The 55,235-nt window shown below is 58.5% G+C and carries 60 protein-coding genes and 2 pseudogenes (1 of these 62 running past the window's edge); 23 read left to right on the forward strand and 39 right to left on the reverse strand.

The features are described 5' to 3' along the window. From EV130_RS15750 to EV130_RS15765, 5 genes are all read right to left on the reverse strand, one after another. Positions 1-464, reverse strand: a 464-nt coding sequence (locus tag EV130_RS15750) for an aminotransferase class I/II-fold pyridoxal phosphate-dependent enzyme (RefSeq protein WP_132660792.1), incomplete at its 3' end; no start/stop codon positions are given. 63 nt (positions 465-527) lie between these two features. Beyond that, positions 528-686 carry a hypothetical protein gene (locus tag EV130_RS32575; protein ID WP_165918532.1) on the reverse strand — a complete coding sequence of 53 codons (159 nt, stop codon included), beginning with the start codon at positions 684-686 and terminating at the stop codon, positions 528-530. After that, positions 683-1,135, reverse strand: a complete 453-nt coding sequence (gene ccmE / locus EV130_RS15755) for a cytochrome c maturation protein CcmE (RefSeq protein ID WP_132660794.1) — start codon at positions 1,133-1,135, stop codon at positions 683-685. Before ccmE ends, EV130_RS32575 begins: the two co-directional genes overlap by 4 nt. Then, a complete protein-coding gene (locus EV130_RS15760; protein WP_132660796.1) occupies positions 1,132-1,311 on the reverse strand; it encodes a hypothetical protein in 180 nt (59 codons plus the stop codon). Before EV130_RS15760 ends, ccmE begins: the two co-directional genes overlap by 4 nt. Positions 1,312-1,383: 72 nt before the next feature. After that, positions 1,384-2,112 (reverse strand): response regulator, encoded by a 729-nt coding sequence (locus EV130_RS15765; RefSeq protein ID WP_074065671.1) that lies wholly within the window; start codon positions 2,110-2,112, stop codon positions 1,384-1,386. Between the two features lie 241 nt (positions 2,113-2,353). On the opposite strand from EV130_RS15765, the gene EV130_RS15770 reads away from it, so the two are divergent. Continuing rightward, entirely contained in the window at positions 2,354-3,016 is a 663-nt protein-coding gene (locus EV130_RS15770; protein ID WP_132660951.1) for a Crp/Fnr family transcriptional regulator, read from the forward strand. Positions 3,017-3,062: 46 nt separating this feature from the next. Here the strand turns inward: EV130_RS15770 and ccoS are convergent, their stop codons facing one another. From ccoS to ccoN, 9 genes are all read right to left on the reverse strand, one after another. Continuing rightward, on the reverse strand, positions 3,063-3,218 hold the full coding sequence (ccoS, locus tag EV130_RS15775; RefSeq protein ID WP_074064643.1) for a cbb3-type cytochrome oxidase assembly protein CcoS: 156 nt from the start codon (positions 3,216-3,218) through the stop codon (positions 3,063-3,065). Beyond that, positions 3,215-5,506, reverse strand: coding sequence for a cation-translocating P-type ATPase (locus EV130_RS15780; protein ID WP_132660798.1), 2,292 nt, complete (start codon positions 5,504-5,506; stop codon positions 3,215-3,217). Before EV130_RS15780 ends, ccoS begins: the two co-directional genes overlap by 4 nt. Beyond that, entirely contained in the window at positions 5,503-6,000 is a 498-nt protein-coding gene (locus tag EV130_RS15785) for a FixH family protein (protein ID WP_132660800.1), read from the reverse strand. The genes EV130_RS15780 and EV130_RS15785 overlap by 4 nt, the downstream gene beginning before the upstream one ends. Then, positions 5,997-7,574 (reverse strand): cytochrome c oxidase accessory protein CcoG, encoded by a 1,578-nt coding sequence (gene ccoG, locus EV130_RS15790; RefSeq protein ID WP_132660802.1) that lies wholly within the window; start codon positions 7,572-7,574, stop codon positions 5,997-5,999. The genes EV130_RS15785 and ccoG overlap by 4 nt, the downstream gene beginning before the upstream one ends. Positions 7,575-7,737: 163 nt before the next feature. Beyond that, a complete protein-coding gene (locus EV130_RS15795) occupies positions 7,738-7,926 on the reverse strand; it encodes a hypothetical protein (RefSeq protein WP_132550611.1) in 189 nt (62 codons plus the stop codon). A 9-nt stretch (positions 7,927-7,935) separates the two neighbouring features. Continuing rightward, the gene (gene ccoP, locus EV130_RS15800) at positions 7,936-8,799 is read right to left on the reverse strand and encodes a cytochrome-c oxidase, cbb3-type subunit III (protein ID WP_074064639.1); all 864 of its coding nucleotides are present in this window, start codon (positions 8,797-8,799) and stop codon (positions 7,936-7,938) included. 1 nt (position 8,800) lies between these two features. Beyond that, positions 8,801-8,953, reverse strand: coding sequence for a cbb3-type cytochrome c oxidase subunit 3 (locus tag EV130_RS15805; RefSeq protein ID WP_132660804.1), 153 nt, complete (start codon positions 8,951-8,953; stop codon positions 8,801-8,803). Between the two features lie 10 nt (positions 8,954-8,963). After that, positions 8,964-9,695, reverse strand: a complete 732-nt coding sequence (gene ccoO / locus EV130_RS15810) for a cytochrome-c oxidase, cbb3-type subunit II (protein ID WP_132550613.1) — start codon at positions 9,693-9,695, stop codon at positions 8,964-8,966. 9 nt (positions 9,696-9,704) lie between these two features. Further along, positions 9,705-11,321 (reverse strand): cytochrome-c oxidase, cbb3-type subunit I, encoded by a 1,617-nt coding sequence (gene ccoN, locus EV130_RS15815; RefSeq protein ID WP_132550615.1) that lies wholly within the window; start codon positions 11,319-11,321, stop codon positions 9,705-9,707. Positions 11,322-11,598: 277 nt separating this feature from the next. On the opposite strand from ccoN, the gene EV130_RS15820 reads away from it, so the two are divergent. The 4 genes and pseudogenes from EV130_RS15820 to EV130_RS15835 all read left to right on the forward strand — a co-directional run bounded on the left by EV130_RS15820 (position 11,599) and on the right by EV130_RS15835 (position 15,312). Continuing rightward, positions 11,599-12,330, forward strand: coding sequence for a Crp/Fnr family transcriptional regulator (locus EV130_RS15820; protein WP_132550617.1), 732 nt, complete (start codon positions 11,599-11,601; stop codon positions 12,328-12,330). A gap of 28 nt (positions 12,331-12,358) precedes the next feature. Then, positions 12,359-14,284: a hybrid sensor histidine kinase/response regulator gene (locus tag EV130_RS15825; protein ID WP_132550989.1), complete on the forward strand. Its 1,926-nt coding sequence runs from the start codon at positions 12,359-12,361 to the stop codon at positions 14,282-14,284. 280 nt (positions 14,285-14,564) lie between these two features. Next, positions 14,565-15,010 (forward strand): annotated as a pseudogene (locus tag EV130_RS15830) (pseudoazurin). Between the two features lie 89 nt (positions 15,011-15,099). Continuing rightward, positions 15,100-15,312: a DUF1775 domain-containing protein gene (locus tag EV130_RS15835; RefSeq protein ID WP_165918534.1), complete on the forward strand. Its 213-nt coding sequence runs from the start codon at positions 15,100-15,102 to the stop codon at positions 15,310-15,312. A gap of 55 nt (positions 15,313-15,367) precedes the next feature. Here the strand turns inward: EV130_RS15835 and EV130_RS15840 are convergent, their stop codons facing one another. Continuing rightward, positions 15,368-15,565, reverse strand: a complete 198-nt coding sequence (locus EV130_RS15840; protein WP_132550621.1) for a hypothetical protein — start codon at positions 15,563-15,565, stop codon at positions 15,368-15,370. A gap of 258 nt (positions 15,566-15,823) precedes the next feature. Beyond that, positions 15,824-17,176 carry an oxygen-independent coproporphyrinogen III oxidase gene (gene hemN / locus EV130_RS15845; RefSeq protein ID WP_132550623.1) on the reverse strand — a complete coding sequence of 451 codons (1,353 nt, stop codon included), beginning with the start codon at positions 17,174-17,176 and terminating at the stop codon, positions 15,824-15,826. Here hemN and EV130_RS15850 point away from each other — a divergent pair. The 3 genes from EV130_RS15850 (at position 17,175) to EV130_RS32905 (ending at position 18,339) form a co-directional block, all read left to right on the forward strand. Then, positions 17,175-17,447, forward strand: a complete 273-nt coding sequence (locus EV130_RS15850) for a hypothetical protein (protein WP_132550625.1) — start codon at positions 17,175-17,177, stop codon at positions 17,445-17,447. The two genes, hemN and EV130_RS15850, sit on opposite strands and share 2 nt — an antisense overlap. A 118-nt stretch (positions 17,448-17,565) precedes the next feature. Further along, on the forward strand, positions 17,566-17,883 hold the full coding sequence (locus EV130_RS15855) for a TraR/DksA family transcriptional regulator (RefSeq protein ID WP_132550627.1): 318 nt from the start codon (positions 17,566-17,568) through the stop codon (positions 17,881-17,883). A gap of 144 nt (positions 17,884-18,027) precedes the next feature. Further along, the gene (locus tag EV130_RS32905; RefSeq protein WP_207900886.1) at positions 18,028-18,339 is read left to right on the forward strand and encodes a hypothetical protein; all 312 of its coding nucleotides are present in this window, start codon (positions 18,028-18,030) and stop codon (positions 18,337-18,339) included. 31 nt (positions 18,340-18,370) lie between these two features. Here EV130_RS32905 and EV130_RS15865 read toward each other — a convergent pair whose 3' ends face one another. Next, on the reverse strand, positions 18,371-18,658 hold the full coding sequence (locus EV130_RS15865; RefSeq protein WP_132550629.1) for a hypothetical protein: 288 nt from the start codon (positions 18,656-18,658) through the stop codon (positions 18,371-18,373). A gap of 150 nt (positions 18,659-18,808) precedes the next feature. Beyond that, positions 18,809-18,994, reverse strand: a complete 186-nt coding sequence (locus EV130_RS15870) for a hypothetical protein (RefSeq protein WP_245520062.1) — start codon at positions 18,992-18,994, stop codon at positions 18,809-18,811. 174 nt (positions 18,995-19,168) lie between these two features. Between EV130_RS15870 and EV130_RS15875 the strand changes: the two genes are divergently transcribed. From EV130_RS15875 to EV130_RS15890, 4 genes are all read left to right on the forward strand, one after another. Beyond that, the gene (locus tag EV130_RS15875) at positions 19,169-19,732 is read left to right on the forward strand and encodes a threonine transporter RhtB (protein ID WP_132550633.1); all 564 of its coding nucleotides are present in this window, start codon (positions 19,169-19,171) and stop codon (positions 19,730-19,732) included. Positions 19,733-19,906: 174 nt separating this feature from the next. Continuing rightward, positions 19,907-20,197 carry a hypothetical protein gene (locus EV130_RS15880; RefSeq protein WP_132550635.1) on the forward strand — a complete coding sequence of 97 codons (291 nt, stop codon included), beginning with the start codon at positions 19,907-19,909 and terminating at the stop codon, positions 20,195-20,197. 103 nt (positions 20,198-20,300) lie between these two features. Next, positions 20,301-21,005, forward strand: coding sequence for a CBS domain-containing protein (locus tag EV130_RS15885; protein WP_132550637.1), 705 nt, complete (start codon positions 20,301-20,303; stop codon positions 21,003-21,005). A 142-nt stretch (positions 21,006-21,147) separates the two neighbouring features. Then, positions 21,148-21,525, forward strand: a complete 378-nt coding sequence (locus EV130_RS15890) for a YbaN family protein (RefSeq protein ID WP_132660808.1) — start codon at positions 21,148-21,150, stop codon at positions 21,523-21,525. Between the two features lie 573 nt (positions 21,526-22,098). Here the strand turns inward: EV130_RS15890 and EV130_RS15900 are convergent. The 5 genes from EV130_RS15900 to EV130_RS15920 form a co-directional block, all read right to left on the reverse strand. Then, positions 22,099-22,344, reverse strand: coding sequence for a DUF982 domain-containing protein (locus EV130_RS15900; RefSeq protein WP_132550643.1), 246 nt, complete (start codon positions 22,342-22,344; stop codon positions 22,099-22,101). A gap of 158 nt (positions 22,345-22,502) precedes the next feature. After that, the gene (locus EV130_RS15905) at positions 22,503-23,453 is read right to left on the reverse strand and encodes a glycoside hydrolase family 25 protein (RefSeq protein ID WP_132550645.1); all 951 of its coding nucleotides are present in this window, start codon (positions 23,451-23,453) and stop codon (positions 22,503-22,505) included. A gap of 161 nt (positions 23,454-23,614) precedes the next feature. Continuing rightward, on the reverse strand, positions 23,615-25,048 hold the full coding sequence (gene eglC, locus EV130_RS15910; RefSeq protein ID WP_132550647.1) for an endo-1,3-1,4-beta-glycanase EglC: 1,434 nt from the start codon (positions 25,046-25,048) through the stop codon (positions 23,615-23,617). Positions 25,049-25,286: 238 nt separating this feature from the next. Next, positions 25,287-26,597, reverse strand: coding sequence for an HlyD family type I secretion periplasmic adaptor subunit (locus EV130_RS15915; protein ID WP_132550649.1), 1,311 nt, complete (start codon positions 26,595-26,597; stop codon positions 25,287-25,289). Beyond that, complete coding sequence (locus tag EV130_RS15920; protein ID WP_074064589.1) at positions 26,594-28,336, reverse strand: type I secretion system permease/ATPase; 1,743 nt, start codon at positions 28,334-28,336, stop codon at positions 26,594-26,596. Before EV130_RS15920 ends, EV130_RS15915 begins: the two co-directional genes overlap by 4 nt. A gap of 484 nt (positions 28,337-28,820) precedes the next feature. On the opposite strand from EV130_RS15920, the gene EV130_RS15925 reads away from it, so the two are divergent. The 3 genes and pseudogenes from EV130_RS15925 to EV130_RS15935 all read left to right on the forward strand — a co-directional run bounded on the left by EV130_RS15925 (position 28,821) and on the right by EV130_RS15935 (position 30,654). Continuing rightward, positions 28,821-29,096 (forward strand): hypothetical protein, encoded by a 276-nt coding sequence (locus tag EV130_RS15925; protein ID WP_074064588.1) that lies wholly within the window; start codon positions 28,821-28,823, stop codon positions 29,094-29,096. 99 nt (positions 29,097-29,195) lie between these two features. Next, positions 29,196-29,670: pseudogene (locus EV130_RS15930) on the forward strand (alkaline phosphatase PhoX); the annotation flags it as partial. A gap of 159 nt (positions 29,671-29,829) precedes the next feature. After that, a complete protein-coding gene (locus tag EV130_RS15935) occupies positions 29,830-30,654 on the forward strand; it encodes an inositol monophosphatase family protein (RefSeq protein WP_074064587.1) in 825 nt (274 codons plus the stop codon). Positions 30,655-30,661: 7 nt separating this feature from the next. Here EV130_RS15935 and EV130_RS15940 read toward each other — a convergent pair whose 3' ends face one another. From EV130_RS15940 to EV130_RS15960, 5 genes are read right to left on the reverse strand one after another with little or no spacing between them, the layout of a single operon-like run. Next, positions 30,662-31,510 carry a glycerophosphodiester phosphodiesterase gene (locus EV130_RS15940; RefSeq protein ID WP_132660812.1) on the reverse strand — a complete coding sequence of 283 codons (849 nt, stop codon included), beginning with the start codon at positions 31,508-31,510 and terminating at the stop codon, positions 30,662-30,664. After that, entirely contained in the window at positions 31,503-32,582 is a 1,080-nt protein-coding gene (locus EV130_RS15945; RefSeq protein ID WP_132550653.1) for an ABC transporter ATP-binding protein, read from the reverse strand. The genes EV130_RS15940 and EV130_RS15945 overlap by 8 nt, the downstream gene beginning before the upstream one ends. Positions 32,583-32,618: 36 nt before the next feature. Further along, the gene (locus EV130_RS15950; protein ID WP_132660814.1) at positions 32,619-33,446 is read right to left on the reverse strand and encodes an ABC transporter permease; all 828 of its coding nucleotides are present in this window, start codon (positions 33,444-33,446) and stop codon (positions 32,619-32,621) included. Further along, positions 33,443-34,333 carry an ABC transporter permease gene (locus tag EV130_RS15955; RefSeq protein WP_074064583.1) on the reverse strand — a complete coding sequence of 297 codons (891 nt, stop codon included), beginning with the start codon at positions 34,331-34,333 and terminating at the stop codon, positions 33,443-33,445. Before EV130_RS15955 ends, EV130_RS15950 begins: the two co-directional genes overlap by 4 nt. Continuing rightward, complete coding sequence (locus tag EV130_RS15960) at positions 34,333-35,478, reverse strand: extracellular solute-binding protein (protein WP_074064582.1); 1,146 nt, start codon at positions 35,476-35,478, stop codon at positions 34,333-34,335. Before EV130_RS15960 ends, EV130_RS15955 begins: the two co-directional genes overlap by 1 nt. A 279-nt stretch (positions 35,479-35,757) precedes the next feature. Between EV130_RS15960 and EV130_RS15965 the strand changes: the two genes are divergently transcribed. Then, entirely contained in the window at positions 35,758-35,979 is a 222-nt protein-coding gene (locus EV130_RS15965) for a hypothetical protein (RefSeq protein ID WP_074064581.1), read from the forward strand. Between the two features lie 158 nt (positions 35,980-36,137). Here the strand turns inward: EV130_RS15965 and EV130_RS15970 are convergent, their stop codons facing one another. Then, the gene (locus EV130_RS15970) at positions 36,138-36,617 is read right to left on the reverse strand and encodes a hypothetical protein (protein ID WP_074065659.1); all 480 of its coding nucleotides are present in this window, start codon (positions 36,615-36,617) and stop codon (positions 36,138-36,140) included. Between the two features lie 348 nt (positions 36,618-36,965). On the opposite strand from EV130_RS15970, the gene EV130_RS15975 reads away from it, so the two are divergent. Next, complete coding sequence (locus EV130_RS15975; protein WP_074064580.1) at positions 36,966-37,283, forward strand: hypothetical protein; 318 nt, start codon at positions 36,966-36,968, stop codon at positions 37,281-37,283. 319 nt (positions 37,284-37,602) lie between these two features. On the opposite strand, the gene EV130_RS15980 is transcribed toward EV130_RS15975, so the two are convergent. Next, positions 37,603-37,803, reverse strand: coding sequence for a hypothetical protein (locus EV130_RS15980; RefSeq protein WP_074065658.1), 201 nt, complete (start codon positions 37,801-37,803; stop codon positions 37,603-37,605). Positions 37,804-37,902: 99 nt separating this feature from the next. Further along, positions 37,903-38,790 carry a LysR family transcriptional regulator gene (locus EV130_RS15985; protein WP_132660816.1) on the reverse strand — a complete coding sequence of 296 codons (888 nt, stop codon included), beginning with the start codon at positions 38,788-38,790 and terminating at the stop codon, positions 37,903-37,905. A 273-nt stretch (positions 38,791-39,063) separates the two neighbouring features. Between EV130_RS15985 and EV130_RS15990 the strand changes: the two genes are divergently transcribed. Then, positions 39,064-40,095, forward strand: coding sequence for an aldo/keto reductase (locus tag EV130_RS15990; RefSeq protein WP_074064578.1), 1,032 nt, complete (start codon positions 39,064-39,066; stop codon positions 40,093-40,095). 15 nt (positions 40,096-40,110) lie between these two features. Here EV130_RS15990 and EV130_RS15995 read toward each other — a convergent pair whose 3' ends face one another. From EV130_RS15995 to EV130_RS16020, 6 genes are all read right to left on the reverse strand, one after another. Beyond that, on the reverse strand, positions 40,111-41,181 hold the full coding sequence (locus tag EV130_RS15995; RefSeq protein ID WP_132660818.1) for an ABC transporter ATP-binding protein: 1,071 nt from the start codon (positions 41,179-41,181) through the stop codon (positions 40,111-40,113). Then, positions 41,178-42,005, reverse strand: a complete 828-nt coding sequence (locus EV130_RS16000) for a carbohydrate ABC transporter permease (RefSeq protein ID WP_132660820.1) — start codon at positions 42,003-42,005, stop codon at positions 41,178-41,180. Before EV130_RS16000 ends, EV130_RS15995 begins: the two co-directional genes overlap by 4 nt. Next, the gene (locus tag EV130_RS16005) at positions 42,002-42,904 is read right to left on the reverse strand and encodes a carbohydrate ABC transporter permease (protein ID WP_074064575.1); all 903 of its coding nucleotides are present in this window, start codon (positions 42,902-42,904) and stop codon (positions 42,002-42,004) included. Before EV130_RS16005 ends, EV130_RS16000 begins: the two co-directional genes overlap by 4 nt. 129 nt (positions 42,905-43,033) lie before the next feature. Continuing rightward, positions 43,034-44,266, reverse strand: a complete 1,233-nt coding sequence (locus EV130_RS16010; RefSeq protein ID WP_074064574.1) for an ABC transporter substrate-binding protein — start codon at positions 44,264-44,266, stop codon at positions 43,034-43,036. Between the two features lie 69 nt (positions 44,267-44,335). Then, positions 44,336-45,238, reverse strand: coding sequence for a sugar phosphate isomerase/epimerase family protein (locus EV130_RS16015; RefSeq protein WP_074064573.1), 903 nt, complete (start codon positions 45,236-45,238; stop codon positions 44,336-44,338). Between the two features lie 12 nt (positions 45,239-45,250). Then, positions 45,251-46,285, reverse strand: a complete 1,035-nt coding sequence (locus tag EV130_RS16020; protein ID WP_074064572.1) for a Gfo/Idh/MocA family protein — start codon at positions 46,283-46,285, stop codon at positions 45,251-45,253. Between the two features lie 379 nt (positions 46,286-46,664). On the opposite strand from EV130_RS16020, the gene EV130_RS16025 reads away from it, so the two are divergent. The 3 genes from EV130_RS16025 to EV130_RS16035 all read left to right on the forward strand — a co-directional run bounded on the left by EV130_RS16025 (position 46,665) and on the right by EV130_RS16035 (position 49,688). Beyond that, positions 46,665-47,708, forward strand: a complete 1,044-nt coding sequence (locus EV130_RS16025) for a LacI family DNA-binding transcriptional regulator (RefSeq protein WP_245520063.1) — start codon at positions 46,665-46,667, stop codon at positions 47,706-47,708. A gap of 445 nt (positions 47,709-48,153) precedes the next feature. Further along, positions 48,154-48,393, forward strand: coding sequence for a YjiS-like domain-containing protein (locus EV130_RS16030; protein WP_132660822.1), 240 nt, complete (start codon positions 48,154-48,156; stop codon positions 48,391-48,393). Positions 48,394-48,650: 257 nt separating this feature from the next. Further along, entirely contained in the window at positions 48,651-49,688 is a 1,038-nt protein-coding gene (locus tag EV130_RS16035; protein WP_074064569.1) for a substrate-binding domain-containing protein, read from the forward strand. 37 nt (positions 49,689-49,725) lie between these two features. Here the strand turns inward: EV130_RS16035 and EV130_RS16040 are convergent, their stop codons facing one another. Further along, positions 49,726-50,925 (reverse strand): multidrug effflux MFS transporter, encoded by a 1,200-nt coding sequence (locus EV130_RS16040; protein WP_132660824.1) that lies wholly within the window; start codon positions 50,923-50,925, stop codon positions 49,726-49,728. 173 nt (positions 50,926-51,098) lie between these two features. Here EV130_RS16040 and EV130_RS16045 point away from each other — a divergent pair, with 173 nt between their 5' ends. After that, positions 51,099-51,824 carry a TetR/AcrR family transcriptional regulator gene (locus tag EV130_RS16045; RefSeq protein ID WP_132660826.1) on the forward strand — a complete coding sequence of 242 codons (726 nt, stop codon included), beginning with the start codon at positions 51,099-51,101 and terminating at the stop codon, positions 51,822-51,824. Positions 51,825-51,827: 3 nt separating this feature from the next. Here EV130_RS16045 and EV130_RS16050 read toward each other — a convergent pair whose 3' ends face one another. After that, entirely contained in the window at positions 51,828-52,226 is a 399-nt protein-coding gene (locus EV130_RS16050) for a response regulator (RefSeq protein WP_132660828.1), read from the reverse strand. A gap of 292 nt (positions 52,227-52,518) precedes the next feature. Here EV130_RS16050 and EV130_RS16055 point away from each other — a divergent pair, with 292 nt between their 5' ends. Then, on the forward strand, positions 52,519-55,235 hold the beginning of the coding sequence (locus EV130_RS16055; RefSeq protein WP_132660830.1) for an alpha-2-macroglobulin family protein. Its footprint extends 2,752 nt past the window's final position; the window shows 2,717 of its 5,469 coding nt (coding positions 1-2,717); its start codon is at positions 52,519-52,521; the stop codon falls past the right edge of the window.

The following is a 55,235-nucleotide window of genomic DNA, read 5'->3' on the forward strand; positions in this document are numbered from 1 at the left end:
TTGCTGCATTTTGCGTGGCGAATGCCTTCGATCATCGAGGCATGGTTCAGCGCGTCGGAAAAGATGATCAGCCCGGGGATCCTGGCGCCGAGCGTACCGAGCGATGCCCAGTTGGAGACATAGCCGGAGGTGAAGATCAGCGCGGCTTCCTTGCCGTGCAGATCGGCAAGCTCGCGCTCGAGCAGCACGTGGTGGTGATTGGTGCCAGAGATATTCCGGGTGCCTCCCGCACCCGCGCCACAGTGGTCGATGGCCTTCTTCATCGCCTCGACCACCTTCGGGTTCTGGCCCATGCCGAGATAGTCGTTGGAACACCAGGCGGTGACGTCCTTCTGACCGTCTGCCGTATGGCGCGTGGCGCGCGGAAAGCTGCCGCGATGACGCTCGAGATCGGCGAAAACCCGATAGCGGCCTTCCTTGTGAAGCCCGTCCAGCTCGCTCCTAAAAAATCCTTCGAAATCCATCCATGTGCTCCATGATCACCACCAGGACCTAGCGCTTGCCGAACCGGATGGTCTTGACATAAATCAAGAACGGATCGCCAAGTGTGCACGATTTTCCGCTGAAGGCGCAGCAGCGGCACCAGCGAATGCGAGTTCTCCCAGACGTTCCTGACGGTAAAGTCGGTGACCGATCGCTGCCGCCAGCGCCAGGACCAGTGCGTAGTGGCCGATCTCGATGATCATTGCGTATCCTCGCCTTCCTGCCACAGACCCTGCGCCTTCAGCCGGTCGGCAACGTCCTTCGGCATGTATTTCTCGTCGTGCTTGGCAAGCACCGTGTCGGCGATGAACTCCCGGCTGCCGGCTGCAAACGTGCCTTCCGTCACAACACCCTGCCCCTCGCGGAACAGGTCGGGAAGGATGCCGGTATATTTGACCTTCACCGCGTCGCCGCTGCCGTCGGTGACGGCAAATTCCACCGTCGAGCCTGCGCCGCGCACGACGCTGCCCTCGCCGACCAGCCCGCCGAGGCGGATGCGCGTCTGCGGCTTCACCGGTGTTTTGGCAAGGTCGGCCGGCATGTAGAAATAAGCGACCGACTGGCTGAAGGCGAACATGACGAGCAGCACCGCGGCGAGGATGAAGCCCATGCCGCCGCCAATCACCGCCAGGCGCTTCTGCTTGCGCGTCATTGCGTTCCTCCTTCCGCCGCATGGTCGCGGTAGACCATCTGCTCGCAGGCAACGTGCCGGTCGATCGAGGCGCGCCGTCTATCGAGCGGCGCAAGCAGCACAGCTGCAACGGCAGCTGTCAGTCCTGCAAAAGCAATCAAAGGAACATCTGCATCGGGTTCTTCGAAATATTTCATTTTCAAAGGACATACGTGCTTCAGCTCCCGCCAACATTGACGGGAATCAATTAACCGGCGTTGTTTTGACGATTATCGGCTGCCACCCGTAAAGACATAGCCGACGCCGCGAACGGATTGGATGATTGTCGGGTTCTTGGGATCCTGTTCGATTTTTCTGCGCAGTCTGGCAATCTGCGCGTCGATCGTTCGATCAAACGCTTCGAGATTGCGGCTGCGTGTCAGGTCCATGAGCGTTTCGCGCGTCAGCACGCGCCCGGGGTTGCGCGCAAAGACGAGCAGCATATCGAATTCGCCCGTTGTCAATGGGGTGTCTTGTCCGCAAGGATCGGTCAGCTTGCGCCGGTGGATATGAAGTTGCCACCCATCGAATTCCAGGACACCTTCGTCCGCAGCCTGCTGCCCGGCGTGTCGATCGGGAGGCTGGCGGCGACGCAAGACGGTTCTCAGCCGCGCAAGAACCTCGCGAAGGTGGAATGGCTTTGCGATGTAGTCATCGGCTCCGACTTCGAGACCCACGACTTTGTCAGTCACATCATCGCGGCCGGTCAGCATCAAAATCGGCACGTCCGAATTCGCGCGGACTTCCCGCACCAATTGAAGCCCGTTTTGCCCGCCAGGTAAAATCAGATCGAGGAAAATCGCGGTAAAGTCCGTCTTTGCGAGCTCAGCGTGCATGGCAGTCCCGTCGGCGACGGCAGTCACGCGGTACCCTTCGTCTTCGAAATAACGGATCAGCATTTGCCGGATCCGTGCGTCATCATCGACGACCAATATATGCTCGGACTGCTTGCCCGTCATTTCCATCATTCCCCGGGCTTCTTTGAGAAACGTGCCCGCGCACCGCATGTTGCTTTCTCAATTATCGAATTTTTCGGGAAATGGGAACGTCGCCGGTGATGCTTCCCCAAAAGAATGGCGAAGCGGTTCGCCCGGGCCGCGAGCTTTGGCGCTCTTTTCTCGCCTGGGTCCTTGATCGAAATCAAACAGGAATTCGCTTGCGGAGGCTAAATGGGGTTTGGGATTCAACGAGGGTAGGAAAATGTCCGTTGAGACATCCGTATTAGCGCGTTCAAAGCTTTTTGCCGGGCTAGGCAGCGACACTGCCAACAGGCTGCTCAAGCTGGCTGACATCATCAGGTTCGAGCCTCGCGATTTCATCATCCGGGAAGGTCAAAGAGCCGATGCGTTCTTTTGCGTTGTGCGTGGCTATGTTCGTTTGTTCAAGACGAACGAGATCGGCCGCGCTGCAGATATCAGGATCTGTGAACCGCGCGATACCTTTGCCGAGTGTCTGATCGGCGGCGGTGGCATCTATGCCTACAATGTTCAGGCGGTAGATAACGTTGTGCTAGCACGCTTTGCTATTGACGGCGTAAGACGACTGGCGGAAGAGGACCGAGCTCTTGACAGGAATATCATGCGACTGATGGCCGACCATCTGCTTGCGACGATGGAATGCGTCGCCAGCGACCGTCTGCGAACTTCCTCGCAGCGGGTTGCCAACTATCTTTTAAGCCAATGTTCGGCAGGCAACCCAAGCCAAACCGTTCGCCTCCCCTACCAAAAAAGTCTGCTCGCCGGTAAGCTCGGCCTTGCACCTGAAGCGCTTTCGCGTGCATTCGGTGCGCTCAAGGAAGCGGGCGTCACTGTCAGAGGCAGAACGGTGCGGATTGATGATATTGCGGCTTTGCGGCAAATGTAGCAGGACAGCGGCAATGATCCGCCGCTCCTGGCGACCGTCAAGCCCTTTAAGGCCGGGGCCTTTCATCCTCGTCATCGAGAATGCGCCACGACGCGCCCTCGAGATCGTCATACTGGCCGTTCTTCAGAGACCACAAAAAGCCAAAAAGGCCCAATCCCCCCATGAAAAGCGCGATCGGAATGAGGTAAATCAGCATGTTCATGGTGAAACGACCTCCACCGTCGAAAGCTTCGACTTGCGGATCACATGGCGCCTGCCGGGGACTTTCGCCTTGTCGTTCAAACGCAGGGCATTTGCAACTACGATGAGCGACGATGTCGACATCGCCACGGCCGCGACCAGCGGCGTCGCATAGCCCGCGATCGCGATCGGTACGGCGATGATGTTGTAGCCGATCGCCAGCGCGAAGTTCTGCCGGATGAATCGGGCCGCCTGGCGCGACACGGAAATCGCCTCAGGCACGGCCCCAAGACTATCATGCATGAAGACCAGGTCTGCAGCCTGCCTGCCGACATCTGCCGCTGTCGCCGGTGCCATCGACACATGAGCGACCGAGAGCGCCGGTGCGTCATTGATGCCGTCACCCACCATCAGGACGCGATGGCCGAGCTTGCCCAGACGTAGGCATTCCTCCATCTTTCCCCGGGGTGTCAATCCGGCAAGCCAGTGATCGACCTCGAGCGTTTTGGCTGTCGCCTCGACGACGCACTCCCGGTCGCCTGACATGACAATGGTGGCAAAACCTTGGCCCGCAAGGCTTTTGATGGCGAGATCGGCGTCTGGCCGCAGCGTATCCTCGAAGTAAAAGCGTGCAAGCTCGATCCCGCCCTTCGATAGGACGACCTCGGAGAAGGCGTCGCTTAGGTGTTGGCCAAGCGGATTTCCGGGGCAAGCGAAGGTCACATTGCCCAGACGGTAGATTTCCTTTCCGCTTTTGGCTTGCAGTCCAGCGCCCGGGATCTCCTCGACCCCGTCAAATGCCAGGGCCTTTGATGGCGCGTCGCGCAAAAGCGCCTGTGACAACGGATGCCGGGAATGAGCTGCCAGGCCGGCGGCAATAGCCAGTTCGCGAGGCCCGGCTTGCGTGAGGGAAGCGAGACGCGGCCGACCCATCGTCAAGGTTCCGGTCTTGTCGAATGCAACCATATCGATCTCGGCCAGTCGTTCCATGGCCGAGCCGTCCTTGACCATGATGCCTCGCCGGAACAGGGTTCCGGCAGCCACGACCTGAACAACGGGAACCGCCAGGCCCAGGGCGCAAGGGCAGGTGATGATCAAGACGGCCACGGCCACCAGCATCGCTTGCTTCCAGTCGCCGCCGATCAGGCCCCAGCCGAGAAACGACATCAGTGCCAGGAGATGAACGGCCGGCGAGTAGTAGCTTGCGGCGCGATCGGCAATGCGCCGGTAGCGGGCGCGCCCGCCTTCTGCGGCTTCCATCAACCCGATAATCTCGGCCAGCAGTGAGTTTCTTGCAGCCGCCGCTGCCTTGATCGTCAGTGATCCCGTCAGGTTCATCGCACCGGACTTCAGTTCGCTTCCCGTTGACACCGCCATCGGAATGCTCTCCCCCGTGACGATAGACAGGTCGACTTCACTCTGGCCAACAACGACGGTGGCATCCACCGGAATACGTTCGCCGGCCGGCACGGCAATCAGGTCTCCGACATTGATTTCGTCCAACGGAACATAACGCCTGGAACCATCCGGGTTGATCAGCAGCGCGCCTCGCGGGGCAAGTCGCGCCAGGCCGGTGATCGCCGCGCGTGCCTTGTCACGCATGACGTGATCGAGTGTGCGGCCAATCAACAGAAAGAACAGCAGGGATACAGATGCATCGAACCAGGCGTGTTGTCCATGATGGATCGTTTCCCAAAGCGACATTGAATAAGAAAGCGTCACGGCAAGCGATATCGGCACATCCATGTTGGTGCGGCCGTGCTTCAAGGCGTTCCATGCGGATTGGTAGAAGAAACGTCCGGCATAGATCAGCGTGGGCGCCGCAATCATTGCCGATATCCAATGGAACATGTCGCGCGTTGCAGCCTCCGCCCCAGACCAGATCGATACGGAAAGCAGCATGATGTTTGCTGCTGCAAAGCCCGAGACGCCGACTGCCAGCAGCAGTTGACTGCGAATCCGATCATCGTCGCTCAAGTCGGCCGTGAACAAATGCGCTTGATATCCGCAGGCCGCAATTTCAGACAGAATGCCGGCTGGACTGACCGGGCTGCCGTTCATCTCCTCGTACCATACGCAGCTCACGCGCTTTGCCGTCAGGTTCACCCGCGCGCTCTTGACATATGGCAACTTTATCAGCGCTTTTTCGACGGTCGAGATGCAGGCACCGCAGTGGACGCCTGGAACGCTGAAATCCGATTGCCTGAGACCTGAGCCCAGAGGCTGGCTGGCAAGCAGGGCTTCCTCGGAGCTGATCACGTTGCTGCTGAGCGACAGCACGCCTTCCACATCCATGGTGCAGCATGTCATTGGACGAACCCCGCCCTATTGATCCTGATGGCCTCGTGCATCACGATCGTGCCCTCGTTCTTCGAAACGATCTCAACGATCCAATCGCCCGACAGGACGCGGTGGCGGGTTTCGAAATGCCCGTCACGGTTCTTCGACAATCGAATGACGAAATCCTCATGATCGCCCACCGGCCGCTTGAAATGCGCCGTGACCGCGTCAGCGGTGGCTGGCGAACCGTCGCGATTGCGCAACCTGTAGACAATCAGCCCGTCTTGAAGCGCGAATTCGCCGGAAACGCCGCTCTTGGCCATTGCTTGCATTGCCTGCGCCTTCTTGTTGAATTCCTGGCTCGCGACATAGGTATTTTCCACCACAAGGCCGCTCCAGCTCGACGAGGCGTACCAAGCCATCGTCATGTTGACGGAAATGATGATGCCGAAGAAGACAAGCATGATGAAAAGCATGTGGCGGCCGGTAAAGCCTTTGCCGTTGGTGATCGGGTAGTCGCTCATTTTCTGGCTCCTGGCGCATTGAAGGCGGCTTTGTAGACCGAGCGATCCGTGCCGGCCGGGTCGTCGGCCACGAAGAGAAACTCGTTGACGGCACTGGAGGAATTCCTGCTTGTGACGAAGACCTTGAGCGCCATTGCCGCGTCAGGCTTAGTCTCAATCATGAACTGCCGGCTTTCCTCTTCCGACAGTTCCGGGATCCTCATCGTCGCGCCGTCCATTCCTTCGAGGTGCAACGCAATTGTACGGGGCTGCGGCAGCATATTGAGAATGCGCAGGGTATAGCCGTTGCGGATCGAGCCGTCAGATTCGAGAACGAACTGAGGGTTGCGGTCGTGCACGACGTTGAGGTCAAGCCGCTCTCGCAGTGCGAGATGAACGAGCATACCGATGCCAACTGCTGCCCAGACGGCTGCATAAAAGACCACGCGCGGCCTGAAGATCACCCGCCAATTGAAATGGCGGATTGCGGCGACGAAGTTTCCGTCGCCATCGCGAACCCGCTGAGGCTGCACGCCGGTCTTTCCGTTGTCTGTGGCAAGGGCCATATTGGCGGCGTATTCGCTCAGCGTTGCATAAGCGATGAGGCCGCGCGGCTTGTTCAGCTTGTCCATGATGCCATCGCAGGCATCGATGCAAAGCGCGCAGGTGATGCACTCCATTTGCTGTCCGTCGCGAATATCGATCCCCATCGGACAGACGGCCACGCAGGCATTGCAATCGACGCAGTCGCCAACGGCCTGGCCCGAGAGGGCTGCCTTCTTGGCATGGCGGGAGCGCGGTTCGCCGCGCCAGTCGTTGTAGGTGACGACGAGGGAATTTTCGTCGATCATGGCGCCCTGTATTCGCGGCCACGGACACATGTAGGTGCAGACTTGCTCACGCATCAGGCCGCCGAGCACATAGGTGGTCGCGGTAAGCGTTGCGACGGTCGCATAGGCAACAGCCGGCGCCTGGCCCGCCAGGAAATTCAGCGCCAGTGTTGGTGCGTCAGCAAAATAGAATATCCACGCGCCACCGGTTCCTGCACCGATGACAAGCCAGATCGCGTGCTTGGTGACGCGCTTCAGCAGCTTGGTCACGCTCCACGGCGCGTTGTCCAGTTTGATCCTGGCGTTGCGGTCGCCCTCGATGGCGCGCTCAATAACGAGAAACAGATCGACCCAAACCGTCTGGGGACAAGCATAGCCGCACCATGCTCGCCCGACGGCGGAGGTCACCAGAAACAAGCCAAACCCCGCCATGACAAGCAAGCCGGCCACATAGAAGAACTCCTGCGGCCATATCTCGATGAAGAAAAAGAAGAAGCGGCGCGAAGACAGGTCGACCAGAATAGCCTGGTCGGGCGCGTAAGGACCCCGGTCCCACCGCAGCCATGGTGAGAGATAATAAATCCCCAGCGTAATCAGCATCACGATCCATTTGAAGCGACGGAAACGCCCTTGCGCCCTTTTCGGGAAGACTTTCTCGCGCGCGGCATAAAGGGCCTGACGATTCCGTGCTGCGTTGACCGGCTCCACCTGGAGATGTTCCACCGTCTTGGTGTCGCTCGGATTGGGGGCGGTGTAGAGGTTCATGATCACTAACCATCCAAATTGATGCGCCGTTGTCGCATTCCGCAACGCTGCCTTCCTTGACGTAGGTCAAGAAGCGGGATGTATGCCAAATGCAAAAACGCCACGCCGAGGGCGTGGCCAGGAGGAATTGCAGAGATAGAGCCCCGCGTGGGACGCCACTTACTCAGCGGCTTGTGGTCGAATGATCCTTGAGGCAAGTCAAACTGATCATCGCCTGGCCAAGTTTTTCGGTCTCTTGCTCTTCTTCTTCTGCGGTAACGGGTATCTTGGCCCGCACGGAAACTCGCGTGTGGACGACTGAACGCGGTGTTCCATACAGCGAGATCAGCGGATTGGTATCGCGCGTTGACATGTCGGCCTCCTATTTTCCGCCGCCGAGCGAATGCACGAAGACGGTGAGTTCCTTCACGGTCGTCTCGCCAAGGCGGGCGGACCAGGCCGGCATCATGCCATGTTTTGGCGCGTTGATCTGCCGAACGATCGCCTCTTCGCCCTCCCCCTTCAGCCAGATGGCATCAGCCAGATTGGGCGCACCCATGTCGACGTTGCCCTTGCCGTCTTGCCCGTGACAGGCCGCGCAGTTGTCGAGGAAAGCCTGTTTGCCGGCGCTTGCCATCTTTGTATCGGAGGGCGTTTTCGTCAGGCTCCAGACATAGGCCGCGACATTGCGGGTTTGCGTTGCATCGAGGGCGTCAGCAAACGCCGGCATCTCAGAGGCGTGAGTGTCGCCGTCACCGTCGAAACGGACGCCATGCGCAATGGTCTTTTGGATTGATTGAAGATCGCCACCCCACAGCCAGTCGTCGTCGTTCAGGTTCGGGAACCCCGGACCACCGGCTGCGCCACTGCCGTGGCACGGTGCGCAATTGACTTTGAACGCGGAGGCGCCGCCAGAGATAGCAAATTGCCGCAGATTGGCATCCGCGTCGATTTCGTCGACCGTCTTTGCGGCGATCTGTTCGAGATACACGGTCTGGGTCGACCTTGCTGTCTCCACCTCCTGTGTGAGCTCGGCGCGGCTCGAAAAGCCGAGCAGTCCGTCCGTTGCCTTGGTCAGCAGCGGAATGGAAGGATAAGCGATGGCATATCCCACCGCCCACAGGATCGTTGCATAAAACGTCCAGACCCACCAACGCGGCATGGGATTGTTCAGCTCGCGGATACCGTCCCATTCATGGCCGGTGGTTTCGACGCCGCTGAGCTCGTCAACATGTTTGTCCGACATATCAGTCATCCTTCAAAGGTATGCTTGCGGCTTCATTGGCGCATTCCCGGCTGCCCGGCCGGAGCGTAAAAATGACAACGCCGATGAAGAACAGCGTCATGGCAAGGAGGCCCCAACTGTCCGCGAAGTGGCGCATTGCTGTGTAGGTTTCCATGGCGTATTCCTCAGCGATATCCGGTTGCGTCGTCATAGGTCGAATAATCGACCAAAGTGCCGAGCATCTGCAGGTAGGCCACCAGAGCGTCCATCTCCGACAGCTTCGAAGGATCCCCGTCGAAGTCGCCCGTCCTGGCCTTCGGATAGCGTTCGAGCAGTGCCGTGGTGTCGGAGTTCGGATCCGCCTGCATTTTCATATCCGCCTCAGCATTGGCGATCATGTCTTGCGTGTAAGGCACACCGACAAGCCCATTTGCCTTAAGGTCCATGCCGACATCCTTGACGGTGACCTCGTTTGTTTTGAGGAAGGCGTAGCTCGGCATGATCGATTCTGGCACGACAGCGCGGGGATCGGCGAGGTGCTGGACCTGCCATTCGTCCGAGTAGCGCCCACCGACACGCGCAAGATCCGGTCCCGTGCGCTTTGAGCCCCACTGGAACGGATGGTCGTACATCGATTCGGCTGCGAGCGAATAATGTCCATAGCGTTCCACTTCGTCGCGGAATGGCCGGATCATCTGGCTGTGGCAGACGTAGCAGCCCTCACGCACGTAGATATTGCGGCCGGCCAGTTCCAGTGGCGTATAGGGGCGCATCCCTTCCACCTTTTCAATCGTGTTCTGCAGGTAGAACAGCGGTGCGATTTCGACGATACCGCCAATGCTGACGACCAGGAGCGATCCCACAAGCAGGAGCGTCGCGTTCTTTTCTATGATTTTGTGTTTCTCAAGTATCGACATGGTCGTTCCTCACTCGGCAGGCTGGGCGACGAGGGTACCTGGCATCGGCGCCTCATTGCGTTGGTAACCACGAATGGTCATGTAGACATTGATGGCCATGATCAGACCGCCGGCGAGATAGAGAATTCCGCCCAAGGCTCTAAGCAGGTAGTATGGGAACATCGCAGCGACGGTCTCGGCGAAGGAATAGACGAGGAAGCCCTGGCTATTATATTCGCGCCACATCAGGCCCTGCTGGATACCGGCAACCCAAAGCACGGCGGCATAGACGACGATGCCGAGCGTTGCGAGCCAGAAATGCCAGTTGACCATGCGAAGACTGTAAAGACGCTCCCTCCCCCACAGTCTTGGCGTCAGGTAGTAGATAGCGCCGAAGGAGATCATGCCGACCCAGCCGAGTGCGCCCGAATGGACATGACCGATTGTCCATTCCGTATAGTGGCTGAGCGAATTGACCGCCTTGACCGACATCATCGGGCCTTCGAATGTCGACATCCCATAAAAGGCGATCGCCATGATCATCATGCGGATGATCGGGTCGGTGCGGATCTTGTCCCAGGCACCCGATAGTGTCATCAGACCGTTGATCATCCCGCCCCAGGAGGGCATCCAGAGCATGACGGAAAAAACCATGCCGAGGGTCTGTGCCCAATCCGGCAGAGCTGTGTAGTGCAGGTGATGCGGTCCGGCCCAGATATACATGAAGATCAGGGCCCAGAAGTGGATGATCGACAGGCGGTAAGAATAGACCGGCCGGTTGGCCTGCTTCGGCACGAAATAATACATCATGCCCAGGAAGCCGGCGGTCAAAAAGAAGCCAACCGCGTTATGGCCGTACCACCACTGGGTCAGCGCATCCTGGACGCCAGAGAATGCCGAGTAGCTCTTCGATCCGAGCAAGGAAACCGGAACCGACAGGTTGTTGACGACGTGCAGCATCGCCACCGTGACGATGAAGCCCAGGTAGAACCAGTTCGCGACATAGATGTGTGGTTCCTTGCGCTTCAATAGCGTTCCGAGGAATGCAAGAAGATATGCCACCCAGACGATCGTCAGCCAGATGTCGACATACCATTCAGGCTCTGCATATTCGCGCCCCTCGGTGATTCCCAGGAGATATCCTGTCGCGGCCATGACGATGAAGAGCTGATAGCCCCAAAATACGAACCAGCCGAGGTTGCCGCCGAAGAGGCGGGCCCGACAGGTCCTCTGGACGACGTAGAAGGAGGTGGCGATCAGAGCGTTGCCGCCGAAAGCAAAAATGACGGCGGATGTGTGGACCGGCCGCAGGCGCCCGAAGTTGAAATATGGGGCGATGTTCAGGTCGGGATAGGCGAGCTGAAGTGCGACCACGACGCCGACGAGAAAGCCGACCACGCCCCAAAACACGGTAGCGATGACACCATATCGAACAACGTCATCGAAATACTCAGACGAATCCGGCTTGGGCCGCTGACCGGCCGGTGCGAAATTGACGCGGCGAAGGAGAACAAGTGTGCTTCCCATCAGCACGAAGAACAGCACCCACATATGTGCTGCAAAGAGTTGGTCATGCGCAAAAGCGGCGCCCAGCAGCGCGAAGAACGCGCATATGGCGATGACCACGGTTTCCGTCGTATAGTTCATGTCGTTGTCCCCAAGCACAGATGATCACGCAGACGCGCAATCTTCTTCCGATCTTGTCCGGGCAGAGCTGACACGAGCGCCAGGTCCGATCCTTGATCTATGTCAACGACGGCAGTGTTCGGCGCAGGCGCAGGCTGGATTATTCTTCAAAATCCGAAGCAAACCGGCGTGCTGTTACAAACTGTTACACATTCGCACCGATACGCACGCCGCCAGCATTCCGGTGTAACGCGAACCGTTTCTACTGCCCTCATCAAACGGGACAGAGGGTTCAAAAATGTTGATGCAAAAGAATATTGCGTTCGAAGCCATTCAAGGTTCGGTGAATGACAATTCGGGACAGCTGTCTCTGAAATCGCTTTTTCACTCTATTCCGCAGGAAGTGGTCCAGGCCGGTAAGGCCCTGTTCTGGGAAGGAGACGGGGCAAATCATCTTTTTGAACTCGTCGAAGGCGTGATGCGCCTCTACCGCATCATCGGCGACGGTCGGCGCGTCATCACGGCATTTCTGTATCCGGGCGACCTTGTCGGCACGTCGCTCCAGGAGAGCTACCTCTATACGGCCGAAGCCGTCACCGATTGCAAAATCCGCCGCATCGCACGGAAGAATTTCCATGATGAAATCTCCCGCTCTGCCTGTCTGCGTCCCGATTTCATCTCGCTGCTGTGCCAGGAAATGGCCGCTGCGCACGATCAGATGGTGCTGTTGTCGAAGAAGAATGCAGAAGAGCGCTTGTGCAGTTTCCTGCTGCAGCTCATCTCCCGTGATATGACCAACGCGGCAGGCGACCTCGTGATGCTGCCCATGAACAGGCTCGATATTGCCGACTATCTTGGTCTCACCATCGAGACAGTGTCGCGCACTATCAGCAAGCTTGCCAGCCGGAACGTTCTCGTCCCGATCGGACGCCACGACATGAAGATCCTGAGCCTGAAGCGTCTCATCCAGTTGTCCGGCAATGGCGATGATTTCTCATTGGAAAATTGCCATAGCAGCAGTATTCACTAACGGGCTCGGGACAATCGAGTTGACCACTATGTCGCATCGCTTCACTTCGCCGCGCACAGTATCAAAGCAAGAACTCGAGGCCATCGTTCGCATTATGGGCGGCGCCAACAACATCATCGTGTATGGCGTTGACGGCATCGTTACCGACTGGTCGGCCGGCTGCGAAAACCTGTACGGCCGGACGCGTGACGAGGCTGTCGGCAAAGCCCTTGAAGAGCTGCTTGATCCGCAGTTTTGCGAACCGCGCGAAAATGTTAGTGAGCAGCTGCGACAGCAAGGATACTGGCAGGGCGAAATCATCCATCGCCACAAGGACGGCCATGATGTGTATGTGACGTCGCGCTGCATGGCGGTGAAGCCTTCCGACGGCGAAGCGGTCATCATCCAGACCGACAACGATATCAGCGATCTGAAGCGGGCCGAAAGCGAGGTCAACGCGCGCGAGGCTCACCTCCGGTCCATCCTCGCAACGGTTCCCGAAGCGATGATCGTCATCGATGAGCGAGGAATTGTCATCTCTTTCAGCACCGCTGCAGAAAAGCTGTTCGGCATTAAAGCAGACGACATCTGCGGCCGGAATATCAGTAATCTGATGCCGAACCCCGATCGTGATGCGCATGATGATTATATCGCGCGTTATATCAGGACGGGCGAGCGCCGCATCATTGGCTACGGCCGGGTGGTGACGGGTCAACGGGCCGACGGTTCGAAGTTCCCGATGGAGCTACATGTCGGTGAGACGACGGCAAACGGCGAGCGGATATTTACCGGCTTCGTCCGCGATCTGACGGGCCGGTACAAGATCGAAGAGGATCTCCGGCAGGCGCAAAAGATGGAAGCCGTCGGCCAGTTGACAGGTGGGATTGCCCATGACTTCAACAATCTTCTGACGGTGATCAGCGGCAATCTCGAAATGATCGAGGCGAAGCTTCCGGAAGGGCCGCTCAGCCTGCTGCTGCGGGAGGCGCAGGACGCAGCCGGCGATGGCGCGAAGCTGACGGAGCAACTCTTGGCATTCGGGCGCCGACAGCCTCTCAATCCGACGCTTGCGGATCTCGGATTGCTGGTATCGAGCTTCTCCGATCTGTTGCGGCGGACGCTCGGCGAGAATATCGACCTGAAGACGGTTATCGTCGGCTCGAACCACAACGTGCTGGTCGACAGTTCCCAGCTGCAGAACGCCCTTTTGAACATCGCGTTGAATGCCCGCGACGCAATGCCGCGCGGCGGAAGCCTGACAACAGAGATCAAGCGCGTCTATCTCGATGCGGACTACGCAAAGATGTATCCGCAGGTACGCACTGGAAACTTCGTTCTCATTTCCATCACCGATACAGGGGTCGGCATGTCGGACGAAGTCAAGGAACACGCCTTTGAGCCGTTCTTCACCACCAAGGATGTCGGTTCCGGCACCGGCCTCGGCCTCAGCATGGTCTATGGTTTCGTGAAGCAGTCAGGCGGTCATTTGCAGCTCTATAGCGAGGTTGGACGCGGCACGACAATCCGCATCTATCTTCCCTGGGTACAGGCAGCTGCGGCCAAAGTTGAGACCTCCGACACGAGACCCGACTCGCGCGATGTGCTGCCAGGCGGAGCCGAGACGGTACTGGTCGTCGAGGACGATGTGCGCGTGCGCCGCGTTGCGGTCGCGCGCCTGTCGTCAATGGGCTACAAGGTCATCGAGGCAAGCAACGCTCAGACCGCGCTCGAGATCCTGGCCGAAGATCCCGCGATTGCCCTTCTGTTCACCGATATTGTCATGCCCGGTGGCATGACAGGCGACGAGCTTGCCAAGGAGGCGCGTGTTGTACGCTCCGACCTGAAGATCCTCTTTGCGTCGGGCTACGCCGAGCCGGGTCTCGGCGGCCGCGAATTTGCGACGCCGGGCAGCTGGCTGCGCAAGCCCTATACCGCAAGGGATCTAGCCGTGCGGGTTCGCGAGCTGCTCGACTGATCACCCTTGGGCTGCATAGCATGCTGATTGATGAGGCGCGCTCGCAGCAGTGTGTGAGGTGGGCCGTCAGCGCTCGACGGCTACGAAGGCAGAGTCGAAGGATCGACCTTGCCGCGAAGTATTTTCAAGCACCATTCCGCTCAGCGTTCATCCGGGATCACACTCACGGACTTGCGATGTTGATGGCTCCTGTTTGACCAACGTCAAAGAAGCACCCGATCGAGACGCCTATCACAGCTGCGACGGCCAGTTCGGCCATCGTTCAACTAGGAGATATGAAATGCATTCGATTATTGCGGGTCTTTTTGCCGCGACGGCCGTGATTGCTGCTACCACCATGCCGCTGATGGCAGCCGACCATAGGTGCAGATGCTCAACAAGGGTGCCGCCGGCGCCATGGTGTTTGAGCCGAGTTTCACCAAAATCGCCCCTGGCGACACCATCACCTTCGTCCCGACTGACAAGTCGCACAATGTCGAGGCCTTCAAGGGTTTGATCCCCGAGGGTGCTACCCAATTCAAGTCGAAACCGAACGAGCAGGTTCAGATCAAGTTCGATGCACCTGGCGCCTATGTGATCAAGTGCACGCCGCATGTCGCCATGGGAATGGTCGCACTGGTCCAGGTCGGTGATGCGCCGGCAAATCTCGAGGCCATCAAGACTGCAGAACTTCCAAACATGGTGCGCAAGCGCCTCGATGCGGACATCGCCAAGATCACGCAATAATGCGTTTATCGCTGAAATGCCTGCAGCTGGGTTTTGACGGCCCCGCGGCAGGCGGGTGGTTCAGCAGCAATCAAGGCAAGGAGAACGCAGTGCTGAAAACGAGCCTCATTACACTTGTTCTTTGCACTGCAAGCGCAGCTTCCGCCAGCGCCCATGTGACGCTGGAAAAGGTGCAAGCGTCTGCCGGCAAGGCCTATAAGGCGATCTTGCGTGTCGTGCACGGTTGCGATGGCAAGTCGACCACCAAGATCCGCGTTCAGATTCCCGAGGGCGTTCTCTGGGTTATGCCGATGCCGAAATAGGCCTGGACGATCGAGAAAGCCAAGGGCAAGTGTGCAAAGCAAAGGCCTACGACCTTTATGGCAAGGCGTTACCGAACTCGTCTGGTCCGGTGGCAATCTTGCCGATGATGAGTTTGACGAGTTCATATTCCACGGTGTCGTTGCCAGCAACATTGAGTTCGACCTCGAAGCGGTGGTTCGGTCCCGGACGGATTTCCTGACGACGGGACAACCCGACGATCGCATCTATCAAGCCACGCGGTCGATGGCTCATGAACCTGTCGACCAATTCCTGGGGTTGACAATCACTGCGTTCTCGACGGCGAGACAAGCGCTCGACGTCTTCGCCCGCGGCCCCGACGCCTGCGGCGACAGCTCCGCCATCTTCAGAAGAGGCGGATTCGCCCTCGTTTCAGATCACCAAGCTGCCTAGCGCTTTGCTGGCCATTTATCGCGGGCTGGTTTACTGAGGAGTGCCAGCCCCGAAGGAGAGCTCGGCCGGCGGGGCGGCCTCGGGGTCTCTCCACCCCCTTCAAGCTGCTTTGCTATGGGTACGGCCGGACGCACCGATATAGGCATCGAAGGCTGCCGCCACCGCCCTGATCATGAACCTGAGATCCTTGCGAACAGTGACAAGACCCTCACGGACCGTCACGACGTCATCGCTTTCAAGCGCACGCAGCCGGTCGTTGCCGTTAAGGACCGTGCCGGACTCGTAGCCATAACGTGCTCCAAGCAGATTGACGTCGACGGCGAAATCACACATCAGTCGCTCAATGATTGCGGCCCGGAACTGATCCTGCCCGGTCAGGCGATACCCTTTCACGGTGGCCAGGCTGCCGCATGCGATCCGTTGCGCGTAGGCTCCGGGAGCGACTTCATTTTGGACATACCCCGCCGGAAGCTTGCCGATTGCGGATGCCCCGAGGCCGATAAGCGTCTCGCAGGTATCCGTCGTGTAGCCCTGAAAATTCCGCCTCAAATCCCCACGCGCGCTGGCCATCGAAAGTTCATCTGCCGGCAGGGCGAAGTGATCAAGTCCGATCCGCACGTAGCCGGCATCGACCAGTGCCTCGGCGATCGCTTCGGCCTGGGCGTTACGCTCTGCGGCATCCTGCAAGGTCGCCTCATCGATAAGGCGCTGATGCTTCTTGAATGCCGGGATGTGCGCATAGCCGAATACCGCGAAGCGATCGGGGCGTAACCGGACCGCCGTCTGCACGGTATCGACGCAAGATGCGACCGTCTGATGCGGCAGGCCATAGATCAGGTCGAAGTTGATGCTGCCGATGCCGGCCTTCCGCAATTGCTGAACGGCGGTCTCCGTCTGCTCGAAAGTCTGAATACGGTTGATGGCCGCCTGGACGACCGGATCGAAACTCTGGACTCCCAGGCTCGAGCGACCGACGCCGCCCTCAGCGAGCGCGTCAACCATTTCACTGGCGAGTGTACGCGGATCGATCTCTACGGCGATTTCTGCCCCTGGCTTGAATGCGAATGCGTTCCTCATATCCTTCATCAAACCCACGAACTCGTCCGGTCGCATGATCGTCGGCGTGCCGCCGCCAAAGTGCACATTTTGCACAGGCAGCGGCTTCTTCGCCTTGGATGCAACCAGATCGATCTCCCGGCGGAGAACATCCAGGTAATCAAGGATCGACCGATCCTGCTTCGTGATCGTCGTGTGACACCCGCAATACCAGCACATCGACCGGCAAAAAGGGATATGAAGATAGAGCGAGACCGGTGCCTCGTTGTCGAGCTCTGCCAACCAATCCCGATAGATGTCGGCGCCGACCGCGGAAGAAAAGGCCGGCGCGGTCGGATAGCTGGTGTAGCGCGGCAGGCGTGTTTCGCCATACTTCCCGACGAGGGGATGAGACATGATGCGTTCCTTCATAAGACGTTTTGGTGACTTTGAAGGCGCTGCACGCTTAAGTCCTTGTCATAGGTCAATGACGATGCCGACGTATTCTCGAAAATCCAGGAAATTGTTTGCTGTCGTCGCCGACATTGCGGGACTAATTTGCGGGGTTTGCCGCAATCAAGAACTGATCGTCAGCGGCCGCTTTGACAACGCGGGCCGCTACCACACTGCTCGTCGCCAGCCTGTTTGGCATAGGCGCAGTGCTTTCGCCGATATGACCGGTCTCTGATGCCGTGCCTTTGTCGCCGCCTCAATAGTCGTGTTTTCGAGATATTGACGCAGATCAAGATGACCCGCCTGAAATCGCCCTAACTATGTTCAGTAGAGAAAGAGTCTGGAGAACCAGAATGCAAAAAGAGAAATATGAAAAGATACTGCGGAGCCGGTTGGAAGACCTGAACCGCCGCCTGTTACTCGTCGACAGCGATCTGGGACGGCGAAAGGATGCCGATGATGAGGACCGTGCCGTCGAGCTCGAAAATAACGATGTGCTGGAGGGCTTTGGACGTGCCGGGCTGGAAGAGGTGCGCGCGATCAACGCGGCCCTGCAGCGCCTCGAAAACGGGACCTTCGGCATCTGTGTCAAGTGTGGATCGCCGATTTCGGAAGCTCGGCTCCAAGCGGTCCCATATGCCGTAACATGCCAATCGTGCCTCAACGATTGAGCCGGTCCGGCGTTGATAACGGAAGTTATGCGCTGCCAGGGAGAGAAAATCATGGAGTATGGCGTCGTAGCAGCCGGATTAGACGCAGACGGGAAGTCAGGATGCATCATTCTGCAGCTCGGTTCACAATGGCGAACCGTCCTGGTGACGCGCCGCGCCATACTGAACGTCGCCTCGCCGCCGCGCTCCACCAAGGCGCGTTTTTTGGAGCACGTCGAAACCTTCTGCGAAATCGCCCTCAATCGCCTGCAAATGCCGGCCACCAATCAGGAAATCGTCGTTATCACTGCAGACGACGTACGAGGCTGGCGCCCGCATTGGCCATCGCCACCGACGCGGATTTCTTCTCAGCCAACAGAATCGCGCAACAGCGGGCATCGCACGAGCAAACGCCAACCTTATCTGCAGCTGATCCCGGCCGGAACCTCAGAGGGAACGGGCCAAGACGGCGAGTGACGGCGAACGGCTGGACCAGCGACGGCGAAGGTCAATGGGGATTGCCAGGGGCCGATTTCCACTCGCAAACGTCGCCCGCCGAAATATAGATACGACCGTCAGAGGCAACATCCTTAGCGCGATGCTTTGCGCGCACGATGTTGCAAAAGAGCTCGACGTTTTCCTGCAGCCGCGTCTCGTCCGCACGCGGCGGTGAGGCGACGTCGAGAAGCGCCTGCTTTTCGACGACGGCAATCTGGTTGCTTCCGGCCTCTTCAAGGATGATCAAGGCGTTCTCGCCGGAAGAGCGCAGGAAGACTGTAACGAACTTCAAAGACATCGCGATACCTCTCCGCTCGATAGATAGGCGCGCCCCGCGGGCGCTCCATGTCGGCATCGAATATGCCGGCGCGGGATCAATATTGCAGCAACGCATGGCGATGTCTTTGAGGAAGATCAAATCATCAAGGTGCTCCGGGCGTGTCGTAGGCTAGTCTGATTCCATCAGCAGCGCCGTGCCGAGGTATCCAAGCGCGATCGTATCGCCAAACGCGAAAATGAAGAGACCCTGGGCCACATAGCGTCCGAGCTCGCCGAACGAGCCGGCTGAATCGGCAAATCCTGTTGTCCAGACGACCAAGCCCACCAGGCTCCCGATGAGGAAGCCAATGGTCATTCTGACGATGATAAATTGAATAAGCCGAGGCATGTCGCAGAAACCCTTGAACGCCTTGCATGACAACCCCAAAATGGCCGAAAGGTTCCGCAGGGCAAACCGTTATCTTGACCTTCGTCAAAGCGGATGCCTTTCCCTGCCGGTTAAATGCCGGCGAAATTGATGGAAAAATGCATGAACCAGTTTTCGATGGCAGCCGGCGCCCTTGCGCTTCTTGCGATGCCCGGCCCGACCAATACACTACTTGCGCTCGCTGCCTGTCGGCGTGGAGCAAGACAACTCGCTGTTCTTGCAGCCACGGTCGTTGCCGCTTACCTGGTGGTGGTAGTGCTGCTAGCAGTCTTTGCCGGCGCCTTCGTGCATTCCAATCCCCAGATCGCCGCGGCCCTCAAGCTGGCCTCTGCGGCCTGGGTCTTATATCTCGCCTTTCGGTTGTGGTCAGCTCCCGGCCCGGTCTCGGCGGACGACGTCTCGGCGCGTCATGTCCTGATAACGACGCTGCTCAATCCGAAAGCGATCATCATCGGGCTGGCCATGGTCCCGGCGGCGGACGTTTCGACGCAAATCCCGCACCTCGTGACCCTCGCCTTTGTTGTCGCTGCAACCTCGATGCTTTGGCTTGCATTCGGCAAGCTCGTCATTGGCGAGCAGGAGATGCTGCCGATGCTCGTGCGTCGGTGCAGTTGCGCTGTACTCATGCTGTTTTCTGCCAGCATGACCGCCAGTCTTTTCAGCTAACGATATTTGTCGGTACTTCTTACTGCTCTTCCTGAGGCTCACGGATCAGTGCTTCCCTATTACGGCGGCAAACAGTCCACTTCGAGGAAATTCCCGAAATCTATGTCCTTAGGGCAGACGCTAGCACCGGAACTGGGCTTGGCGACACGAACGATGGTGAAGGGAGCGTAATCCGTGGTCATCCTGTTTACCGGCCGGCGCGCCATCGCGATCTTTGCCGCAGCCGGCGGCTTGCCGCTCCTGCGATCGGTCGCCCCTGCCCTCGCAGCAGGTGATGGCGTTGTTTGGAAAGGAGAGGCAATCCGCGCCACGCTGATCGTCGACGACGAAAATCGCAGGCGCGCTGCAACGCTGATTGCGTGGGTGGTGGCAGAAGTCGACCGGCTCCAGCGATCTTCAGTCTCTACCGGTCGTTCAACCGGGATCGAATTGCCTTCATCCGACCGGGCAACCAAAATGTTCTAACAATGGTGCCTCGCGCGGCCCGGCCTTGATTCATCTCAAAGTGGGGGATCAGTCTTGCCTCTAGGCTGCCCGTATGGAACCAACAACAGGTGGGAGGACAGCCATGCGCGTCAGCACCATTATGACTTCGGCGGTTATTACGATCCAATCGACGGCGACAGTCGCTGAGGCAGCAAATCTCATGTTGGCCAATCGCATCAGCGGCCTGCCGGTCGTCGAGCCGCAAGGCATGCTCGTCGGCCTCATCAGCGATAGCGATCTTCTGCGGCGCAGCGAGCTCGACACCGAGCGCCAGCGTTCATGGTGGCTATCGCTTTTGGCAAGGCCGGGAAAGGTTGCAGAGGAATATGTCCGGGCGCACGGACGGAAGGTCAAGGAGGTCATGTCTGCGCCGGTGATGACTGTGTCACCCTACGCCACGCTTGGAGAAGCGGCCGATCTGATGGAAAGGTCGAAGGTGAAACGCCTGCCAGTGGTGACGAATGGGCAGCTCGCCGGCATTGTCACACGCTCGGATTTTCTGAAGCCGCTGCTTCGCGAACCGCCGGTAGAAGCAGGTCAACCCCTATCCGACGCGGCCATCTCAGCGGCGATTGCCGAAGAGCTGGCGGCTCAATCCTGGGCAAAAAATGGCCTCATTCGTGCCAACGTCAAGAATGGAGTCGTCACGCTCAACGGATCGGTCCTGGACGAGCGCGAGCGCGGTGCAGCAATCGTCGCGGCAGAGAATGTCCCCGGTGTGACGATGGTTCGCGATCAGCTTGCTTGGATTGATCCAAGCTTTGGGATTGTCGTACAGGCACCGTAGTCTTAGACCTTGAGTTTGCACGGCTGGTGTTTTCGGCGGATATTCGCAACGTTGAACCGCGCGCGCTGCAATCCTATTCTCTGATAGGACAAAAGGCAGGGCGATCGGCGCTTTGAAGCGGGCGAATGGCTGAAGCCGCTTGATGAAAGGACATTCCGTGCGGTTGCTGTTTGCTGCCTTAGGCTTTGGTTTCGTTGCGATCGGCGTTATTGGTCTCTTCGTGCCGCTGCTTCCGACGACACCATTTCTGATCCTTGCCGCTGCTCTATTCTCCCGCTCTTCGCCGCGCTTTGAGCGCTGGCTGCTTGACCATCCGCGCTTGGGCGAACCGCTGCGGAATTGGCGCCGCCAAGGGGCAATCCGGCGACGTCATAAGCTTGTCGCCTGTATCTCTATGGTTTGCAGCTTTGTCATTCTGCTGGTGTTTTTCAGACCTTCAACAATTGCGGTTGTTGGCGCTGGAGTTCTGATGGCGGCTGCCGCGATCTATGTCGCATCCAGGTCGGAACCGCGATACTGAAGATCCACCCAGGACTGTCACGCTGCCCTTTGATTAGAATGCTCCCGCGTGAATTTCGTCGAAAAGCACGGCTGAGGGGCGTCGAACTGCGAATTGCCCACCATTTTCTTACGCCGGATAGCCATCGGGGACGACCGCCACATGGTTGCAACCAAGTTATCGCAAGCGTGGTCATCCAGATTTCATTGTCACGTAGCGAAAGCCGCGCGTTTGCGATCCCTGGAAGGAACTAAAGGATCGGAGGTGCATTTCCAGAGATCGCGCAACGAAAATGGACGCGATTGATATCGCCCTTGGCAGGTTTGCCAGGATGAGTCTTGAAGGACACACGACAGCGCCCGGTGCAAACGTCCATGAGGACCATTGCTGCGACCATGAAGATGCAAGCGGCATCCGTTGCTCGCAATGGGGCTGTTATGGCTTCGAGGAGGCTACCGGCGCCACACGATGGTTCTGCCGCAGGCATCAGCCGCTTGTCTACCGCGGACTGCCTGCGCATGGCAGTATAGATGTCCTTGTCGGAAGTTGAGCCCGGCTTGGTTGCCGGCGCCCATACGGTCGTGGAACCTTCTGTCAGCTCAAACGGAAGTGGGCTTCGACCGCAGCAGCAATGAATGCTTGCCGGGCTTTGGTCTCGTCATCGCCGCCATTGAGAACGTCGTCACAAACCTTCTCAGCTTTCCGGTACTGGCTCCCATGATAAGCCGGCCAGAAACGATCCAGCATCACCTTGGCTTGCCTAACGGTCCTGACCGTTCGCATATTACCCGTCTCCGGATCCTCAAGAGTGATCGGAGTATCCCAAGCAGCCTGTTTCATTACGCAGCACCTCCCGAACTGGGAACGGATTTCACGTCAGCACTGTTCCGGGACCCGCCCACTTCCGGCTGGTTTGGTTAAGAGGGTGTTTCGCCTTTATTCGGCAGGCCCTGAACGTGCGATCGGACGCCACCGGCGACGGATTGAAAAAGTGCTCGTCAGCGGCGGCCAGGCGAGATCGCAGACGTTACAATCCGGTCAAGTTGCGGCGCTTCAAGCGGCACGGAGCCGAATTCGATCTTTGCAAGGATCAATGGAGGATCGGGCTCGGCAGGGCGCAGGAGACCGCCTTGGGGCCAGGCACGGCGCAGTTCCTCCTTGGACATCGCTGCGACGTTCACGTCGATGTCGGTCAGCGTGCCCGGCACGCGATAAGGACAACGCCGTTTTGAACAGTTGCTGGCGGAAGAAAACTGCCACAGAAAATAGTTCTGCCAGTTGCCGAGCGGGAAGACCTTGCGGATGTCCGGCTTGTAACGCGCATACCACAGGGGCAGCCTAGCCAGTACGCTGTAGTCTCGGCGATATGCGGCAATATAGCGTGCCGTATCGTGGTTGGTATAAAGGATGGGATAGCGTCCGGTTCTGGCCCTGATGTGCCCTACAAAGATCTGCGCATCCTCGAGCGACATGAACCGATCGGGGTCGATTCCCTCGATGTCGAGGATCATCAGATCGTCCGTACCCGGCGTTGCATAGTCCAGGAAGTGATTGGCCTGGTCGATCGGATTGCCCGGCCGGCCGACATGGTAGGCACCCCAGAGTAAGTCGTTCTGTCGGGCAATCATCCGGCGGCTCGTATAGAGCTCCCGGCTTACCGCGTATTTCCGCCACATCGTTTTGCAATGCGCAAACGTGTCTCCGCGGTGCTCTCCCTTGCAGTGGAAGCTCTCAGGCAGACCATCGGATGCCTTGGAAATAAAGGCCGCAACGCGCTCGTCCTTGAGCAAGGCCTGCCAATCGATCGCATTCATTTCATAGGCGTCGACGACCAGCGCAGTGTTTGGACTCTTCCAGGGCGACACATCCGCCGCAAACAGAGACCTTGCTTCAACGATGAATGCAAGCAGACATAGGCAGGAGAGAATCGATGTTCGGAGCCCCTTCATCGATCCAGGGTAGAATATCCCAAGTTTATAATATGTTAAGAATAAGATGGCCTGAACACGCGTCCCAATGATTGAGCGCCATGGCCATGGCGCTCAACGTGGCCGACCCGTTCACCGGCCAAGCGATTGGAACAAGGTCTGTCGCCCGAGATCCGCGTCGATCATATGTGCCAATCGGTTGTGGCGGACTGGGAGCTGGCCGTGACCGGGGCGTCATCGAGCGAATAGGCATGGATGTAGTCTATCTTCATCTGTGCTCCATCGGCGAACCCGGCACCCGGTGTCCCAGCCGTGCCGCCGACGGCCAGGTTTACCAGCATGTACATTGGATCATGCATGTCGGCCGGCGTATCGGCACGGGCAATGGCGACATCGTCGAAATACCAGACGATCTGATCTTCGTCCCACAAGACCCCATAGGTGTGGAAGCCATCGGTGCTCGGAACCTTGACCGGCGTCAAGACCGAGGTGCGCGAGCCAGTCTCGTTGCTGTGGACTGTCACGTTGACCGTGTTCGGATCCTGTCCCCGCATTTCGACGACGTCGAGTTCCGGCGGCCATGAGCCATCTTCAGGCAGCAGCCAGAAAGCCGGCCAGGCACCCTGCTCGGTCGGCATATCAGCGCGCATTTCGAAGTAGCCGTAGGTCTGGGCGAAGGAGGAGTGGGTGTTCAAGAGGCCCGACGTATAATCATAGCCGTTGATCTGCGATTGGATCGCTTCGGAGGCCGGCGCCGCTGTGATGGTCAGTACCCCATTCTGGACGGAGAAGGGATTGACGGCCGAGGTCGCAGCATAGGACGGGTTGATGTACCACTGGAGTTCGCCATTGCCGGAGAGAGTGCTGCCCTTTTCGGGCGCCCACCAGAATTTGGCATCCCAGACACCCTGGTCGCCGTTGCGCAGCGACAGGCTGTTGAATTCATCGGCAAATGTAAGCGTGAGTGCGGACCGGTCGAGCGTCAGCTGGAACTGATTCGCACTGAGGTCGGCGACGGTTTTATTCGCAAAAACGATACTTTCTCCGCCACCGAGATCGAGCCGCAGGTTTGCGCCCTCCTGTGTGAGGTGGTTTACCACCTGATCGAAGCTCGACAGCCCGTAGCTGTTCAATCGGACGGTATCGTCGACACCGAAATCGACGATAAGGTCGCTGCCGTTGCCGCGCGTGAAGATGAATGTGTCGGATCCGCCGGCTCCGATAAGGACATCGTTGCCCGCGCGACCATCTATCGTCTGACTGCCGGATCCACCGGTGATGATATTGTCGGCCGCATTGCCAAATGCGTAGCGGCCGCTACCGGTGACGGTCAGGTTTTCGAAGTTTTCAGGAAGCGTATAGCTCATCCAGGTGCTGATGGTATCGACCCCGGCGTTCGGGGCCTCCACCGCGCGGTTGATGCTGGAATAGAGGTAATAGATGTCATCACCCGTTCCGCCCTGCATGGTGACGTTTACGGAGGCGTCGCCCCAGATCGAATCGTTGCCGCTCGTCCCATTCAACACAGGGCCTGAACCTTTGGCCGAAAACCAGGCGCTCGATGCACCGCTATAAAAAAGTGATTTACCAACGGCGTTCGTAACCGAGCTTGCCATACATGATTCTCCTTCGTTTTCTGCCTTGCGATAGTAGACGACGATTTAGGCGGTTTTGACACCTTTCGATTGGTTTTAGCTTCAACCTCCACGGAAAGCCTGCAACAGACCTAATGGAAATATCGCCGTCCGTTTGCGGCTGTGCCATCATCTGGCGTTCGAACCATAATGATCCATAATGACACGGCCAAGACTTGCGCTTGCCCTCGCCAATGCCTCGGGCACCCGCCAAAACTACTCAGTCCTCCCGGAACGCGCGTGCCACCTGGTCGGTCAGAGGCTTCGTCAGATAGGCAAGAGCAGTACGCGCACCTGTTTGCACGAATGCTTCCACTGGCATGCCGGGGACGGGCACAAGACTACCCAATCGGCTCCATTCGCTCTGATCAACCGAAATCCGGACCGCATAGTAGGTCGAGCCGCTCTCACGATCCGTCGTCAGATCAGCGGCAATCTGCTGCACGATGCCGTTGATTTCGGGCGTATTCCTTTGGTTAAAGGCAGAAAATCTCAACCTGACCTCTTGGCCGATGGATAGCTGATCGATGTCTTGAGGTAAGACGCGGACTTCGGGCGTCAGCGTATCGCGGGCGGGCACGATCTGCATGATCGGCTCACCGGGCGGAACGACGGCGCCGGCGGAGTGGACCATAAGCTGATGGACGACACCTGTCTGAGGCGCCCGGATGTCAACGCGCCGTAATTCGTCTCTTGCGGCGACCATTCGTTCGGAGAATTCAGCGATGTCGCTCTGGGTCTTGCGCAGTTCGTCCGATACTTCGCTGCGGTGATCGTCATCGATCTGAATGATCTGCAATTCCGTCTCGGTCACCTTACCGTTCGTCTGCGCAACGCTTGCCACGAGGCTGCCGAGTTCGCCCTTCAGGCGCGCGGACTCGCGTTCAAGGGCATAGAGGCGGTTGACGGGCACGATACCTTGGTCGAACAGTCGCCTGACGCTCGCAAGCTCCTTGTCGATCAGCGCCATTTCCGCTTTCTTGCCGGTCTGCTGGGCAACCAGTCCCTCCGCTTCCTGCCGCAATTGCTGGATGCGTTGGCGCAACTGGGCCTTTCTGCTGGCTCGCGATGTCCGGCGATCTTCGAACAATCTGCGCTCGCCTTCGATAATGCCGCCATCTCCAGCTTCGACCGCCTGCTGCAACAGGTTCTGGGGAAACCCGATCTCCCCAACGCCGTCCCGTTCGGCGCCCAGCCTGGCAGAGGTGGCCGACAGTTCGTTCAGTCGCCGCGAGATGATTGCGAGGTTTGCCCGCAATTGCGTATCGTCCAGATGCACGAGGATCTGCCCGGCCTCAACCAGCGCGCCGTTTTTGACGAAGATCTGCCCGACAGTACCCCCCTTTTGATGCTGAACGGGCTTCACATAGCTGTCGACGACAAGCGTGCCGTTCGCAATCACCGCGCCGGAGAGGTAGGTCGTGGCTCCAAGGCCTCCAACCACACCGATCAGAAGCAGGACCATCGCCAGCGCGATTGTCGTAAGGCGGCCGATTGCAGCTTCGGATATGGGAGCTCGCTTGTCGATCAACTGTCGCCTCCCGCGATAACCGTCAGCGTGCTACTGCGCGGAGCCGTCGTAACCGTTGTCTTATTGAGAACCTCGTCCTTCGCCCCGAAGGCCTGAAGCTGTCCATTGGCGAGTACCAGAACGAGATTGGTTGCCGCCAATGCACTTGGTCGGTGAGCAATTACGATGGCAATGCCCTTTCGTGCCCGGACGCCTGCGATTGCCTGAGCGAGCGCTGCCTCGCCATCGCTGTCGAGGTTTGAGTTCGGCTCATCCAGGACGACAAGGAAAGGATCGCCATAAAGCGCGCGCGCCAGGCCGATCCGCTGACGCTGCCCGGCCGAAAGCATCGATCCGTTTTCGCCGATCTGGGTATCGAAGCCATCGGCAAGCTGCACGATCATCTCGTAGACACCCGCAGCTCTCGCAGCTGCGATGACTTTCTCGGACGGGGCATCCGTGTCGAAACGAGCGATATTTTCGGCAATTGAGCCCTCAAAGAGCGACACTTCCTGCGGGAGATAGCCGATCGACCGGCCAAGCGATGACGGGTCCCACTGATCAAGGGACGCCTTGTCGAGACGCACCGCGCCGCCGACTGGTCTCCAAAGGCCGACAAGTGCGCGGGCAAGCGAGGATTTTCCCGATGCGCTCGGCCCGATGACGCCGACAGCGTCTCCGGCCTGCGCCCTGAAGGAGATCGCCCGCAGCACCATCGTGCGGTTACCAGGAACGGCAAGGTGGAGCGCTTCCACGGACAGGTTCGCGGTCGGCGCAGGCAGGTCGACATGTCGCTTCTCGCCCGGCAGCAGTTCCAGATAGGTCGTCAGTCTGCTCCAGCTTTGCCGGGCGGCGACAAAGGCCTTCCATTGTCCGATAGCAAGCTCCACAGGTGCCAGCGCCCTTGAGACGAGGATGGAACTTGCGATCATGATGCCGGGCGTGGCCTCTTGCCTGACGACCAAGATCGCGCCGACAGCCAGAACGCCGGATTGCAGCATCAACCGAAGGACTTTTGAGATCGACATCAGACTGGTCGTCACAGTCGTCGCCGAGATATGATTCGCAAGATACTGGTTGTTGACGTCGCTCCATTTGGCGGCAAGCAACGACCCGAACCCCATGGCCAACACGGCCTCGCAATTGCGCCGTGTCGCTTCGGCAAGATTCAGCCGCCGCGCGGCAAGCTCAGCGGCGATCTTTGCCGGTTTGCGGGATTTGTACTCGGCGAGTGCTGTAAGGCCTATCAACATCACCGCACCGGCAAGCGCCGTGACCCCGATCCAGACGTGAAAGAAAAAGCACAGACCGATGTAAAAGAGCATCCACGGCATATCGAACAGCGCCGTTGGCCCGGGACCTGAGAGAAAACCGCGCACGGTATCAAGATCGCGGATCGACTGGAGACCGTCGCCCGGCATTCGCATCCGTGAGGGCAACAGGATCAGGGAGTTGTAGACGTCGCCTCCCAAACGCTCGTCGACAGCGCCTCCGGCCCGCATCAAAAGCATCGAGCGGATAAAGTCGAGCAATCCCTGGAAGATGAAGAGCGTTGCTGCAATGATCGCAAGCCCGGCAAGTGTCGGCAGGCTTCGACCCGGAATCACCCGATCATAGATCTGCAGCATGAAGAAGGAGCCGGTGAGCGCCAATATGTTGACAATGCAGCTCGTTGCTCCGACACCCAGAAAAGCGCGCTTGAGGGAAAATAGCACCGCCACAAGGAAAGCCCGTGATGGGCCGGATTTTTCATTCGCCATGCAGCGCTCCGCGGTTGTATCACCGACACGAAGCGGGAGCCGTTCGTGCAGGCCATTTCAACATTAGATTCTCAGTTCGACTTTATTGATATCATCCCATGGGGTCGGCGTGTTCCCGTTAAAAAGTTTCTTTCGGTCTAAATTAAGGACCGCTTTACACCGGACGCATGTGAACGGCCGATGTGCCGGAACGGGACGAGGCCGCGCATGTCTTGCCGACGAAATCATCCTCCAATATGTCAGCCTTGGCGTTCGACAAAAGCAAGCCCGCCCTGCAAATCCTGCTGTGGATAAGAGAGATTGCCGACGAAATTTGGCCCTGTTGGCACCCTACGGGCTGGAGTTGGCAACGTTTTGTTAACCATGCCGACCTACCAATGGGGCGCTGCTTTTCCGCGATAGCAAGGCAGCATGTCGCGTGGCGGGCTTTGCAGCTTCAGGCATGTGGCGCTTGGGCTGGATATCTTCTCCAAGGAGTTTGCAAATGCAGCTTATCGCTTTACCGGATACGTTCAACCTGATCGGCAACGAAGCGCTTATCGTCATGAAGGCCGACGACATGCATCAAGCAGTCTGTGTGACGAAAGATGCGCTTGCTGATGTTCAGGCTGCGCCTGACCCACGGTGGCTGCCGCAGGATCTGAGCGTACTCGAACTTATCGCGAGCCGGAAATTCGATCATGGCGAGATCGCCTTCGATGGCCGCATCTGGATCACGGCGAAGGATGTCCAGAACTGGCACAAAATGACGCGGCATTGAATTTAGCCGACCGCGACGGGTTGCGAGTGAGTGGCAAGGAACTGTCGCATCTTCGTATTATCCCAGCTCTAAGTTTAGAATGGCTCCAAAACCAGGGGGCCGTTCAAATGGGAAGTGCTTTTGAAGTTGCGGGGATCCTTCGGTTGCTGAAGTCGGTGCGACTTTCTCGACCGAAACTTCGAAGAACGGCTGGTTCGGCATGCCGGACAACTGCACTGTCGATTCGGCCAGCCGCCTTTGGGTCGCAACGGACGGCAATAGCAACAAGGCCACCGGCCGCACTGACGGCCTTTGGGCTGTCGACACCGATGGTGACGCCCACGCCGCCTCTCGCCTGTTCTTCCGCGTCCCGGTCGGGGCCGAACTCAGTGGTCCGCTTTTTGCCCCGGATGACGAAACCGCTTTCGTCGCCGTGCAACATCCCGGCGACGGCGGTGCTGACTGGGCCGGCCATGGCCGTCCATCCTGTTACGAAGATCCGTCCATCAGATGGCCGGACTTCAAGGATGACATGCCAGAGCGCCCGTCTGTACTTGCCGTGACCAAGATCGGCGGCGGCAAGATTGGCGTCTGAGACGATACCTTGTTAGCCGGGACGAATGCCTCGTCCCGCCTATTGTTGTTCGCAGCAATACAATCTTGTTTGCATCCATGCGCCTCCGCGTCACAAAAACTTCATGCGCCTCTGCGAAAGCTTCAAACGACGTCGGCAATCCTCCTTTAAGAATTCTCCATGACATTCTCCTCAGCCTCAACGCGCTTGTCACCGGCGGCCTCGCAACGCCTCATGCTTCTCGCAAATACGGCCCTGATAGCGGGGCAAACCGCTCGCGCCTCGCTAAAGCGGCGGCTCGTGAGCGAGATCGTGTCGAAGGCACCGCGTGACTACCAGACGGAAATCGACGTTTCGGTCGAGCGAATCATCGTCGATGAGGTGGCGAAAGCCTTTCCGACTTACTCGATCAAAGGAGAGGAGGCCGTCGGCAATCGTGACGCCGGGGCAAGCACGCCTGTCATCTATATCGATCCGATCGACGGCACGACAAACTACGCTTGGGGTATCCCGCATTTCGGCATGACGATTTCGATCGTCGAAGCTGGCCGCATCGTGGCTGGCGTCGTCTATGATGCGATGCAGGATGAACTGTTCAGCGCGGAGGCCGGAGGCGGCGCTTATCTGAACGGCGAGCCGATCCGCTGCATCGAGAACGGCGAAATCGAAAACGTCCTGATCGGCGCTGGACTGCCGGTTCCAGGACAAGTGAAAGCCGTCAGCGAGGAAACCTATTTCACCGCGCTCAAGCGGCTGATGGGAAATACCGCAGGTGTGCGGCGGATGGGCTCAGCAGCACTTTCGATTGCCTATGTGGCATGCGGACGGCTGGACGGCTTCTTCGAAGACGGCCTTTCGCTGCATGATTATGGCGCGTCGGTCCTTCTGGTCGAAGAGGCTGGCGGGCAGGTTTCGGCCTTTTCGGGCGGGCCGGTTACGGCAAACGGCGATATTCTCGCCGCAAACAGCGCGATCCATCCGTGGCTTGTCCAGGGGTTTAACTGAGCTCGGCTTACAGGTGTTTGACCAGAAGCGTTTCCAGCCCGACCGGATCGTCGGTCGTGATTTGATCCGCTTTGAGCGCAAGAAGCCGTCGAACTTTCGGCAAGATTTCGGGAACGGCTGCCGTGATGGTATAGGCATCGACCAGACGGCCAGCACGATGGAAGGCACCAATGAGGTCATAGCCTGCAGCGTCGGCGAAGAGCACCAGGTCGTAATAGAGATAGAACATTCGCGCGCGCGGCGATGCCTTCAGCGCTCTTTCCACGAAACCTGCGAAGTCGCGGCTTTCGATCAAGCGCTCAATCGCTCCGTCGTGACAAGGATCATAGCCGACCGGCATGTCGGGTACTGAGAGGGAAACCCTTTCGATGGCTCCAGCATCGCCCCCAGACAGGACGACAGACCGTGCGACCGGCGATATTGCTGCGGCAAAGGCGGCGATATCGATGTCGCGTATATTCGTCGACGCCTCCTTGAGATCCAGCTGCAGGACGGCATTTTCATCGTATTCGCCTGCAAGAAGAAGCTGACCGAGATCGTCGATCAGCATCACAGGGTGATCTGTCGGAATGCCGTCATCATCGCGAAGCTGCAAGCCACGCAGATGTTCCTGCGAAGCATCCAGGACACGGCCCGTGCCCGTCGTGGCTCGATCAAGTGTTTCATCGTGAAGAACTGCAAAACCTGCGCCGCAAAAGCGAATGAGATCTATCTCGACGCTGGCGCCAAGCAACATGCCTTCGGCAATCCGCCGGCGCGTGAACGAGATGTCGCCGGCGAAGCGATGACCACGATGCCATTTCAGCCATGTCCTGTGCGCACCTGTCTCGATGGCAATCCCCCTGCGGTCAGACATGTCCGAGCATCCGATCGGTTTGCGGTTCGCCGGCGCAGTCCGACCGATGGACGAGCTTGTTGTCACGAAAGGCGAAGTAAGCGGTGACTACAGGTTCCACAAGAAAGCCCCTTTTCCAATCGACATCCGGTGACGTCATGGCCTTGAGCCGCGTGCCGTCCGCAAGGTCGACATCGATGATCCTGTGGGTGCCGAAATCGATGCTGCGATGCACGATGCCGGCGCCTGACTTCTTGGACGGGCTGAGCGCAAGCGCTTCCGGACGGAAGGCGAGTACGAGATCGCCATCTTCGACAGGAACTGCAAGCGAAAGGTCTGGATGTTTGCTGATCCCGTTGCGGATCTTCAGGCGAACGAAATTCATGGAGCCGATGAAACCTGCCACGAATTCGGTCTTCGGTTCGCGGTAAATAAGGTCCGGCGGGCCGATCTGTTCGGTGCCGCCATCCCGCATGACGACGATCCGGTCGGCAAGCGTTAGAGCCTCGTCCTGCCCGTGAGTGACAAACAGGGTCGTGATGCCGAGGCGCTGCTGGATGTCGCGCACCTCCTCCCGCAGACGCTCGCGCAAATGCTGGTCGAGACTGGCAAAGGGCTCGTCGAGCAGCAAGATCTTCGGCTCGAGCACGAGCGAGCGCGCCAGCGCCACACGCTGCTGCTGCCCGCCCGAAAGTTCAGTCGTCATGCGCTTTGCATAGTTGGAAAGGCCGACTAGTGCGAGCGCGCCTTCAACGCGCTCCCTGATCTCGGGTTTTGCCAGCCTGCGTATCTTCAACCCGAATGCAATATTGTTGAAAACGTCCATATGGGTCCACAGCGCATGGCTTTGAAACACCATCCCTGTCGGGCGCTTCTCCGGCGCAAGGGTCGTAACATCCTTGGAGTCGATGAGAATTGCGCCTGCACTCGGTCGTTCGAAGCCGCCGATCATGCGAAGAAGCGTCGACTTGCCGGAGCCCGATGGTCCGAGCAGGCAGACGAGCTCGCCATCATCGACATCGAGCGAGAAATCGCGCACCGCGAACGAAGCGCCGAAGGCCTTCGAAACCCCTTTGATCGTCAAGCGTGCCATTTCAAACCTTTCGTTGGGTCATGCCCGATCCGCACGTCACGCGCCAAAGCCGCGGGCAAAGGCGCCCGTTCCAACGACACGGCGGGCAAACATCAGTGCGATGAAGGACGGCACCCACAACATGACCGAGAGGACGGCGCCATACTGCACGACGATCTGATTGTTGATGAAGGTGATCATCAAAACCGGCATGGTTCGGACCTCAGGAGCACCGATCAGCCAAGCTCCTTCCGTTTCGTAAAAGGTTCCGACAAAGGTGAGCAGAAGCGCAGCCGCGATTGTCGGCGCGGCCTGCGGAAGGGTGATCGACCAGAATACCCGCAGTGGTGCCGCACCCGCATCCCGGGCCGCTTCCTCCATGGCCCGGTCAACGTTTTGAAACGCTGCGACGGGGATCCAGATCATCAGCATAAGGGTGCCGACAAGCTGGATCAGGACGACACCCCAGAACGTGCTGATCAGCCCAAGCTGCAGGAAGATGCCGGCGATCGCAACAAGCAGTCCGAACTTCGGGAAGGCGTGCGAAGCAAGAAAGGACAGAAACAGGATGTTCCTGCCCGGAAAGGTCATGCGCGCAAATGCGTAAGCTGCCGGCAGGCAGATGACAGCCGACAGCAGCGTCACGGTCGCCGTCAGCCGAAGGCTGAGGAAAAGCGATTCCCAGACATCGGAGCGCGACAGCGTCTGCGACCAAAAGCGCAGCCCGAACTGCTGCGGAATGACTGAGGGATAGCGCCATACCTCGGTAAAGGCCCAGGTTCCGACAACAATCAGCGGAAGCGCGATGAACAGGGTCAGCAGCGCCGCAAACAAGATGCCAACCCAATCGATTCTTGCCGCACGCGCATCTGTACCAATGCTCATCGGCAGCCCCGGTTTTTCGCGATCGATCGAACATAGAAGATTCCGAACCCCAGGCAGAAGCCGAAGGTGATCACCGCCTGCGTCAGCGCATTCAGCGGGTCGTTGAGGTCGGAGAAGGTGCGTTGCATGAACGGACCCATCATTTCGGGCGAAGCTGGGCCAAGCACATAAGGCAGCGTGAAGGACGAAAAGATGCCGAGGATGGCGAAGGAGGTGGTGACAAGAAACGAATTGCCCATGCGCGGCAGGATGATCGAAATGAAGACCCGCAGCGGAGAGGCACCGACATCACGCGCAGCTTCGATCGAACTTTTCGGGATACTGCCCAATCCGGCCGCCAGCATCAGCACGGTGAGCGGAAGATTGTCCCAGACAAGGCCAATCACCGGCCCCCAGGGCGTCAGATATGGCGAAGGCAGCTTTGGCAGGCCGGTCGCGTTCAGAAGGATGTCGATCGTGCCGTTCGGACCAATCGTGCGGATAAGAGCATAAGAGAGGATGATCGACGGGACGAACATCGGAAAGATTGCCAGGCCCTGGACATAGGCTGCCAGCCGTCCCTGCGAAAAGCGAAGATAGAGTGCGATCGGCAGTCCCGTGGCGAGAAGCAGCACGCCGCAAACCAGCGTCGTCCAGAGCGTAAGCCAGAGATTGGCGAGGCTGTAGGTATCGCTGAAGAAAAAGCGGTAGGAGGCAAGCGAAAAGACAGTAGCGCCGTCCGGTTGGTGCACGAAGACCGTTCCGACGACAGCGGCGATGATCGGGTAGACGATCAGCCAGGCCAGCAGAAGCACCGGCAGGGCGACGAGAAGAAGCCCTGCCGAAGCGCTCCTGGCGGCTGGTGCGCGCCAGCGCGCCAGCGATGGTAGCGCAAAATCCTTGCCCATTAGATACGGTCAATGCCTGGCGCGACGCTGCGGTACCAGCCGTCGTTGATGGCAGGCTCCCAATCGCCACTCGGAAAAGTGGGGATGGTTGCCGGGACGACATCGGCATATTTCTGGCGCAGTTCATCGGAGATATGGTCCCAGGAGATGCCTGGAAAACCGCCGATCTCGGTGATGATCGCCTCTTGCATCTCCTTTGTGAGCACGAAGGCGGCCAGCTTCAGGGCCGCCTCCTTGTGCGCGCCGATCGAAAATACCGTCATGCGCGAGAAATTGCCGCAAAGGGCAAGGTCGCCGAGCTGAACGACACCGGTCGTTTCGGGCAAGACGCCTTGCGAGATCGCCTGCAGGACCTGGTCCGACCATACCGGCGTCATGGTGACGACGCCCTGTGCCAGAAGCTGGATCGACTGCGTGTTGCCAGCCGTATAGGCGCCTTTTTCATAGAGCGACGGCGCAAGGTCGTTGAGGATCGCCCAGGCAGGCGTCAGGGTCTGGGTGGCGTAATCGGCCGAGAAGTTGTCGATCGTGAATTTCTTCGGATCGCGGCCGTTTGCCTCGTGAATGGCGCGGCGGACGAAATTGCCGCCTGAACCGCCCTTGTCGGGACGATTGTAGATGAACTGGCCCGGATTGGCCTTGATCCATGATACCAGCTGTTCCCAGGTTTTCGGCGCATCCTTTGGATCGAGCTTGGACTTGTCGTAGGCGAGAAGAACCTGCGAGCCGCGGTAGGGAAGAGAATATTGGCTGTCGACGCTCAGTGGATTGACGCGGTCGAAGCCTTCGATGTTCTCTGCAGAGAACTTGACCCAAAGACCGGCGTCGATCCCACCCGTGGGCAGGCGCGGATCGAAGGTCTCGAATATGTCTGCCTGCGGATCGGTCTTAGTCTGTAGAGCCGCCAGGGCTCGATCGGCAATGGCGCGCAAGCCGGTATTGTCGCCGGCGTCAGTGACCTTCAAGGCAACGTCCGGATGGGCCTTTTCGAAAGCCGGACGGACGATGTTGTTCCAGAAGTCGACGATATTGGCGTCGGAGCCGCTGTAGAGATCGATCGTCGTCGTTGCTGCGGCGGCAAGACGCGGCGCGGCCAACAGAGCTGCAGCTGCCGACGATGTGACAAGAAACTCGCGTCTATTCATGACCCTCTCCATTCGTTCACAGCCGCACCGCGCGTGGCTGATGGAGCTAGCTAACGCTGACGCGTGACATCGAGATGACAAACTGGGCCCGACGAGAGTTTTTTGCACAGCCGTGCATTCTCATCTTCGAAAACGGCATCGACGCAAGGGTGGCCGGTTCGCACATTCTTGAAAGCGGCTTATGACCAACGGCGGCTGTGTGGCCATCTTTTCGCCGTCGCAGTTACATTAGATTGTAATCAATCGCGGCTAGATTGTCATCATCATCAGGAGGCAACTATGCGCGATATGACCATATCAGAGATGCTGAGCGATCCGCTGATCCGGCAGCTTTTGCGCGCCGACAGGGTATCGCTTGATTTTTTCGCGACATTGCTTCGCGAAGCTGCAGCGCGGGTCCACGCACAGGCAATGAAGGACGTGAGCACGGCCGCGCGGTCTAATGACAGCGAGGCTTCAGCACAGCCGCACGGGACGGTCTTGCAAGCAGAAGCAGTATAGAAAGTGCGGGTTTTGATCTTCGCCGCCCAGGTGATTGCTTTGTGCGAGTATGCGATTCTTAGCGCTCGAGAGCGCCGTTATGAGCGCGCGCCAGCTGGCGTTTGCTAGACTGCAATATCGCCTACAACTTCAAGAGGAAGCGAAGATGCAAGGGGGCGCTAGCGCGTAGCGCCCCAGAGGTAGGCAACCGCCGCGACTATGCCGACGGCAGTCAGCGGCCTTGCCCTGACATGCTCTTCGATTTCATAAACAAGGGTTCTCGCCTGAACTTTCGCGACCCGCGCCGTATCGGAGGCAAGATCTGTTGCGGCTCCTGACAGGCGGCTCACTTCTGATCGCAGGGGCCTGATCTCGCCGCCGCTGGCCTCGCTCCTTTTTCGATGTGCAGCGAGAGCTTCATCCACCAAGGGAGATCTTTCGTCGGGACTTTCCAGGTCCCGCTGCCGCTGCACGCGCTCGGCCGCCTCGGCGTCCACTCTTCCAGATGGTGCCGTAGTGTGGGTGAGGGAAACGGGGTCCGAAGCTGGAAAGGTGTCCTCGAGTCCCTTCTCGAGTTCGCCCTTTCGCGATCGCTTGCGCTGCTCGGCCTGCTCCTGCTTCATGGACTGAACTGCTGGGGATTCGTCTGGATTTGGCATTTTGAGTTCCTCCTTCTTGATCGCACTAATCCCGTAGGTGACAGGAAGTTCCGGATTTGCGTTGCAACCGCCGCAAACCGGTATGTCAAACTCGAAGCTCATCGCGGCGAGTATCCTGCTGCAAGGTCGACACTCGTTTTTCGTGACCGCGACAATTGCGCCCGGTGGCTTCGACGACAGGCGGGCATGCGTTGGGAATGATTTACAGTGGCAGGTGAAGGCCGCGTTAAATCATGGGGATGCATGGAAATCTTGAGACGCCGTCTGCGCCCGGAAGTTTCCTGGAACTTTAAGGTTCGACCGGTGTTCCTTGCACGGATCTCGGCGATCCCAAAAAGGAACATAACAATGCATGCCTTCATCCTAGCCGCTACCGCCCTCGGCGCATCCGCCTCTTCCGTGCTAGCCCAGGCAACCCTTGCCCCCTCCCCGACCGGCAACACGCCTGCAATCGCAACGCCAGGCTCCAAGAACCCGACTGCCCCCGTCGCAGGTGCCAACAGCTTCACCGAAGCCCAGGCAAGAGATCGTATCGAAAATGCGGGCTACACGGAGGTTAAGGACTTAAAGCTCAATGACAAAGGCGTCTGGATGGCCTCGGGGATGAAGGACGGCAAAGCCGTTTCGATCGCTCTCGACTATCAGGGCAACATTGTCGCCGACTAGCGAACCTGAAACATTGCATCAGACCTCATCCGAACCGTTCGACGACTACTTCAAAACTGCAAGCTGACGCACCGCCATGTCTCTGTCAGACAGTAGTACGACATCTGCCAACATGCTGTCCTCATAGATCTTCAATCGACGCTTTAGGCAATAGGCCATAAGTTATTGATATAAACGCAACTGCGGTCCGAAAGCACTTTGCCTGAGTGACAATAGGGACCGACGGCTTTCACAAGCTTTCAGCCTATTCGTAGTCTGGCGATCCAACTCCACGAGCCGGTCTGCTACGGCGGTCGGCTGATCTAGACCTGTCAGCAGATCAGTTCCCACGCAGTTTATGGGTGATGAAGACGGCTATGCCGCCGATCCCCACGACGATGACACCCCATAAAATCCAGAGATTTTGATTGACCATGAAACTTGAGGAAGGATAGGGGAAGAGCCCGCTGCCTTGACCGATCCAGAGCAGTCCGAGCAGGATCAAGCTCGCGCCGAATGCATAACCGAATTTCCGTCTCATGTTCATCCCTTCCGTACACTCCGGTTGCCGGCCATGGTGACGACCGGTGTCACAGCCGCAAATTTCGACAGTATCCACAAATCATGCGCCACCCGGGGGTCAAACTTCGATGCCGGCATCACTTCCGATGATTTCCTCAAAGCGTCTCGGCAGAGCGTCGCCCGATGTTGCCGATGAGGCCAATACGACTTCCCAGCATGCATCTGCTTCTTTGAGACGGCAAACACTCAATATCTGTGGCCGGCTGCAGGCGACCGATTCCGGCACCAGGGCGATGCCGAGCCCGTGTCCGACCAGTTCCATCAGAGTAGCAAGATCACTCACCTCAAATGCGATCTTGCGATCGATATTCGCCGCCAAAAACAAATCATCGATGATTTTGCGCGTTCCTAAATCCTGCTCGAATTCGACAAAGGCATGAGCTGCAATCTCAGCAAGCGAAACGACCTGGCTTGAGGCAAGTGAATGGGCCTTGTTGCAGACGACAACCAGTTCTTCGCAGGCGATGGTGACGGTTGCGATATCGGCTGGTGGTTCAAACATCGGCAGGAAAGCAAGGTCAAGCTTGCCATTCCTGACCTTCTCCAGGAGATGGACCGCCCCGCCCTGTATCAGCCGCACATCGATATGCGGATGACGCTTATGAAAACGTGCAAGTAGAAACGGCAGATCGACAAATGCCGGCAGTCCGTGAACGGTTCCGAGGTTCAGCTTTCCCGATTTCGCCTGGGCAACAGCGCTTACCGCTTCGCGTGCGTCCTTCGCGGCATCAAGGACAATCTCGGCTTTTTCGAGCAGCGCTCTGCCGGCGGCCGTCAGCCGCACCTTGCGAGTCGTGCGAACGAAAAGCTTGGCATTCAGCTCTTGTTCCAGGGCCCGGACTGAACTTGAAAGAGCAGACTGAACAATGTTCAACCGTTGCGCGGCTTTTGTGAAATGCTCGGCTTTTGCCGCAGCAACAAAATACTGGAGCTGGCGTAGTTCCACGGGAGCCTCATTTTTCACATCTATTGATCAATCTCATCTAAATCTTCCGTTTGAAAGATGGAAGCGCCTGTCGCATTCTCTCGTGGCGTTTTCGGCATTGCTTCTACCTCATGTGATCAACCCATCTGTTCATGACGGTCTTGTCGACGCTGTCCCTTCCGACAGCTGCGAAAGAAAAGAATCGTTGGCTGCGGATACCGCCGCCACCGGTGTCGATGACGCGAGACGGTGGCCGCCCTTGGTGTCGCGGCTTTGTTGGATCAGGAGGTTAACATGGATTATCGCAAACTCGGCCAGAGCGGCACAATCGTGACCGCCTATTGTCTCGGCACGATGACCTTTGGCGCGGAGGCGGACGAAGCGGCCTCCCACAAGCTGCTCGACGACTATTTCGCCTGGGGCGGCAATTTCATCGATACCGCCGACGTTTATAGCGCTGGCAGTTCCGAAGAAATCATCGGCCGCTGGCTGAAAACGCGGCCGAGCGAGGCAAGGCAAGCCGTGATCGCGACCAAAGGCCGCTTCCCGATGGGTCCGGGTCCAAATGATATCGGTCTCTCACGCAAACATCTCAACCAAGCGCTCAACGACTCTCTGCGTCGCTTGGGCATCGAGCATATCGATCTTTACCAGATGCATGCATGGGACGCGCTGACGCCGATCGAGGAGACCCTACGCTTCCTCGATGACGCCGTCTCAGCGGGCAAGATCGGCTATTACGGGTTTTCCAACTATGTCGGCTGGCACATCGCCAAGGCATGCGAAATTGCCAAGGCGCGCGGCTACACACGGCCGGTGACGCTTCAGCCGCAATACAATTTGCTGATGCGCGATATCGAGCTAGAGATCGTCGCCGCCTGCCAGGATGCTGGCCTGGGGCTGCTTCCTTGGTCACCACTTGGCGGCGGCTGGCTGACTGGCAAGTACAAGCGTGATCAGCTGCCGACCGGCGCAACCCGTCTTGGCGAAAATCCAGCGCGCGGCGGCGAAGCCTTCGAAGCCCGCAATGCGCAGGAGCGCACCTGGGCAGTTATCAGGGTGGTGGAGGAGATCGCCATTGCCCGCGGCGTCAGCATGGCGCAAGTGGCCCTTGCCTGGACGGCGGCGCGCCCGGCAGTGACCTCGGTCATTCTCGGTGCGCGAAATCCTGAGCAGCTCGCCGACAATCTCAACGCCGCCAGCCTTGCGCTTTCACATGAGGAGACCACCAGGCTTGACGAAGTCAGCGCGCCGACGCCTGGACAATATCCCTATGGTGAGCATGGCATCAACCAGCGCCACCGCAAGATGGAAGGCGGACGCTGACGCTTAAAGGCGGCGTCAGATCCTGACGCCGCTTGTCTCGTCGAAGAGGTGAAGCTTCTCCAGATCGACACGGACGCCGATGATATCTCCCGCCCGTGTATTTCCGCGACCGGTTTCGACAACGGTGAGTTCAGGTCTGGTCGCCGCGGTGATGAAGGTTGAAGAACCCGTCGATTCCACGACAGCGACCGGAACGTCGAAAGTGCCCTGCCCCTGGCTGGTGATGCCAATGTGTTCGGGGCGAATACCGGCGGTGACTTTGCGGCCGGGTTGCAGTTTGCTGGAGATCGCCACCTTGTGCTTCAGCGCCCCGAAGTCGAGCGTCAGGCTTTCGCTACCTTCGCCGACGATCGCCGGGATGAAGTTCATTGCGGGCGAGCCGATGAAGCCGGCGACGAATTTGTTGGCAGGCGTGTCGTAAAGATCAAGCGGCCTTCCCTGCTGCTCGATGACGCCATCGCGCATGACGACAACGTGATCGGCCATCGTCATAGCCTCGATCTGGTCGTGGGTAACGTAAACGGAAGTCGCATGAAGCCGGTCGTGTAACGCACGGATTTCCTTGCGCATATGGACACGCAGCGCCGCATCCAGATTGGAAAGCGGTTCGTCAAAGAGGAATGCCTTCGGATGACGGATAATGGCGCGGCTCATGGCGACGCGCTGACGCTGGCCGCCTGAAAGCTCTCGCGGATAGCGTTTCAGGAGATGCGACAGGCCGGTCGTGGCGGCGACGTCCTCGGCGGCTTTCTTCGCCTCGGTTTTGGCGACGCCGCGGATGCGGAGACTATATGTGAGATTCTGCTCGACGGTCATATGCGGATAAAGAGCGTAGGACTGGAAGACCATCGCCACGTCGCGCTTGCGCGGCGGCACGTTGTTCATCAGCTCCCCGGCGATCTTGAGGTCGCCCTCAGAGATGCTTTCAAGACCCGCGAGAGATCGCAGAAGCGTGGACTTGCCGCAGCCGGAAGGACCGACGAGCGCCACGAACGTCCCCTTGGCGATCGACAGGTTGATGTTCTTGAGAGCGTGAAAGGCGCCGTAATGCTTGTTGACGCCGACAAGCTCGATCTGAGTGGTCATTTGAGGGCTCCCGAGGTGAGGCCGGATACGATGCGGCGCTGCAAGAGAACGAAGATGGCGAGAATGGGCGTTACATACATCGTGGCGTAGGCCATGATGTTGTTCCACTCGTTGGTGTTCGGCCCCATGAAGGAATTGAGACCGACGCTCGCCGGCTGAAGCTCGGCGGCCTGGATCATCGATTTCGCATAGACGAATTCGCCGAAGGCCTGCATGAAGATGAGGATCGCGCTGACCAGGATACCGTTGCGCGCCAGCGGCAAGACGATGGTGAAGAAAGCGCCGATGCGGGAATTGCCGTCGACAAGAGCGGCCTCTTCCAGTTCCTGGGGTACGGCCATGAAGGTGGCGCGGACCAGGACGACGAAGAAGGGCATGCTTTTTGCTGCTATGGCGATGATAACGGCAAGACGCGGATAGTTGAGCATGCCGAGCTGCGAAAAACCGACGAAGATCGGTGTAACCATCAAGGAGGCGGGAAGAACCTGCAGCATGAGGATCAGGAACAGGCCGATATCCACCCAGATGCTGCGATAACGCGCCAGCACGTATGCGCAACCAACGCCGAGGATGGTGATGAGGGCCACGGAACCGAGCGCGATCACCAGCGAATTCCAGAGATAGCGACCCATGTTCCGGCTCTCCCACACATAGGCATAGGTGCTCCATTGCGGAGAAGACGGCCAGAAGCTCGGCGGCGTGGCGAACATCTCCGAGCCGCTTTTCAGTGCTGTGATATACATCCAGTAGAGCGGAAAGAGGTAGATCGCCGCCATGGCGATGGCGATCGCGAGCATCAGTCGGTTTCGGTTTATATCACTCATCCTCGCACCTCATGGCGCGTCGAACGGACATAGACGACAGAGGCGATCATGACGAAGACGATCATGATGACGGAGATCGTGGCGCCTTTGGCGAAATCATATTGGCGGAAAGACAACTCCCAGGCCCAATATTGCGTCACATTTGAGGAATTGTTCGGCCCGCCAGAGGTGATCGCGGCGAAGAGGTCGAACTGTTGCAGCGTGAAGATCAGGCCAAGGGCGATGATGGCGCCGATTGTCGAGCGCATCATCGGCAGAGTGATGGTCCAGAAGCGCTGCCAGGCATTCGCACCATCGAGTTCTGCAGCTTCATAGAGATCGCCGGGGATGGCCGAAAGGCCGACGGATAAAAGGATCATGTTGAAGGAAGTGCCGAGCCAGACATTGGCAATAATGACGGCAAAGAGTGAATAGTGTGGGTCGGAACGCCAGAAGATGTTTCCGGAGATCATGCCGCTTTCTCGCAGGATGAAATTGAGCACGCCGAAGTCGCCTGACAAGATCCAGTTCCAGATGGCGCCGACAACGAGGCCGGGCATGACCCAGGACACGAGGAAGAGACCGCGCATCCATGATGCCCCGGGAAAGTTCACCCAGAAGAACAACGCAAGCCCGAAACCGATCAGGAACTGACCTGCGATCGAGCCGGCGACGAAGATCAGCGTGTTGTAAAAGATCCCCAGCGTCTCGGGCTGCGCGAAGAGATCTGTGTAATTCTTGAAGCCGACAAAGGGTCGCGAAAAGGTCCCGAGGCTGAACATGTCAACCTCCTGAAAGCTCATTACAACGTTGTAGATGAGCGGCAGACCCGCCATCAGAAACAGAAAGCCGAGCGGAAAGGCAACGAGCACGATATCGAAACCGCGGCCGTCCTTGACGCTCATCAGGATCCTCTTCATGGGGCCTCCGATTACTCCCGAACGGCGCTGCCTGGCGCTCTCGCGCAAGACAGCCCCTGCCGGGAGGAAATGGTTGAGTTTCTCCTTCCCCCCGGACCGGGGAGAAGACGAAGCGATTGACTGCGCCAATTATCCCAGAACGGCCTTGATTTTGTCGGCGGCCTGGTCGAGCGCTTCCTTGGCGCTCATCTGGCCAGTCAATGCGGCCTGGATTGCGTCCTGGATCGCCTTGGAGATCTTCGGCCACTGCGGGTGCGGGCCACGGGGCTTGGCATATTTCAGTTGCTCGAGGAAGACCTTGAGAGCATCATCCTTCAGCTTTTCGCCGGTCTGCGGGATAGTGATGTCGGAACGGGCCGGAAGCTGGCCGTAGTTCTTGAACAACTTGTCGTCCTGAGAGGCGAAATACTCAAGCGCCTTGAAAGCTTCGGCCGGGTGCTTGGAGCTTGCGAAGATCGCCCAGTTGAAGTCGCCCATGGCCGATGAACGCTCTGCGCCTGCCTTCGGGACCGGAAGCAGTGTCACACCCCAATCGAACTTGGCTTCCTTCACCATGCGGTCGAGCTCCCACGGACCGGAGATCGCCATGGCTGCATTGCCGGAGTTGAAGGTGCCGGTCGAGTCCCACTGGCCGCGCGTGAGTGTATCCGGCGAGGCAAGCTTTTCGTCCAGTATGGTCTTCCAGGTCTCGAGCGCCTTGACCGCACCATCGGCATTGATGTTCTCGTAGCCGCCACCGCCCATTTGGGCCCAAGGAAGGAACTGGAAGGTGCCTTCCTCGTTGGCTTTTGCAGAGAAGGCCAGGCCATAGACGTTCTTGGCCGGATCGGTCAGTTTACGCGCGTCTTCAACGAGCTCGTCCCAGGTCTGCGGCGGCTTGTTCGGGTCGAGGCCCTTGGCCTTGAACATGTCCTTGTTGTAGTAGAGCGCGATCGTGTTCGTCGCTTTTGGCACGCCATAGTATTTCCCGTCCCATTCGACCGACTTCAGCGGCCCGGGAAAATAATTCTCCGGCTTGATCACGGTCGACTTCGAGATCATGTCGGTCAGATCGAGGAAGGCGCCACGCGAAGCGAACATTGCGTGTTCGGGATTATCGACGGCAATGATGTCGGGCGCCTGACCGGAGGCATAGGCGCGCATCGCTTCGGTGACGACGTCATCGAACTGAATGAGGCGGTATTCGATCTTAATGCCGTTGTTCTGCGCGTTGAATTCCTTGACGAGATTGGGCGCCGGTTGAATGTCGCGATCAAGTGACCAGACGCTGATGGTCACGTCTTCGGCCTTGGCTGAAAAGCCGAAGAGCGAGACGCCGGCAAGTGCCAAAGCACTCAGGACTGCGAATTTGCGGATAGCCATGGTTCTCCTCCTTTGTGGTTACCCATTCCCCGACTGCCCGGCAAATCCTCCTTGCCGGGCGCCGTATCATTAAACCGGATCGGCGACAAAGTCGCCGCCCCGGGCATGCTTCAGATGGTTCAGTGCGTAGACCTGGCCTGTCATCTCCAGCACGTCGCGGTAAACCGGATCGTGCCAGCCTTCGATATCGATCGAGCCCGACCAGCCCGCAAGACGCAGCTCCGAAATGATGTCCGTCCAGTTGCTGTCGCCGAAGCCAGGCGTGCGCATGAGGACGAATTTTTCCTTGCCGAAGATGCCATGCTCCTTGATGACATCCCAGCGGATCGTCGCATCCTTGCCGTGGACATGGAAGATTTTCTTTGCCCACTTTCGGATCTGCGGCAGCGGCTCGATCAGGTAGACCATCTGGTGGCACGGTTCCCACTCAAGGCCGATATTATCGTCCGGCGTCTCATTGAAGATCAGCTCCCAGGCATCGGGATTATGCGCGATGTTCCAGTCACCGGTTGTCCAGTTGCCGTCCATTGCGCAGTTTTCGAAGGCGATCTTGATGCCCTTGTCGGCGGCGCGCTTGGCAAGTTCGCTCCAGATCTGCTTGTAGCGCGGCAGGCTGTCGGTCAGCGGCGCACCGCGGATGCGGCCGGTAAAGCCGGCAACGCAATTGGCGCCAAAATGATGGGCATTGTCGATGCAGTCCTTCCAGCCCTGCAGCGTCTGCAAGTCGATATCGGTTTCTTCCAGCGGATTGCCGAACATGCCGAGCGTCGAGATCGTGATGTCGCGATCGCCGATGGCATCGAGTGAGCGCTTGCCGAGCTCGGCGAGATCCTGCCCGTTCGTCGTCTGCCAGAAAAAGGGTTCGAAGCTCTCGAATCCCATATCGGCGATCTGGCCGATGCGCTTGTCGGCCCCGCCCTTGGACGCGCTGACCATAGTTCCGATTCGGATGGATTTTGCAGGATTGCTCACGATCTCAATTCCTTATGCTGATATTACAACACGTTTGCCCGTTCTGGCGCTCTCGACCGCGCCGAAGACCATGGCAAGGCTTCTGATGTTGTCGCAACTGGCCGTCTCCGGCCGCCTGCCGGTCCGGATGGCGTCCACGAAACCTGCAATCACGCTGGCATGGCCGCGTGTCTCCTCGTCCCGCTCCGGCCCTGGAACATCGACGGGCGTAAAGCCGCGAAGCAGCCCCCTCTCTTCCCCGGCGACCGCGGCGCGGAATGTTTCATCTCCATTCCAGGTCAGCATTCCCCTGGAGCCAACGAGACGCCACTGGCTTTCCCAGCTCGTGCGCTCGCCTTCAGCGCACCAGGAGCCGCGATAGGTGAAAATGACATCGTCGGAGAATTCAAAGGTGGCGTTGGCACAGGCGCCGTGACGATACCACGACCCCTTCGGATTGCGCTCGACGCAGTAGACGGCGAGCGGCGTCTTGCCGGCGACAAAGCGTGCGGCGTCGAAGGTATGGATCGCCATGTCCACAAGCAGGACATTGTCCATGTCTTCGCGGAAGCCGCCGAAATGCGGGGCTATGAAGAAGTCGCAATGGATCCCGGTCAGATCGCCGATTGCACCGCTTTCGACAAAACGGCGCATGCGACGAACACCGGAAATGAAGCGTCGGTTCTGGATGATCGCATGGATCTTGCCTGTCTCTGCGGCAAGATCGATCAGGGCAGTTCCTTCCGCCAGCGAGGCAGCCATCGGCTTTTCGCTCAGCACATGGCATCCCGCCTTAAGGGCTGTAGAGACGACATTGAAGCGGGCAACCGGGATGACGACGTCGAAGACGATATCCGCCCTCGCCGATGCAATAACATCGGAAAGATCGGTGCCGATCAAGGCCCGATTCAGGCCGAATTCAGCGGCGAGCGCTTCGGCTGCAGCCAAGTTCACATCGACTAGGCCCGTCACCTCGATTGCTTCGGCTAGAGCCGGCGTTTCCTTTATGGCACGCAACCAGCCCTTGGACATGGCTCCACAACCGCACAGCACTGCATTCAATGTCACGATTTCCTCCCGCGGCGCGCCTCCGGCAAATCTCCGAAGGCATGTCCCGTAAACGTTTACGATCCTAAACGGAAACGTTTCTTGCTGTCAATAGAAGGCAAAGCAGGCTCGAATAGTGCGGAAAGGGGGTTTGAATGCACGATCTTGGTGGAATCCCTGTTCAATGCAGCGCGGTCATGGCAGGCATGTCATCTGGCTGACAAACAGAGATTTTAGGAGAACAATCAGCACCCAAACGGGCAGAACAGGGCGCCCTACTGCTGCTTTAAGCGCCGTGGCACGGAAACATAGCAGTGAGGACCGCGCTCATGCCTGCATCCTTGGTGCCCATGCGAATCAGGAGCTGTTCGTGACTTCGCGCTGAGAAAAAGGAATACCAATGAAGGACGGCCAGACGAGCCAGATAAAGAGGAACAAGCCCAAGGAGCGCATGCGATTTGCCAGCGCAGATCAGGTCGCCCAGCTTGCGGGCGTTTCACGCTCCGCCGTTTCACGCACTTTCACCCCAGGCGCAAGCGTTGCGCCCGCCACCCGCGAACGGGTGCAGAAGGCTGCCGAGGAGCTCGGCTATCATGTCAACGACCTGGCACGTGGCGTCCTTGCAAATCAGAGCCGCCTGGTCGGTATTGTTGCGCCGCGGCCGGAAGTCGGCTTCCGCGCCCATCTGGCCGCAGCACTTGCAAAAGCGCTGATAAGGCGAGGCAGCATCCCGATCCTGATCGACACCGGCAAGACAGAGGATGAAATGCTTGCCGCGCAGAAGGTGTTGATCGGCCACCGCGCCGAAGCAACGATCATTCTTTCCGGATCGCCACCCGCCAGCTTCGTTGATATCGCGCATCGCAACGGCCAGCCGTTGGTGGTCATCGGTCGCTGCGAGCCGGATGCCGATCATGTCAGTGCCGGAAACGCCGAAGCATCCCGCAAAGCAGCGACGGCTTTCTTCGAAAAGGGGTACCGGCGACTTGCCGTTGCAGTGTCGCATTCGGCAACGTCCAGCATTGCAGAGCGCAAGGATTCCTTCTTGGCGGCAGCCGAAGAGTGCGGCGCTTCGATCTCGATCGGGCGCGGCAGCGATTCCGACTATGACAGCGGCATGGATGCCGCGCGTCAGCTCTTCTCCCAGACCGAAAGACCTGATGCCGTCTATTGCGCCAACGATTTGATTGCCTTCGGATTGATGGATCATGTGCGAAAGACGCTCGGCTTGCGGATACCGGAAGACGTCGCGGTGATCGGCTTCGATGATGTGCCGGAGGCAGCCTGGCTCAGCTACCGGCTTACGACTTTCCGCCAGGATCCGGTCGTCATGGCGCAGCGCGCCGTCGACCTTGTCGATCGTCGGCTTGCCAATCCGGACTTGCCGCCTGCCTACGAGAGAATCGTTCCGGAACTTGTCTTCCGCGACAGCTTTACTCCCTGACCTTAAAGCCGACGCGATCCCTTTTGCCGCTCGCCACAGATAGCTGCCGGACAACGGGCGTCGGAAGTGACGTGTTGCCGTCACGCAACAACCTTATCGATGATAGCTACAATTCAAGATTTAGTATTGCTGACAACCCGCCGTTGTGCAAATATGCGGCTATCTCGCAGATTTGATCAGAGGAGGCGTGAAATGAATTCCATTCTCGTGTTTGTACGCTCCGCTGGCGGGATGGCTCCCATGACGTCGATGCACTGTGCATCCAATCGGGACCTATATTCGTCCGAGGCCGTGTAAACCCCGGATTCCTGCCAATTTGGCATTTCCCAACTTGACCTGACGTGAGTCGGACCGCCGAACGACTAGGTGTGTTCCACGTCCGCCTCCGTATGTCTTTGAACCTTCAAGAGGACCTGGCTGCTTGAACGCGCCGGGGCGGATAATCATGCGTGAAGTACAAGTTATAGTTGCTGAAACCCTGCCAGCAACGGTCGATGAACTATACCGGAAATTTGGCGTCTGGCGGACAGCGCGCGCGCTGGTCCTGGCCGCCTGGAGGCATCACCAAACGGTGAACCAGGTCTCCCAGCTGTCAGATCGTATGCGCCGCGATATCGGCCTTCCGGAGGCCGAGCACGCGCACAGCGCGGAGAGGTACTGGAGCATCTGGCCAGACACAAGATGACTTCCAGCCCCGGCGGCCTGGCTGCCGGGGCTGGCATCTGCCTGCGGACCACCTTGATGAGGAGCGTGAAGTAGATGTTGGCTGGCAAGCGCAAAAGCGATGCGGCATCGTCATCCTGGGCCGGTTTTCATCTGACGTCCGCGCCGCCCACGGCTGCCGCCCATGGGCAAGCGAGCCTGCGGCCGCTTTGCGCAGACGCGTTCCTGTGGCAATAAGAGGAGGCTACGCGCTTTGATCGAGGAGGAAGAACGCAGCCGATGAAGGGAATCCGTCAGCTTGCCAAGCATCTCGACATTTCGATTGGGACGGTTTCCCGCGCGCTGAACGACAAGCCGGACGTCAACGAGGAAACGCGCAAGCGCGTGCTGGCGGCTGCCGAAGAGCTCGGCTACGTGCCAAATCAATCCGGCCGGAGCCTGAGGCAGGGCACGACCAACGTCATCGGATTGATGATCGAATCAAGCAAAGAAACGGTCGAAAATAGCGACAACTTTTTTCTCGGCCTCACCGGCGGTCTGCAGAGCGTGCTTGCACGCCACAAGCTCGACCTCGTAATGCTGCCCTGCCCCAGCGACGAAGATCCCTACGAATATCTGAAGCGCATGGTGGCGCGGCGCGTCGTCGACGCGATGATTCTTTCAGCGACGCAGCGGATCGATAGGCGCATCGATCTTCTGGTGAAAGCCAAGATCCCTTTCGTCGCGCTCGGACGAAGTTCATCGGGCGGCAACTACACCTGGATAGATCTCGATTTCGAAGGCGTAGCTGCATCGGCCGTCGACCGGCTGGTGGCCAAGGGACATCGCAGGATCGCGATCGCAGCACCCTCGAGCGACATCAATCTCGGCTATGTCTTCGTCGATGCCTACCAAAAGTCGCTTGAGCGCCACGGCATCCCCTACGACCCCAAGCTCGTCATCCGCGTCAAATCGAGCGAACAAGGTGGCTATCAGGCCGGACACGAATTGCTGCTGCTGGACAACAAGCCGACAGCCATCATCCTGATCTACGAACTGATGGCGATTGGTCTTTACCGACGCCTTGTCGAGGCAGGCGTCGTTCCGGGGCGCGATTTGGCAGTGATCGGCTTCCGCGAAGAGCCGCGCGCTAAATTCCTGCAACCTGCCCTCACCTGTTTTCGCATGTCGCTGCGCGATCTCGGTGTCGAACTGGCCGAAACGCTGCTTGCGACCATGCCCGCTTATGCGAAATTTTATCCCAAGGGCGCGCGCAACACGATCTGGCCGCTGGAACTGGTGCCAGGCGAAAGCGACGCCTTTTTACTCAATTCGTGAAAAACTGGCCGCGCCATCTTCGGAGCGGCCGCAATTGTCATTCAGCCGGCGCTGCGGCGGCGCGGCGGCCGAGCGTTGCTTGAGTAAGGACGAATGCAAGCAGCGCGCAGGCCGCAACGCCTGCGGCCATCGGAACGGCCGTCCCGTCGGCAAACAGGCTAGACACCACCATCGCGACAGCCGCAATGACGAAGTGCAATGTTCCCATCAATGACGAGGCCGTACCTGCGATCTGACCATGATCCTCCAGAGCAAGAACCGCGCTCGTTGGGATGACAAGGCCGAGAAAGCCATATCCGATGAAAAGCAAGACGGCCATGACCGCAAGCTCGTTGATGCCCGCCGCCATTACGACGGCCATCACGACCATGACGAGGCAATAGAAGGTGACAGCTGAGCGCATGACGCGAGCGAGGCCGAAACGCTCTCCGAGCCATCCGGTCGCCTGCGAAACGGCGAAGAAGGACACGGCATTGACGGAAAAGGCGAAGCTGTACTGCGTCGGGGTCAGGCCGTAGTGCTGGATCAGAACGAAGGGCGAGTTGGCGAGGTAGACGAGGAAGCTTGAGATCCCGAGACCACCGATGGTGGTGAGCGTCAGGAAATTCCTGTCGCGCAAAAGCAATCCATAGGCAGACATCGCGCTGCCGAGGCTGCTGCCCTTACGATCCTTCGTCGGGCGAGTCTCGTCAAGCTGTGTGGCAAGCAGCACGAGCCCGACGACGGCCGCGACCATCACCGCCCAGAAGACACCCCGCCAGCCGTAGAACTCGATGACCGCGCTGCCGGCCAGCGGAGCAAGGATGGGGGAAATTGAAAAGACGAGCATGAGTAGCGACATGAGACGGGCTGCCTGAACGCCAGTGTGCATGTCACGAACAACAGCGCGTGGTATGACCATGCCGGCCGCCCCGCCGATGCCCTGGATAAAACGGAAGGCGATCAGCGTTTCTATGTCTTGCGCCAGCGCGCAGCCGATGCTGGCAAGGGTGAAGATGCTGATGCCCAGGTAAAGTGGCAGCTTGCGGCCCCACATGTCGGACAGCGGACCGTAAAGCAACTGGGCCAGTGCAAAAGAAATGAAGAACGACAGAAGGCTCAACTGGGTAACGTTATTATTAGAACCGAGATCGGCGCCGATCGAAGGCAGCGCGGGAAGGTACATGTCGATAGCAAAGGGACCTATGGCTGATAGCAGCCCGAGAATGATCGCAATGCGAAAGAATGAAGCGGTCATTTTGATGATCTTTCATAAATGCGCAGCGAAGGAAGCGGATCTACTCCGCCGCGTTGCTTTCGAAGGATTCAAATGAGGGGCGGCTGCAGCCTGCCCGACGCGCTGGGACCGGCGTCAGCGAATGCGAACCGACGTGTCAATTATTTTGGACACATATGTAAAATTAGACAACGTTGTCTAAAACGTCAAGGCGCATTATCTATAGAGAGATGAAGAATTTCGCGCCATCCGAAAAGAAATTGGACGAGCCGACCCAGCGCGGCCAGTTCAAGAAGCGCGCTTCCATCCTTGAAGCAGCCGCGGACGTGTTTTGCCGCCAGGGCTTCGCAGGAGCAAGCATCGACGAGATTGCGGCAGAGGCCAATGTCTCGCGCCAAACGATCTATAATCACTATTGCGAGAAAGAGACCTTGTTCATCGCCGTCGTGGACGACGTGCTGAAGCGCGCCAATTCGATGATTTTTTCGATGCTGGCAACATTCCCGATCAATGCCGACAATTTGGAAGAAGACCTTGTCGCCTTCGCGATCCGGATCAACAAGAATTGCATTTGCAACCAGGACGGAAAGTTCCTGCGCCGTCTCGTCCAGAACGAAGGTGAGCGCTATCCGCATCTGTTCGAGACTTGGCGTCAGCAAGGCCCCGGCAGGATCGTTTCGGCGCTCGGCGCCTTATTTGCGCGGTTGAGCGCCAGCGGTGCGCTGACGATCGAAGATTTCGATGTGGCGGCACGCCAATTCCTTGCTCTCGCGAATGCGGATCTGCAGGTCATGATGCTGTTCGGGCAAACGCCGAGCGATGAGCAGATTGAAAGTGCCGCCCGCAATGCGGTCAGGACGTTCCTTCGCGCCTACGGCGCGGGTGTGAGCGCCGGGCGGCTTGCGCCCGTCAGCGGCTGAGCCTCAGGCAAAGACCAGCATCTGCGACGGAACGGCAGCGAGCGCGCCATTGCGGCGTGCGACGGCATATCTCAGCGACTGCTCGACGACAGACGGCTTGACCGGTTTTTTGACGACGCCGAGCGTCCCCTCGATGCCTCCTGCCACCATGTCCGGGTTGCCGGTCATAAAGACGACGGCAATACCGTGGTCTTGCGCCAGTCGGCGGCCGATTTCCGGTCCGGTCGCACCATCCGACAGGTTGACGTCGACAAAAGCGACGTCCGCCGTCGGCGCAAGACGCAACGCCTGTTCCTTGTTTGCGGCAAGCCCTGTCACTTCCATGCCCATGGCTTGAACGGTTGCTTCAAGATCGAGGGCGATCAAGAACTCGTCCTCCACGATCAATACTTTTTGGTTCATGAGGTTGTCCTATAAGCCAGCTTACGCAAAACAATTCGTGGCCAAACGCCCTTTCCACCCGGCACACGAAAGACTGCGCAGCAGCGGAACTTGGGTGAATAACGGGCAAGCGGGGGATATGTTCCGGACCGATACGCATTATTTTTCGATTAAGCTATTGTTAACATTAACAAAACACTAAACGTGGCGTAAGCCTTTGATAAAAAGCATCTCTAAATTTGAAGTTGTATTGACAAGTCTTTTCGGCCGCAGGAGAGTGCCGCAATGAAGCGCCAGCGACCGGGGGGAACCTATGTCTGTACGCTCGTTTTTTGCATCTGCCGTCATTGCCGTTTCAGCCATCGCGGCCAGCCTTCCCGCGACAGCTGCGGAGACGAAGCGAGATATCCAGACGATCAAGGACGCTGACTTCTTCGGCTTTGACCTGCGGACCGAACAGAACGTTTCGCTCGAACAATGCAAGACCTCGTGCATTGGTGACAAGAGCTGCAAGGCTTTCACCTATAACCCCAAGGTGAAATGGTGTTTCCTGAAGTCCGACTTCAAGACGATGAACGCATTTCCGGGCGCCATCGCCGGTCGGGTCGTCGAAACGACGGCGGGACCGCGCGAGCGCGATATCGGTGCGCCCCCTCGCCTCAGCTTTCTGTCGGAAGACATCATCCAGCAAGCGCGCGACTTCAAGGCCAATCTGGCGCTCACCGACGCTCAACCGGGCCAGACCGTCGACAGCCTGACAGCAACGGCGCGCCTTGATCTTACCGCCAACAACCTCGCAGGTGCGATCGACGCTTTTCATCATGCGCTGGCGCTGGCGCCCGACGATGCCGATCTCTGGCTGGAGACGGCTCGCGCCGCAAATTCGCTCGGCGGTACTGACAGCCAGGCCTTCGGCCAGGCACTGGTCGATGGGTTGAACGGCTACCAACTGACGCGCACAGCCTCAAAGCGGGCCGAGGCTCTTGCCGTGCTTGCGACCTCGCTCGCCAAGAATTCGAATTTCCGCGCGGCCCTCAACGCCTATAAGGCAAGCCTTGCGCTGGCAAGTTCCAGGGAAGTGCAGGCAGCTTATCTAAAGCTCAAATCGGAACAGGGCTTCCGTATCACCGAACACAATGTCGATGCAGACAGCCCGACGCCTCGTGCCTGCGTGACGTTCTCTGAACCCCTCGTCAAGTCGCTCGACTATGCACCGTTTGTAACGCTGAACGGACAAGTCCCCAAGGCGCTCGAGGCCAAGGACAAGCAGATCTGCGTCGAGGGCCTTGGTCACGGCGAAACCTACAAGATCAGCTTGCGCACCGGCCTTCCCTCTTCCGTCGACGAAGTCCTGGACGTACCCGTCAGCCTCGATGTCTACGTCAAGGACCGCTCTCAGATGGTGCGCTTTACCGGCGATGGCTTCGTGCTGCCTTCGACGGCCCACCGCGGCGTTCCGCTCATCAGCGTCAATATCGAAACTGCCAACCTCAAGCTCTACCGCATTGGCGATCGCGGTATTGCTCCGCTCCTCACCAGTTCGCAGTTCCTGACGCAGCTCGACGGTTATAGCGCGCAGCGCATTCAGGATGAAAGCGGTGAACTCGTGTGGCAGGGTTCAATCGAGATCGCCAACGCTCTTAACAAAGATGTCGTCACCAGCTTCCCCGTCGATGAAGTCCTGCCCAAGCGCCAGCCGGGCATCTATGTTCTGACCGCCTCGCCTGCCGACAAGCCGGAAAACGAGTGGGATTCCAAAGCGACACAATGGTTCGTCGTTTCCGATATCGGCGTTACAACCTATGCCGGAGCCGACGGGCTCAACGTCTTTACGCGCTCGCTCGCTTCCGCCAAGCCGATCGCCGGTGTCGAACTGCAACTGCTTGCCAAAAACAACGAGGTTCTGGGCACCGCGACGACGGATGAAAGCGGCCGAGCCACCTTCACTGCCGGGCTGCTGCGCGGCACCGCAGCACTCACGCCAGCCGTCCTGGCTGCCCGGAGCGGGGCGTCCGACTACGTCTTCGTCGACATGACTCGTGCAGGCTTCGACTTGTCCGATCGCGGCGTCACGGGACGAGCCTCACCCGGGGCTATCGATGTCATGACCTGGACCGAGCGCGGGATCTATCGGGTGGGCGAAATCGTCCATGCCACTGCCCTTGCCCGCGATACGGATGGCAAGGCGATCGAGAAGCTGCCGCTGACCTTCATCTTCATGCGACCAGATGGCGTCGAAGACCGGCGCATCATCCGGCAAAGCAGCGACGTCGGCGGCTACCTGATCGATCTGCCGATTCAGGAAAATGCCATGCGCGGCAGCTGGACGATGAACGTCCATACCGACCCCAAGGCCCCCCCGATCGGCACCAGAACGTTCCTCGTCGATGATTTCGTTCCCGATCGCACCGAGCTGGATCTGAAGACCGAAGCCCAGGTAATCGGTCCCGATACGCCGGCAACGATTAAAATCAGCGGTAAATATCTTTACGGCGCGCCGGCAGCCGGCCTGACGCTCGAAGGCGATGTCGTCATCAACCCGACGCGCGAAAGCCAAAGCTTCCCGGGTTACTTCTTCGGTCTTTCTGACGAGGAGGCGAACGAAGAAAGCCGCCAGGCGATCGAAGGCCTGCCGGAACTGGACGAGAACGGCCAAGCAACGACCGATCTTGCGATCGGCGATCTTCCGGCAACCACGCAGTTGTTGAACGCGACGATCCATGTCCGCATGCAGGAAACGGGCGGCCGGGCGCTTGAGCGCTCGCTCGTGATCCCGGTCAAGAACCAGGGGCCGGTAATCGGCATCAAGCCTGAATTTTCAGGTGATATTGCCGAGAACTCGATCGCAAGCTTCAACGTGATCGGCGTCTCGGCCGACGGCCAGAAGCAGGAAATGAAGGGGCTTCGCTGGACGCTTTCGCTCCTTGAGCGCGAATACCAATGGTATCGGGAAGGCACGGCGTGGAAATACGAAACCGCCTTCAATGCCCGCCAGGTTGCCAGCGGCACGACTGATACCGGATTGGATGG

The organism is Rhizobium azibense (genome assembly GCF_004342325.1).
GTDB classification, from domain to species: Bacteria; Pseudomonadota; Alphaproteobacteria; order Rhizobiales; family Rhizobiaceae; genus Rhizobium; species Rhizobium etli_B.

Excerpts from the sequence above, each read along its gene's own strand:
- EV130_RS15825 (WP_132550989.1), top strand. The coding sequence starts at position 12,359 with ATGTCGCATCGCTTCACTTCGCCGCGCACAGTATCAAAGCAAGAACTC.
- eglC (WP_132550647.1), bottom strand. The coding sequence starts at position 25,048 with ATGGCAAGCTCGGTTACGAACGCCGTTGGTAAATCACTTTTTTATAGC.
- EV130_RS15950 (WP_132660814.1), bottom strand. The coding sequence starts at position 33,446 with ATGAGCATTGGTACAGATGCGCGTGCGGCAAGAATCGATTGGGTTGGC.
- EV130_RS15850 (WP_132550625.1), top strand. The coding sequence starts at position 17,175 with ATGATGCGTTCCTTCATAAGACGTTTTGGTGACTTTGAAGGCGCTGCA.
- EV130_RS15960 (WP_074064582.1), bottom strand. The coding sequence starts at position 35,478 with ATGAATAGACGCGAGTTTCTTGTCACATCGTCGGCAGCTGCAGCTCTG.
- EV130_RS15855 (WP_132550627.1), top strand. The coding sequence starts at position 17,566 with ATGCAAAAAGAGAAATATGAAAAGATACTGCGGAGCCGGTTGGAAGAC.
- EV130_RS15935 (WP_074064587.1), top strand. The coding sequence starts at position 29,830 with ATGACATTCTCCTCAGCCTCAACGCGCTTGTCACCGGCGGCCTCGCAA.
- EV130_RS15905 (WP_132550645.1), bottom strand. The coding sequence starts at position 23,453 with ATGAAGGGGCTCCGAACATCGATTCTCTCCTGCCTATGTCTGCTTGCA.
- EV130_RS15900 (WP_132550643.1), bottom strand. The coding sequence starts at position 22,344 with ATGAAACAGGCTGCTTGGGATACTCCGATCACTCTTGAGGATCCGGAG.
- EV130_RS16050 (WP_132660828.1), bottom strand. The coding sequence starts at position 52,226 with ATGAACCAAAAAGTATTGATCGTGGAGGACGAGTTCTTGATCGCCCTC.
- EV130_RS15785 (WP_132660800.1), bottom strand. The coding sequence starts at position 6,000 with ATGAGCGACTACCCGATCACCAACGGCAAAGGCTTTACCGGCCGCCAC.
- EV130_RS15865 (WP_132550629.1), bottom strand. The coding sequence starts at position 18,658 with ATGTCTTTGAAGTTCGTTACAGTCTTCCTGCGCTCTTCCGGCGAGAAC.
- EV130_RS16040 (WP_132660824.1), bottom strand. The coding sequence starts at position 50,925 with ATGACCGCTTCATTCTTTCGCATTGCGATCATTCTCGGGCTGCTATCA.
- ccoS (WP_074064643.1), bottom strand. The coding sequence starts at position 3,218 with ATGAACATGCTGATTTACCTCATTCCGATCGCGCTTTTCATGGGGGGA.
- EV130_RS15840 (WP_132550621.1), bottom strand. The coding sequence starts at position 15,565 with ATGAGCCATCGACCGCGTGGCTTGATAGATGCGATCGTCGGGTTGTCC.
- hemN (WP_132550623.1), bottom strand. The coding sequence starts at position 17,176 with ATGTCTCATCCCCTCGTCGGGAAGTATGGCGAAACACGCCTGCCGCGC.
- EV130_RS15870 (WP_245520062.1), bottom strand. The coding sequence starts at position 18,994 with ATGACCATTGGCTTCCTCATCGGGAGCCTGGTGGGCTTGGTCGTCTGG.
- EV130_RS15890 (WP_132660808.1), top strand. The coding sequence starts at position 21,148 with ATGAAAGGACATTCCGTGCGGTTGCTGTTTGCTGCCTTAGGCTTTGGT.
- ccoG (WP_132660802.1), bottom strand. The coding sequence starts at position 7,574 with ATGAACCTCTACACCGCCCCCAATCCGAGCGACACCAAGACGGTGGAA.
- EV130_RS16035 (WP_074064569.1), top strand. The coding sequence starts at position 48,651 with ATGAAGGGAATCCGTCAGCTTGCCAAGCATCTCGACATTTCGATTGGG.
- ccoP (WP_074064639.1), bottom strand. The coding sequence starts at position 8,799 with ATGTCGGACAAACATGTTGACGAGCTCAGCGGCGTCGAAACCACCGGC.
- EV130_RS15980 (WP_074065658.1), bottom strand. The coding sequence starts at position 37,803 with ATGAGACGGAAATTCGGTTATGCATTCGGCGCGAGCTTGATCCTGCTC.
- EV130_RS15975 (WP_074064580.1), top strand. The coding sequence starts at position 36,966 with ATGCATGCCTTCATCCTAGCCGCTACCGCCCTCGGCGCATCCGCCTCT.
- EV130_RS15995 (WP_132660818.1), bottom strand. The coding sequence starts at position 41,181 with ATGACCACTCAGATCGAGCTTGTCGGCGTCAACAAGCATTACGGCGCC.
- EV130_RS15760 (WP_132660796.1), bottom strand. The coding sequence starts at position 1,311 with ATGAAATATTTCGAAGAACCCGATGCAGATGTTCCTTTGATTGCTTTT.
- EV130_RS15925 (WP_074064588.1), top strand. The coding sequence starts at position 28,821 with ATGCAGCTTATCGCTTTACCGGATACGTTCAACCTGATCGGCAACGAA.
- ccmE (WP_132660794.1), bottom strand. The coding sequence starts at position 1,135 with ATGACGCGCAAGCAGAAGCGCCTGGCGGTGATTGGCGGCGGCATGGGC.
- EV130_RS15795 (WP_132550611.1), bottom strand. The coding sequence starts at position 7,926 with ATGTCAACGCGCGATACCAATCCGCTGATCTCGCTGTATGGAACACCG.
- EV130_RS16025 (WP_245520063.1), top strand. The coding sequence starts at position 46,665 with ATGAAGGACGGCCAGACGAGCCAGATAAAGAGGAACAAGCCCAAGGAG.
- EV130_RS15920 (WP_074064589.1), bottom strand. The coding sequence starts at position 28,336 with ATGGCGAATGAAAAATCCGGCCCATCACGGGCTTTCCTTGTGGCGGTG.
- EV130_RS15940 (WP_132660812.1), bottom strand. The coding sequence starts at position 31,510 with ATGTCTGACCGCAGGGGGATTGCCATCGAGACAGGTGCGCACAGGACA.
- EV130_RS15965 (WP_074064581.1), top strand. The coding sequence starts at position 35,758 with ATGCGCGATATGACCATATCAGAGATGCTGAGCGATCCGCTGATCCGG.
- EV130_RS15780 (WP_132660798.1), bottom strand. The coding sequence starts at position 5,506 with ATGACATGCTGCACCATGGATGTGGAAGGCGTGCTGTCGCTCAGCAGC.
- EV130_RS15945 (WP_132550653.1), bottom strand. The coding sequence starts at position 32,582 with ATGGCACGCTTGACGATCAAAGGGGTTTCGAAGGCCTTCGGCGCTTCG.
- EV130_RS32575 (WP_165918532.1), bottom strand. The coding sequence starts at position 686 with ATGATCATCGAGATCGGCCACTACGCACTGGTCCTGGCGCTGGCGGCA.
- EV130_RS15885 (WP_132550637.1), top strand. The coding sequence starts at position 20,301 with ATGCGCGTCAGCACCATTATGACTTCGGCGGTTATTACGATCCAATCG.
- EV130_RS15805 (WP_132660804.1), bottom strand. The coding sequence starts at position 8,953 with ATGGAAACCTACACAGCAATGCGCCACTTCGCGGACAGTTGGGGCCTC.
- EV130_RS15820 (WP_132550617.1), top strand. The coding sequence starts at position 11,599 with ATGTTGATGCAAAAGAATATTGCGTTCGAAGCCATTCAAGGTTCGGTG.
- EV130_RS16005 (WP_074064575.1), bottom strand. The coding sequence starts at position 42,904 with ATGAAGAGGATCCTGATGAGCGTCAAGGACGGCCGCGGTTTCGATATC.
- ccoN (WP_132550615.1), bottom strand. The coding sequence starts at position 11,321 with ATGAACTATACGACGGAAACCGTGGTCATCGCCATATGCGCGTTCTTC.
- EV130_RS15955 (WP_074064583.1), bottom strand. The coding sequence starts at position 34,333 with ATGGGCAAGGATTTTGCGCTACCATCGCTGGCGCGCTGGCGCGCACCA.
- EV130_RS15765 (WP_074065671.1), bottom strand. The coding sequence starts at position 2,112 with ATGACGGGCAAGCAGTCCGAGCATATATTGGTCGTCGATGATGACGCA.
- EV130_RS16010 (WP_074064574.1), bottom strand. The coding sequence starts at position 44,266 with ATGGCTATCCGCAAATTCGCAGTCCTGAGTGCTTTGGCACTTGCCGGC.
- EV130_RS16030 (WP_132660822.1), top strand. The coding sequence starts at position 48,154 with ATGCGTGAAGTACAAGTTATAGTTGCTGAAACCCTGCCAGCAACGGTC.
- EV130_RS15770 (WP_132660951.1), top strand. The coding sequence starts at position 2,354 with ATGTCCGTTGAGACATCCGTATTAGCGCGTTCAAAGCTTTTTGCCGGG.
- EV130_RS15990 (WP_074064578.1), top strand. The coding sequence starts at position 39,064 with ATGGATTATCGCAAACTCGGCCAGAGCGGCACAATCGTGACCGCCTAT.
- EV130_RS16000 (WP_132660820.1), bottom strand. The coding sequence starts at position 42,005 with ATGAGTGATATAAACCGAAACCGACTGATGCTCGCGATCGCCATCGCC.
- EV130_RS15875 (WP_132550633.1), top strand. The coding sequence starts at position 19,169 with ATGAACCAGTTTTCGATGGCAGCCGGCGCCCTTGCGCTTCTTGCGATG.
- EV130_RS15970 (WP_074065659.1), bottom strand. The coding sequence starts at position 36,617 with ATGCCAAATCCAGACGAATCCCCAGCAGTTCAGTCCATGAAGCAGGAG.
- ccoO (WP_132550613.1), bottom strand. The coding sequence starts at position 9,695 with ATGTCGATACTTGAGAAACACAAAATCATAGAAAAGAACGCGACGCTC.